The following is a 46,056-nucleotide window of genomic DNA, read 5'->3' as shown; positions in this document are numbered from 1 at the left end:
GGCGGCAGCGCCGGCGTCGCCGCTGCCGCCTGCCGCTGGCGCGCCCTCTGCCACGCGCAGCTTGCCGATGCGCTCCAGCACGTCGACGACGTGCTGACGCTTCCACGCGAGCTGCGCGTCATAGCTCAAGTGCTGCAGCTGGCAGCCGCCGCACTTGTCATAGATCGGACAGGGCGCGGCCACCCTGTCCGGACTCGCCTCAACCACATCAAGCAGTTTGGCATAGCCATACTGCTTTTTCGTTTTGAGCACCTTGACCCGGGCTTTCTCGCCCGGCAAGGCTCCGGTTACAAACAGCGTGTAGCCCTCCACCCGGCCCACACCTTCCCCGTCGTGGTTCATCCCGATGATGTCGATGACGACCTCATCATTTTTCACGACGGGAAGGCCCGCCAGCGCGGCTTCAGACGCGCTGCTCCCGGCGCGCCCAACAGGCCGCGCGCTGACAGGCCGTTCCGCAGCCACAGCCACAGCCGCACGCTCCCGAGATGGAAGGCTCCCGGAAGCTTCCCCTCGCCCGCCAGGGTTGCCTTTCGCACCGCCGGCTATTTTTTGTCCTTGTCCTCGGGCTCCACCTGTCCGTCCCCCGCCAGGACGTCGATTGTTACTCCGTTGTTTCTTCATCACTTTCTCCTTCTATGTTCAACTGAACCGGTTACTCCAACATGGCTTTATCTAACACAGTTCAAACTATATACTTTAGTCCAATACTTTCTATATACTTTAATCCTATACTCTAAATCCTCGCCATTAAGGGAAGAACGTCCATTCGACGTCAATGCATCTAATCCAGCCCATCGATAAAACAACTAACGGTAAATCCTCCATCTAATTTACCCCGTTTGGCCCAATTTCGCAAAATTAACTGGAAATCCTACAGCTAATTTGGCCCATTTTCCCCGTTTTCAGCTAATCTCGCGAAATTAACTGTACTTTTTCCAGCTAATTCTCGCAAAACCGTAGTTACTTAAAAAATAACGGTAGAATTTCCACTTAATTCGCTTCGAATCCCATACCTTCCAACACCATACATTCCGAACGAACACCATACATTTCGAAAACCATACGTTTCGAACCACCGCCACACCACACCTGCCCCAACCAAGCCAAATCCCCCGCCAACCCGGCGGGGGATCCTCACAACCTAAGCTTCCTGGTGGCGTGCCTCAGGCAACCCTGTAAATTACTCTCTAAATCCATCAATCACGGACAGACATCCAAAATTCCTTACTTAAGCTACCTCGATCTAGTTTGATTACATCCTTCCTGACTCAGCTACATAATGTTATATGACACACACGGCATCATCTAACATCGACAGCATTGATCTGCACACACCGCATCACCTGACACACACAGCTTAACCAGACATCCCTAACTCCATCCGCCCTACAACACACCCCGCCTTCACCCTCAAGCAAAAATCCGCAAATGCTGCGGCAAAATCTCGAACACGCCGGGCAATTCGCCGCCCAGTTCGCCGTCGAGATTGAGCAGCACACGGCCGGGTGAGGTGACTTCCATACGCCGCGTCTTGAAATGAATGACGTGCGAGTCGCCTAAATGATCGCCGCGCAGCGCCATCGTCACCAGACGGATAAATTCCGCCAGGTTGCATTTCTTGAGCGCGATCACGTCCAGCAGCCCGTCGTCGATGCGCGCGTCCGGCGCCAGCTTCTCGAAGCCGCCAACGGAGTTGCTGTTGGCGATCAAGAACAGCATGAACTCACCCTCTATAATCTCGTGCCCTTCCGCATCGATGATCAACCTGGTTGGCGACAGGCTGGCCATTTTCTCGATACCCTTCATATAATAGGCCAGCTGCCCAATCAGCGTCTTGAGCCGACTCGGCACCTCATATGTCAGCTCGGTCAACTTGCCGCCGCCGGCGATATTTATGAAATGTCGGCCGTTCACTTTGCCGATATCGATCGGTCTGGTTTTATTCTCAATGACCAAGTCGCAATAATCCTCCCAACGCCGAGGAATTCCCATGGCGCGGGCGAAATCATTTGTCGTGCCCAGCGGGAACACCCCCAGCGGAGGCAAATTACTCTTCCCGGCCATGCCGTTCACAACCTCATTCAGCGTCCCATCACCGCCGGCCGCAATAATGATGTCGTATCCGCGTTCGACCGCCAAAGCCGCCTCGCGCGTCGCATCGCCTTCCCCGGTCGTCGCATGACACGACGTCTCAATGCCGCCCTGATCCAGACGCTCCAGCACGTCCGGCAGGAGGCGGCGCATCTCTTCTCTTCCCGAGGTTGGATTATAAATCAACCTAGCTCTTTTCATCTTCCTAACGCCACCTGAACTCATAATGTCAACCTATCACTGATCCCATTATATTCAATATTTGTTGCGACATCCAGCGAGCCATCAAAGGATGGGGCAGCAACGCCTCTCCCGAATAACGATGAGCCAGCCCCTTCAGCCGCTCAGGAATCGTGACCTTCGTAAAATATCCGGCGCTCAGGAAAAGTGGAGCCACAATCACGTCCATTCCCCGTTCTGACCAATCACGGACTTTGGCCGATAAGCTGTCCGGATTCAGAAGCGCATAATCGGCCCCCCCTGCGAGGCCGGCCAGCTCCGCACATTGCGCCGCCAGCGAGGCAATTCCGCGCTCCCACCGCTGCAAGAAGCCGGGATGATTGCTGCCGTGTCCGACGAGAAGCAGCACTTCACGCTCCGGCCGTACGGACAGCCCCTTCACTTTGTCCCACACCATCTTAGCGACCAGCGGACCATCATCGATAGGATCGCCAAAAAACACCCGAGCGGAAACCCGAAAACGTTCCAGGTCGGTTTCCTTCTCCGGTGCATCTTTCACCCCAAGGGCATAAGCGATTTCATCGATATGGGTACTTCCTGAGGACACGAATAAGGGAATGACGATCATGTCCGTCACTCCCTGACCTTCCAGCTGATCGATGCCGTCCTGAATCAGGCGGCCTTCCACCGTTTCGAGGAAAGCACAGGCGAGCGGAAGCCCGGCGGGCAAATCGTCCGCCGCTTCCGCTACCGCCGCCTCCACAAGAGCTACCCAGTGCTCATCTGGGGAGCCGTGGCTGATGACAAGCACACCCGGTTTCTTGGCGTCCTCCATTGGGAGCATCTCCCGGCCATCGTCCGCCACCCTCATCGACCTTGCTTGAATTTCGTCTGTCATAAGCTTAGCGACCTAAACGGTCAAGCGCCATTTTGTAGCCGTCGTTGCCGTAATTTAGGCAGCGCTTCACCCGGGATATGGTCGCCGTGCTGGCTCCGGTTTCTGCTTCAATCTGGTTGTATGTGTTGCCTTTGCCCAACATTCGGGCGACTTCCAGACGTTGCGACAAAGACTGAATTTCGTTAACGGTGCACAGGTCATCAAAAAAGATGTAGCATTCCTCGATGTTCTTTAACGTTAAAATGGCTTCAAATAATTGATCAATCGTTTTGTCATTTAATTTCTTCAGCTGCACTGAATTATCATCCCCTACCGTTACTGTACCACACCCCCATTGTACCCGAGGGGCGTACTCCTTTTCAAGCATTAACGATTTCACGCATCACAGAAAGAACGCCCAAATTCCGCGAACGCCCACCAGAACCGGGACATTCGTCCATACGCAAGGCAGGGCGGGCACATACAGTATAGTAATACAAACGCCTAGCCAGGGATCATCACGCCGATCTCACCATCCGCGCGTGTCCCCTTCGGCGGATGTCATTTCGCTCCTAGGTCTTGTCTCGGGAGGGCGGACAAGAAGGAAACGGGCCTTACGGTCAGCCTGCCCGGGCAAAATATCCGAAAAGGAAAGTGATACCCATGCCTCATAACTATGATTCCCGCCAGGGTCCGGTGCCCCCGTTCCATCCGTACACCCATTTTTACCCGGGGGTGAATCCGTACGAAATTAAAGCGGAGGCTTCCTCGCTGGTTCCTTATTCTCCGCCGACACCCACACCGACCCAGGCGCCAACACCTACCCCGGCTGCGACAACCACGCCAAAAGCCGGCGGTCTGTCCTTGCCCAGCTTAAGCGACTTGAAAGGCATCGTCGACCGCATGGGCGGGATCGACGGCATCTTGGCAACGATGGGCCAGGTGCAGAAAGTTATGCAGACCGTACAACAATTCGCCCCGATGGCGAAGCTGCTTACCTCGCTCTTGCCCGGCGGCAAAAGCAGACCCGGCAGCCTCGGCCGGGACGATTACCCGCCCCGCCGCCGCAAATCCAATCGCAAGAAAAGCGGCAGCCGTACCGGATCTGGCCGCATTGGTAAACGCTCCGCAACCGGCAAATCCGGCAAGTCGGTTAAATCGGGAAAACGCCGCCGTTAACCCGGCGGCGGCTTTATTTTTTACTTGGCTGCCCAGCACCAAATCTAACCCAAAAAAAGCCAATCCTCATCAGATTGGCTTAACTCCATTTAGAACAACAATTTATAGATTAACCCCGCCATGACAAACACAATCGGAATCGTAATTACCCAGGCAATCACGATGCGCCCAGCCATCGACCAACGTACGGCAGAGAACCGTTTGGCAGCACCTACACCAAGGATGGACGAGGTGATGGCATGCGTCGTGCTGACGGGCAAATGAAACAACGTGGCCCCGAAAATAACCGATGCAGCGGAAAGATCCGCGGCGAAACCGTTGATCGGCTCGATTTTGAAGATCTTCGTACCCATCGTCTTGATGATTTTATAACCGCCCACCGATGTCCCCAGCGCCATTGCTGTTGCTGCGGCCAGCTTAACCCACAACGGTACCTCCATATGATCTTGGAAATCCGCGGTGACCAAGGCGAACGTAATAATCCCCATCGCTTTCTGCGCATCGTTGGTGCCGTGCGTGAAGCTTTGGATCGCTGCGGTTACGATTTGCATCGACCGGAAGCCTTTGTTCACCGTATGCGGACTACGCCGCGCAAAGATCCATCGCAAGATGGTCATGATGATATAACCAATCACAAAAGCGATGATTGGGGAGAACACCAGCCCTTCCACAATCGTTGTAAATCCGCTCCAGTTCAGCTTGTCCGCCCCAGCTCCAACGTAGACCGCCCCAGCTAAGGAACCGATCAGCGCATGAGAAGAAGAGGATGGGATGCCAAACCACCAGGTAATGAGGTTCCAAATAATTGCCGACAATAGTGTGGCGACCAGGACTTCCAGACCATTATCCAGCTTTGCCGGATCTGCGACACTGCCCCCGATCGTTTTGGCGACCCCGGTAAACAAGATAGCACCTAGGAAGTTCATAACCGCAGCCATCATGATGGCTGTGCGCGGCTTCAGCGCCCGTGTTGATACTGAAGTCGCAATCGCATTGGCCGTGTCATGAAACCCGTTAATGAAGTCGAACGCCAACGCCAGTATGATAACGATAAGCATAATCATTAAACTCGTATCCATAGCATTTTTGCACAGATGGCTATCTCTCTATGTAAATCCGCGCAATTCCAACCTCCCGAACATCGAATATATAGTGAAGTTATCTTAAGAATTACGCATGATGATGGATTCCAGCATGTTGGCGACCTTCTCAGCGGCATCAGTTGTCGTCTCCAACCGCTCGTAAATCTCTTTCTTCTTGATCAATTCGATTGGATCGGTAACCTTCATGAACAATTCCTTGATGCAAATCCGCAGCAGCTCATCGCCTTGATTCTCCAGGTCGTTGAGACGAATCGTATATTCGCGGATCGCCAGCAGTTTTTTCTGGGATAGCAAATGAATCGCCTTTTGAATCTCATAAGCCGAGTTACGCAAAATTTCGGCAAAGCGCGCGATATATTCATCCGGCCCGTTCAGATTGTACATGAAAAAGCGGGATGTCGTGGCTTCCAAACCATCGATCACATCGTCGAGCGCGGTAATCAAATGCATAATATCGTCACGCTCAATAGGCGTAATAAACGTTTTGTTTAATTCCACGATGATTTTATGTGTGTACTCATCGCATTGGGATTCGAACTCCTTCATCTTCTTGGCGAAGGCTTCAACGTCCTTGAAGTCCGCGACCTGCTGGGCGAAATAGTCCGCCGAGTGCACGATCGTATCTGCCATATTCTCTAACGTCTGGAAAAAGATATCTTTCTTCTTCAGTCGCATCAGTATCCCCTTTTCTCTCCATAAGGTAGTTCTTGGGTTGATGTTTTACACAACCCTGAATATCTTATCACAACTGCATCATAGATAGGAAATATTGTCGCAAACATTTCACCATCATTCGCTTATATTTCCCCTGATTCTCCCAAAGTTATCCTCTAATCACCATAAAAATACATAATTCGCCTTTTTTCGCCTTTACTCTGCCTTTACATGACTGTCGAAACTCGGCGAATTGGGAACGACGTGAATAAAGGTCTGTCCCGGCACCATCGGAATCTCCGCGTTATCCTGAATGAACCGGATGATATCGCCCTCCTTGCGGATCCAATTGGCCCGAATGACTTTGCCTTGCTGGAACAATATCGCGTCCCCGCCCAGTTGCAGTCCGACTTCCAGACGACCGACATCGTCCAGTACCCGGTGGTCTGCTCCCATGACAACAACATTCGCAGCGGTCACTGGATCACCGGTTTCCAAGTCCTTGTGAGGCTCCCCATTCATAAACCGCTTGTAAAGCCCGGACGAAGCATCATAATCGTAACCAACCCGGTAGCTGTCCAGTTGGAACTTAATCTCTACGTGAGTGGCGGTCTCCAGCGAATGAGGCTGTTCATTTTCCTTATAAAAAAGATACCCCGGCACCGCTGTATCTTCCGTAGCAAACCCGCGCTTCGCGGCGCCTTCCAGCAGCTTCTCTACGTTGGAATACAAATTGTGCGGCGCCTTCCGGGACTTGTCCCGCCAGAAGTAAGCACCGGCATTGGTGATCTCGTCCAAATCCTCTTTATGCTGTCTTTGCAGGATCGCAAACGCTTCGTTGCTCGCCCCGGCATGCACCAACACCCCGTGGTAGCTCTCGCCCAAATCGATCATGTACGGGCGAATGCTGCGAATCGGGCCGATCTTGGCGTTGTCCGCATGACTGTGGAAGATGGATACAAGCCGCGTGACTCCGCCTTCCGCCAATACCTCGTATACAACATCCGCGTCGATTAATCCGGATTGCGGGCGAGCGGCTGGCGCATTGTTAATCATGATCGCCAGCGGTCTGCGGGTCAGCGGCTCCTCCAGCGGCAATCCCGTCAGCGGAGCCGTATAGGCTGGCGGCGCCGGTTCGGGCTCAGCAGTGTCCTCCGGGGTCTCCGTCTGTTGCGGCGGCACTTGGGTTTCCTCAGGCGAGGCCGTCTCCCCGACCTTCCCGCACGCGGCGAGCATCATGATAAGCAAGAATAAGAGCAGCAGCCAACTTAACTTCAATGATTTCAAAGGCATGTCCTCCGTCAAAATTCTTAAGTTTTTTACATTATACGTTGAATTCCTCTACTGGGGGAAGCCGGAAACAAAGCAAACTTCCTCGCAAACTCCTCTATTTCACCTTAATTCTTGATTTGGGGGTTTAAAATCGAGCTCTTCATCTGCATACTACAGGAAAGGAGAGATGAAGAGATGATCGTAAAATGGTTAAGGGAGAGCCTTGTTGCCTCTTGGCTCCTCTTGCTGTTCAGACTATATGTAGGTTATGAGTGGCTTACTTCCGGTTGGAGCAAAATTACCGGCGGATTTGATTCCGCTGGATTTCTAACAGGCGCATTGGCCAAGAGCGGCGGCGACCATCCCGCGGTGCAAGGCTGGTGGGCATCTTTTCTCGAGCATGTTGCTTTGCCAAATGTCAGTTTGTTTAATATCCTTGTCCCTTACGGCGAGGTGCTCGTCGGGCTGGGCTTAATTCTGGGCGGTTTTACTTGGCTGGCAGCCTTCTTTGGCATGGTCATGAACTTTGCCTTCCTGTTCTCCGGCACCGTAAGTACGAACCCGCAGCTGCTGCTGCTCCAAATCTTTATCGTCGTCGCCGGCACGAACGCCGGGCGGATCGGCTTGGACTACTTCATCCAGCCTCACTTCCGCAACCGCTATGGACGGCGGCGTTAACCGGTCACAACTTCAAAAAAAGAAAAGCGCAGACCCCAACCCTTGAGGTTCTGCGCTTATTTATATGGATCGGTCGTTCCGAACCAGGTTAATTGCCCGTCAACGACCGCCGAACTTCCAGCAGTTTAAGCTAAGGCTGCCGTATTGATAATCCTGAAACAACTTCACAGCATGCCGTTCATCGTCTGCCGATCCCATGGCGTAGAAGAGCGGAACAAAATGCTCCCGTCCATACGAAGGGATCGCCATTCGGACATGCGGGGCTTTGCGGTCATAATCAAAGAGCTGCCGCAAGTCCCAGTTCTCCAGCTGCTGGCCAATCCAATCGTCAAACTCCACGGCCCACGCTGCCGGTTCTCGGCCTTCCCAGTCGAGCAAACGAAGATTATGAACAAGTCCGCCGCTGCCGATGACCAGAACGTTCCGTTGCCGCAACTCTGTGAGCATTTTGCCGATGGCATACTGCTCTTCCGGCTCGCGTTTGGCGTCCACCGACAAGGCTACGACAGGGATATTGGCAGACGGATACATCAGCCGCAGCACTACCCAGGCTCCATGGTCCAGGCCTCTGCCGGTTGATGCTTTGTAAGGCAGATTGTGTGCTCGAAAAATCGCCTCGATCTCTCCACTAAGCTCAGGGCTGCCCGGGGCAGGGTACTCGATTTCATACATCTCTTCCGGGAAGCCGTAGAAATCGTGCATCGTCGTATGCTTCGCATCCGTTGAGACCCATTGATCCGGAGCATCCCAGTGCGCCGAGAAGACCACAATGGCATCGGGCGGCTCCAGCATTTCCTGACCTAGACGGTGAAGAAAATCCGTATACGCGTTCTTCTCAATCGCTAATGTAGGCGATCCATGTGCAATAAACAATGCAGGCTGAGACATCTCCCAAACCTCCCTACGCCAAAAAATGGTTACACCTTCATTGTATCCATCCCCGAAGGATTTTACCAGTTTTTGTACGCGTGGGTTTGACGTTGTTCTCCTGTAATGATCTCAGATCATCCAATGCTGCCACTCCGACTGCAGAGCTTCCAAACCTCCAAGCCATTCCTTGGTCTTCCGGATGACCTGTTGCTGATGATCGCCGGATGAAAACGTGTGATTGCCTTGGAAAATAATCTCCTTATCGCAGCGCCCTTCGGGGCGCAGCCAGAATACCTTCTGATATAAGAAAGCATAATCCGCCGGAATAATATCGTCTGAGGTTCCATGCACGACCAAGACGTCACCGGCAAATTTAACGGCTTCCTGGAACGGTTGATATTCGCCCAGCGAATCAAAAAATTCCGGCGTTAGTCTATAACCCAAATAATCGGCGCTTCCTTGCTTGACCGCCCGGTCATAGAGATCGCGTCCGGTGATTTTCACAATATCGCTGAACGGATAGCCCACCGCCGACCATAGGACAAGGTTCTTCACACGCCGATCGCGAATTGCGGTTAAGAGAGCGATCAACCCGCCAAGGCTATGTCCAAGCAACGATACCCGGGTCGGATCAACGTCAAATGCGCTTAAGCCATAATCCAGCACTGAACGGGTCTGGGCGATCATCGACTCTACGCCATGGTCGCCGTAAGAACCGGTGCTCTCGCCGCATCCGAGATAGTCGAAGCGAAGCACGAGGAAGCCGTCGGCTGCAAGCTCCCTTGCAGTCTTGACGAATAGACGGTCGACGCCGATACGGCTGCCTACAAATCCGTGACAGATGACGACCAAGGGAGCGCGATGGCAGCGCCCCCCTTGTTTGTTCTCGGCCGGGTAATGTATGCTGGCCGCAAGCTGTTCTTCTCCATGATTGATGACGATCTGTCTTTCCATAACCCGTCTCCTCCCCCGTACTTCGGCAATGATATATACTTTAAATCCGATAAGTTTAATATGATTTAAACTTATCTTATCATTACCCGAGCCGAGGTGTCAATCGGATCGCTGAAGAATCGCAAGAAACTCACTTACTCGTAGGATTGGCGGAAGTACGCATGGGTCGTAACCCGGCCCTCCCATTCTTTCATAAACCGGTGATTCCCCAGATCCCCTTCGTCACATGCCTCGTCATCCCCGCATAACATGGCGATTTCTTCATCGCTCTCATTGGTTACGACTTCTTCCAGGCTTCCCCGAGAGTTGCTGTTCAGCAAATACCTCCGGGTCAGCTCCGATTCATATTTTCCCATGGCTCTGCCTCCCGCAACTTTAGTATGATGATGTGCAGACCGGCCTGTCAGGCATCAAATCCAAATTTAGGCTGAGGCCGACGCCTGCCGTTTTGCTTAGGAACTAGTTTTTGGTGGGAAGGACGCTTTTTATTCCTGGTTCAAGGAATGTTCATAATCCATTAGTTCTGTTTCCCTTCCACTTCTGCCGTGCCTTGGTCCCTTGCGAATGAGACAATCTATGCAGTATACTACGGAAGAAACTGGGAGGAGAGATACTACCATGTACATCCACGAAATGATCGGCGAAACCAAACGGCTGCGACAGCAAATGACGCCGGAGAACGAAGCGTATTTCGGGGAAATGGTCTTGTACTTCCGTTCCGGCTCCAGCTCGCTTAGTGAGGCCAAGGGGGAAGAGCTCCTGCTAGACATTGCCCGGCAAATCATCAAGAGCCAAGCCAAAGGCATTTCGGCGGCAGAACGCTTCGGCCCCGATCCAAAGGCTTATTGCGCAGAGCTGGCGGAGGACGTAAAGGCACGGAAGCCCCGAACGCTGAAGGACAAAATCAAATATTATACGATGATCCCCTGGGTAGCTTTGACCTGGGTCTTCTTTATTTATATGATCACCGGTTTCTTCAGCAAATGGTTTGGCGGGGAGCTCGAGTATACCCTGATCAGCACCTCCTCGCTGTTGATTATCGCCGTTCTGTCCATTGTATTGGTTGAGCTGGTCACTCGCTTCCTTGGGCAAAGCTCCAAAGCCAGCGAAGGTCAAGAGCCTGCCGGAGAAGCAAAACCAGCAGGGCCCGGAGCGAGACCAGGCATGCCGCCCAACGCGGGGCCGCGCGGCTTTAACCTTCGTGCGTTCGGCACTTACATTGCCGTTGCGGCCGTGTTGATCGTTGTGGGCACCGTATTAAATCGAATCATGCCGTCGTTTACCGTTTCACCTTGGGACAGCCTGATCTTGTTTGCCGTGGGACTGGCTGGGCAAATTTTCTTTTTTGGTCGCCGCTCGAAAAATTAAACAAAAATAGCAGAAGCCGCATCCCCCAACAATGAGGAAGATGCGGCTTTTGCTTTATCCTAGGGAGATCAAATCTCAATCCGTTTCTTGAGTAAATACGTGATCGCGTAAAACATCAATACGGCTACAACCACTTCAAGCAGGAAAGGCCCGAGCGGGAGCAGATTTACCGATTCCCTCGTCACTGCGCCGTTCTCCTCGACCATCCCAATCTGAATGATCCCGAAATTGGCAAAGGTACTATTGGTGCCTTTAAAGAGCAAACCTTCCACCCAAGACATTCCGTTCTGAATGACGAAGAAGGAAATGATGCCTACCCAGGTCCCGGCTTTGCCACGGATGCTGACGCTGGCGCCAATCGTGATCGCCATAAAAATCGTCAACACCAGCAGTGTATACATCCAAACGATGCTCAAAATAATGAGCACCGTGTTCCCGAACCCCGTGGTCCCGATCTGAACAAAATCGATCTGTACTTGAGCCACCCGATAATAGATCGCCGCATGAATCAAGACAATGGCCCCGATGATCAGCGCCACAAGCCAACTGAACACAAGCGAGGAGAGAATCGTCCATACCGGATGCAATGGGAGCAGACGGCGATGATAGGCTTTGATATTGTAGGCAAATGTTTTACAGGACTGCACGAGCATGAAAATGACAGCCGTAAAATACAGAACAAGGGATAAGCCAAAGATGGTTTCTGCATCCCACTGGCGAAGGTTACCTGTGATCGACAGAAGGACTTGCAAGATCACCAAGACGGCGAATAGTCCCAGCACGGTATTGGCATTTTGTTTGATATCGTACTTCAACAGCTTCATCATTTATGCGAACACCTCTCTGAACATGTCATCGACGCTCTTGCCATAGCGAATCCGCAAATTCTCTACTTCCTCCTGCATAACAACCTCGCCGCTGCGAATAAAGATGACCTCATCGAAAATCCGCTCAATATCCGAAACCAGATGGGTAGAGATAATGAGGCTACTATCTTCATTGTAAAATTCCACAATTGCGTCCAAAATTTTAGTCCGGGCCACCGGGTCCACCCCGCCGATCGGCTCGTCGAGCAGATACAGCTTGGCATTTCTCGATAACGTTAACGTCAGCTGAAGCCGTTCGTTCATGCCCTTCGACAGGGAGCTGATTTTATCCTTCTCATTCAGATTCATGAAGTCGAGCATTGTGCCTGCCTTCTCCTCATCGAAATCCGGGTAGAAATCACGATAAAATCCAATCGCATCCCGCACCTTCATCCACGATTCCGTTAATGGTCGATCGGGCATGAAGGAAACTAACGATCTTGTCGCTAGTCCCACCGGCGTTCCGTCCACTGACACCTTACCTGCCGAAGGATGAATCAGGCCGGCGGCGATTTTCATCAGCGTGCTTTTGCCGCTTCCATTCGTGCCAAGCAGGCCAACGATTTTTCCTTTATCGACGCTTAGGGACACCCCATGCAATGCCTTTTTGCTGCCGTACGATTTAGATACACCTTGTACTTCCAGTAGCGGTTTCATTGATGGTTGCCCTCCTTTAGCGTCGCTCATTAGCCTTCATAGCGTCGGCGACCAGCGCCGCAATATCCTCGTTACTGAAGCCCAGCTCCTGCATGCCTCCGATAAAGCGATCCAGCAGCTCGCCGGCCATTTCTTTTTTGATGGTCATAATTTTCGATTCCTCGCTTGTCACGTATCTTCCGAGTCCGCGTTTCGTTTCCACGATGGCTTCACGCTCCAATTCCTGAAAAGTCCGCTGCACGGTATTCGGATTAATTTGCAGCTCGGCCGCAAGCTCGCGGACCGACGGAATTTTGTCACCGCCCTTCAGTCGGCCGGTGACGATCTCTCTCTTTAAATAATTCATAATTTGCAGATAGATCGGCAGATTATTATCAAATTCGATGCTCACGTTCCCTTGGCTCCTTTCCGCCGTGCCGCCGTTCATGATTCTACCGGTCAAGCGACATCCCGTTTTTTAAACGTAACAAAGCTTACTGCAAGAAACAAGACCAAATAGGCGGCGATCACCACGGAGGAGAAGGTTAATGTCATGCCCGGCATCGGCGGATTACCGTTGAGATATACCGACAAATCAGCGTTGGCGAAGATGAGGTACTTGGCGAAGGCGTATCTCGAAAGCAAGGCCACCACCAGCTCCTCCAGCACAACAAGGAACATGCCGATTCCGATCGTCGCTCCGGTGGAACGAGTAAGAATGCTTGCTAGGAAAGTGATCGTAACGTAAACCACGGTATAGATGAACGAATACAAGGTGTTGGTTAGCACTTCGCTCCAGCTGATTCCCTGTACGCTGGCAGATCCGAACCCGTAGACCAACCCTCCGCCCAACAGGGCAACCGCCAGGGAAAAGACGAAGAGCGACAGCGTAAACAGCAGCACAGCCACGTATTTCGAGGCCAAGATCCGGCTGCGGCTCTGCGAGCGGATCAGCAACAGCTTGATCGTACCAAGACTGTGTTCCTTCGCCACAATCCCCGCGGTGCAAATAATGACCAGCAACGTCGTCATTTGACCCAAGCCGTTTCGGGCAATGGCCATGGATGCGAAATCAAGGAACCCTAACTTCTCCTGCGAGAAAGCGTACATCATGTATAGCATCCCGGCAATCGCCGCGGCGATCAAGGTATAGGGAACGATAAAGCTTTTTTTCTTGGACATCTTCAACCATTCGTTCACAACAAGTGGAGTAAATTTACGCAATTTGATTTCCTCCCGTCCATTTCAAGAATTCGTCTTCCAGGGATTGCTTCACTTCTTCAATCCGGTAGATGGCGATGCCTTCGCTGCCCAGCGCGCTCACGACGCGTGGGATATAGCTGTCGCGCACGGCGACCGTCACTTCGTTCCGTTCTGGGGACATTCCCAGCAGGCGGATTTCTTCCATCCGGATGAGCCGAGTTTTGGCCGCTTCGACATCGCCGACCCGGAACGTCACATTCACCCGTTCCTCGGTTTTCTCAACCGGCTCACCCAAGGCGCGTTCGGTCACGAACTTCCCTTCCTGAATGACGACCACGCGGCTGCACATCAGCTCCATTTCGGCCAACAAGTGGCTGGAGACCAGAACGGCAATCCCTTCTTCAGCCGCAATACGCTTCAGATAGTCACGCATTTCCCGAATCCCCGCCGGATCTAGCCCGTTGGTTGGCTCATCGAGAATCAGAATCGATGGCCGATGTAACAAAGCTTGTGCGATGCCCAAGCGCTGACGCATACCTAGCGAGTACGCTTTGACACGTTTTTTCATCGCCTTCTCCAAGCCTACCAATCGGGTGACTTCTTGAATCCGCTCCTCCGTAATCCCTTCACTCATTCGTGCGTACTGCTTCAGATTGTCATATCCCGTCATGTACGGGTAAAACTCCGGATTCTCAATAATCGCGCCGACATGGGCGATCGCTTGCATGAAATGATTTCGGATGCTAAAACCTTTGATCTTCACATCGCCTTCAGTCATTCCGATCAGACCCACGATCATCCGAATCGTGGTCGTCTTCCCGGCACCGTTAGGTCCGAGCAGACCTACGATCTCTCCCCGCCGAATTTCGAAAGACAGCTTATCGACCAGCCGTTTGTTACCAATCGCTTTCGTCACTTTTTGTACCGACAAGACGACGGGCTCATGCCCTTGCACTTGCATTTGCCCTTTCCCCTGCTGTTGTCCTAACGATTTCGTCGCAGCTGCTCCCAAGCCCTGGGCAGCATTTTCAATAGATTGTTGTTGCACACTCATTCACTCCTTTATTTGATCGATGCTCGTAAATACGATACTGAAATTTCCCTTGCTTGTGTTTGAATCTGATGATGAGTAACGTGTTCGACGTGTTCGACGTGTTCGACGTGTTCGACGTGTTCGACGTGTTCGACGTGTTCGATTCCATGGTTTCGATTACATTGTATCAGTATGATAGTTAAATAGTACACTAGGATATTAGTATTGTCAACAAGGATCGAATCAGTTTTTTCAACGTGCAAGTCTAACGGAACGTAGCGACGTTATTTGCAATTTCCCGCGCCATTTCCCGAGCTAACGGAACGTAGAGACCTTATGAAGTGAAAAAGAGCCCTAATTAACGATGATCCGTCCAAATAACGCCTCTGAGTTCCGTTAGAATTCAGAAGAGCCTTGTAATCTACGAATAAGGTCCGTACGTTCCGTTACGACGCAGGTCCCGACTCGAACCCAGCTCGATCCGGCACAGGCAACCAACTCGGACACCAGCCCGGATCTGGGCCGCAAACAGGCCAGACACGAACCGGAAAGGACCCGGAAACTGACCGGAAGCGCACCCGCTCCGAACCCTGCCTCCTTGCCAGTCTCCAACCTGACCCATTCCCGACCTCTGGCCCAACCTGATTCCTTCCCGAACCCAGGAACAACCTGTTTCGTCCCCGATCAATACTTCTTTCCTTCCCGCTCCAAACTTCTATACATGCCAAAAAGCCCTCCCCGACCAATGTCGAAGAGGGCTGCTCACCTATTTTTTTCGCTATTTAAGCTTAAATCAGTAAATTAAACAAATTCAAATCCCGATTCAGCTCGGTATATACGATGCCTTTCGCAGTCATACGTCCGATCAACGGTTCGTAATCGGCTTTATCACTCAGCTCAATGCCAACCAAAGCCGGACCGTTCTCCTTATTGTGCTTCTTCGTATACTCGAACCGCGTGATGTCATCGTTTGGCCCAAGCACCTCTTCCAGGAATTCGCGAAGCGCTCCGGCCCGCTGAGGGAAGTTTATCAAGAAGTAGTGCTTCAGCCCTTCATAGATCAACGACCGTTCCTTCATTTCCTGCATCCGGTCGATGTCGTTGTTGCCGCCGCTGATTACGCAGACGACCGTCTTCCCGCGAATTTGGTCGCGGTACATGTCCAGCGCCGAGACAGGGAGCGCCCCCGCTGGTTCGACGACGATGGCACTATCGTTGTACAGCTCCAGAATCGTCGTACATGCCTTGCCTTCCGGAACTTGAACGATGTCGTCCAGAAGGTTTGCGCAAATGTCGTAATTCAAATCGCCAACTCGCTTCACCGCCGCGCCGTCCACAAATTTATCGATTGATTCCAACGTGACAACCTGCTTCTGTCTTAACGCTTCCGTCATGGACGCCGCACCGGATGGTTCAACACCGATGATCTTCGTATCGGGGCTTACTGTTTTCAAATAAGTGCTAATGCCCGACACCAACCCGCCGCCGCCAATGGTGACGAAGACATAATCTGCAGGTACGGTCAAGCTTTCCATGATTTCCATGCCAATCGTCCCGTTTCCGGCCACAATCTTCGGATCGTCAAACGGGTGAATGAATGTCATCCCGCCTTCCTGGCAAGCTTTCATCGCCTCCGCATAAGCATCATCGTAAGTGTCGCCGATCAGAACGACCTCCACGTGCTCGCCGCCAAATCTTTTAACCTGTTTAATTTTCTGGTTGGGCGTCGTGCTGGGCATATAGATTTTCCCCTGAATGCCTAGCGCATTGCAGGAGAAGGCTACCCCCTGCGCATGGTTGCCGGCGCTCGCGCACACAATGCCTCGCTTCAAATCCTCCGGCTGCAGGCTGCGGATCATGTTGTATGCCCCGCGTATCTTGAAGGAGCGTACGACCTGCAGATCCTCTCTTTTTAAATAGACATTGCATTCATATCTAGCCGATAACGTTGCGTCGAGCTGCAACGGAGTTCGAATAACTACTTCCTTCAGCACGTGATGCGCTTTGACGATGTCTTCCATGCCTACCGTTTGTCGTTCCGCCTGGTTCATCTATTTCTCCTCGCTTTAACTGAGTTCTCTCAATCTTATAAAGTTACACCTGAAACCGCCTCCGGTTCAAGTTATTTTGTCTAGTCAGGGAAACGCCCCTCCGGACGGGCAAATATTCCCGAGCTCGGAAGGGCGTTTCACGTTCAAACCTATAGCTTATCGTTTCTTTGGTATTAGACGGTCATCGGTATGACCTTTCGAGTTCGTCTCTTGGGCCAGCTCGGTCAGCTCCCATTCCATCGTGCCGTACACGGGGTCGGAAGGGAACTCCTCGCCTTTTTGCAAATAGACTTCCCGTCCCAGCTCATCCCGGTATACGCCGTCGACTTCCACTTCTTCGCGCGAGACCGGGAGCATTTCCTTCATTTTGTCGCTCATGATGATGCCGCCTCCCATTCGAGTATTCCAGGGACTTTCGTAAAGAGAATCCCCAATATCCCTTAACATGCTCGAATCGGCAGCGGATTATCCTAGCCGGATGATCTCCCTATACAAGCGCCTTAGCGGCAATATCCGACCGTTGATGCTTGCCCTCAAACGTAATGAGGTTCGCCGCCTCGTAGGCGTTGTCCCGGGCTTCGGCAATCGAGCTTCCACGGCCAACCACGCCAAGTACACGGCCGCCGTTCGTGACCCACTCGCCTGCTTCGTTCTTGCCCGTGCCGGCATGGAACACCAAAGCCCCTGCAGATTGGGCTTCTTCCAGCCCTTGAATTGGCAGTCCCTTTGGATAGGAGGCTGGATATCCGCCGGAAGCCAATACAACGCAAACCGCCGCTTTCTCGCTCCACTCGATATCGACCTGGTCCAGCGTCCCATTCACCGCCGCCAAGAAAATCTCCAGCAGATCACTTTTCAAGCGCGGCAGAACCACCTGGGTTTCTGGATCGCCAAAGCGGGCGTTAAATTCGATCGTCTTCGGTTTGCCGTCCGGCGTGATCATCAAGCCGGCAAACAACACGCCGCGGAATGGCCGGCCTTCGGCAACCATCGCTTTTGCCGTTGGTTTGATAATCGTTTCAATGGCCTCTTCGATAATCGAATCTGCAATATGCGGCAACGGGGAGTAGGTTCCCATGCCGCCGGTGTTCGGGCCTTTGTCGCCGTCATACACCTGCTTGTGGTCTTGCGCCGCAACCATGGGACGGACCGTTTCCCCGTCGACGAACGACAGGATCGACATTTCTTGGCCTTCCAGAAACTCCTCAATCACAACCTGACTTCCGGATTCGCCGAACACTTTGTCAATCATAATGTTCTTGAGCGCCGTTTCCGCCTCTTCGCGAGTGAAGGCGACCGTAACGCCTTTGCCTGCCGCAAGCCCGTCCGCCTTAATTACGATTGGAACCGGACGGCTTTGGAGATACTGAAGCGCCTGCTCGTAGTTATCAAATTTCTCATAGGCTGCCGTTGGAATGTTGTATTTTTTCAACAGATCCTTCATGAAGGTCTTGCTGCCCTCGATATGCGCAGCATTCTTACGCGGTCCAAATACCGGGATGTTCTTCGCTTCGAACACATCTACGATGCCCTCAGCCAGCGGATCATCCGGACCTACGACAACCAAACCTACGCGCTTCTCCTCCGCAAAAGCCGCCAGCTTCTCGAATTCGTTCACCTGAATCGGCACCAGCTCGGCGATTTGTCCGATTCCCGCATTCCCCGGAGCGCAATAAATTTTATCGGCCTTCGGGCTTTTCGCCAGGCTCCAGCAAATCGCGTGCTCGCGCCCTCCGGCGCCAATCACCAAAATGTCCATAGTCTCCTCCTCACTTCTGAGCTCAAAATTTAGAAGTTGTCCAGTCTCGCCTGTTTCGGCACAAATTCGTTAATGAAATGAAATATGCCGATTACCGTTTGGTCTACAAACTAGTCTTTTTCGAAACGAACTGGAAATTCTACTGTTAATTTTCCACTCAACCCGAATTCAAACGAAAATAACTGGAAAATGTACCGCTAATTTAAGCCCAAAGCATCAATCCAATCATTTTTGCTCAAATTAACGGCAGGTTTTACAGCTAATTCGTCAAAATCCAGCGTTTCAGCTGAAATAACGGTAGGTTTTACAGTTAATTGTCCCACGCAGGTTAGCGCATCTGCGAAAAGACGGCAGGCCGCCGCAGCGGTCCTGCCGTTAAGCTCAATCTTAGTGCTTGAAATGGCGCACGCCGGTGAAGACCATCGCGATGCCATGCTCGTTGGCCGCTTTGATGGACTCCTCGTCCTTCACGGAGCCGCCCGGTTGGATAATCGCCGTAATCCCGGCTTGGGCCGCCGCTTCGACCGTATCGCCCATCGGGAAGAACGCGTCGGACGCCAAGACGCTGCCTTTCGCTTTCTCGCCTGCTTGCTCGATCGCGATCTTCGCGGCACCAACGCGGTTCATCTGCCCCGCGCCGACGCCAACGGTCATATCGTCCTTCGCCAGAACAATCGCGTTCGACTTCACATGTTTAACGACTTTCCAGCCAAACAGCAGCTGTTTCAGCTCTTCTTCGGTTGGCTTGCGGTCGGTAACCACCGTCAAGTCGGACTCTTTCAGCGTATGCACATCGCTTTCTTGCACGACCATCCCGCCGTCAATCGAGGTGACGACAAACTGGCTGCTGCGGCTTGCGCCCAGCTCCAGACCGCCAAGCTTCAGCAAACGGAGGTTTTTCTTCTTCGTGAGAATCTCCAGCGCTTCTTCCGTGAAACCTGGTGCTAAAATAATCTCCAAGAAAATCTCCTTCATCAGCATCGCCGTGTCCGCATCAATGATGCGGTTGGCAGCAACGATCCCGCCGAAGATCGACACAGGGTCGGCCTCGTACGCTTTTTTGTAAGCTTCCAGCACGCTGGCCCCGACGCCAACGCCGCAAGGATTCATATGCTTGACCGCGACAACCGCCGGCTCATCAAATTCCTTCACGATTTGCAGCGCCGCGTTCGCATCGTTGATGTTATTGTAGGAGAGCTCCTTGCCGTGGAGTTGTTCTGCATTCGTCAGCGTGTCCGCTGCTGCCAACGGCTTGCGGTAAAACGCCGCTTTTTGATGCGGATTTTCGCCATAACGCAAATCTTGGATTTTCTCGTAGGTGACCGTAAAACGCTCTGGCAACGGATCGCCCGTCACCTTCGACAAATAATCGGAGATCAAGGCATCGTATGCCGCCGTATGGCGGAAAACTTTGGCCGCAAGCCGTTTACGCGTTTCCAATGTCGTATCGCCGCCCGTACGTACTTCCTCGAGCACGGTTCCATAGTCAGCCGCATCGACAACAACGGTGACAAACGCATGGTTTTTCGCAGCCGAACGAAGCATCGTAGGTCCGCCGATGTCGATATTTTCGATGGCGTCCTCATAGGTAACATCCGGCTTTGCAATCGTTTCTTGGAACGGGTACAGGTTAACGACCACCAGGTCGATATAGTCCAATCCCAGTTCCTTCATCTGTGCTTGGTGTTCCTCGCTGTCGCGCACCGCCAGCAAGCCGCTGTGTACAGTAGGATGCAGCGTTTTAACGCGTCCATCAAGGATTTCAGGGAACCCGGTAACGTCAGAAATACCGATGACCGGAACGCCTTCCTTCGCCAGCAGGTTTTTTGTGCCCCCTGTCGAAATGATTTCCACACCCAGCTGCGACAGCTCGCGGCAAAAATCCACGATACCTGTTTTATCCGACACGCTCACGAGCGCTCTTTTCATACTCACAATCGGCTCCTCCTTTATTTTGGCGAATCATGCCCCCGATATTTCTCGGGAAATATCGAAACCCAGCATCTGTTCTAAACCTATCCAATCATCCGAAAAAATCCTGTAACCAAGCGTTCTTTCGATGCTTCCTATTCCGACAGAATCGTCACTTTCCGGCCTTCCACGCGCACGCGGTTCTTCGCAAACCACGACACGACCTGCGGATATAAGCGCCCTTCTGTCGCATGGATCTTGGCTTCGAGTGTTTCCAGCGTATCGTCCGCCGTAATCTCTACCGCCGCCTGGGCAACCACTGCGCCGGTGTCCATCCCGCCATCAACCAAATGAACCGTAACTCCCGTCATTTTCACGCCGTATTCCCAAGCCTGTCCAATTGCATTTTTGCCCGGAAAAGCCGGCAGTAACGATGGGTGAATATTAATCATGCGCCCGGCGTACGGTTCAACCAACACCGAAGTGAGTAACCGCATATAACCGGCCAACACGACTAAATCGATTTGCCGCTTGTCCAGCTCGGCGGCAATTTCCGCCTCATAATCCTCTCGACGCGCGTAAGCCTTCGGGTCAAAAAGATAGCATTCCACACCGGCTTGACGGGCCCGTTCGACGACAAAAGCCTGCGGCTTATCGCAAACGAGCAGCACAATCTCAGCATCCAGCCCACCCGACCGCGTTGCGTCAAGCAAATTTTGAAAATTACTGCCGTTTCCCGAGGCAAATACAGCAATCCGGTATTTCGCTCCCATTAGACATCCGCTCCTGCAAAAGTCACAGCCCGTTGTCCTTCCGTCACTTTACCGATGACATAAGGCGTTTCCCCGGCTTGCTTCAATGCAGCGACCGCAGCCTCAGCCTGGTCCTCCGCCACTACAATTACAAGCCCGATGCCCATGTTAAACGTCGTGAACATATCGCGGTTGCTTACGTTCCCTTTCTTCTGCAGCAAGTCGAAGATCGGCAAAATCGGCCAAGAACCGTAGTTGATCTCCACGTTTACGCCTTCCGGCAGAACGCGCGGGATGTTCTCGATGAAGCCGCCGCCCGTAATATGAGCCATTCCCTTGACATCGACTTTCTCCAACAGGGCTAATACCGGCTTCACATACAGCTTCGTTGGCGTAAGCAGCACGTCACCCAACGATGCTCCGCCTAATTCCGGCAGCTTGTCGGTTAAAGCGTAGCCCGCTTCTTCCAGCAAGAGCTTGCGTACCAGCGAGAACCCGTTGCTGTGCACACCGCTGGAGGCCAGGCCAATCACCGTGTCGCCAGGGGCGATGCGGCTGCCGTTGACGATCTTGCTCTTATCCACGACACCTACCGTAAACCCGGCGATGTCGTATTCGCCTTCGCTGTACATGCCCGGCATTTCCGCAGTCTCGCCGCCGATCAAGGCGCATCCCGATTGGCTGCACCCTTCAGCGATACCGGCGACAATGGCCTCGATTTTTTCAGGGACAACCTTGTCGCACGCCAAATAATCGAGGAAGAAGAGCGGCTCCGCCCCCTGTACGACGATATCGTTAACGCACATTGCCACTGCATCGATGCCGATCGTGTCGTGCTTATCCATCGCAAAGGCAATTTTCAGCTTCGTGCCCACGCCGTCTGTTCCTGACACGAGCACCGGCTCCGTGTATTTGTCTTTGTTCAAACCGAACAATGCGCCAAATCCGCCCAGATCGGTCATCACTTCCGGCCGGAACGTCCGTTTGACGTGTTTTTTCATGCGCTCTACCGCTTCATTCCCGGCTGCGATATCAACGCCGGCTTTCTTATATGCTTCAGACACGAGAGGGACCCACTCCTTTAACTTTTTGAACACGGAAAACCCATTTATCACGAAATCAATTCATCATGTGAAATAAGTCGAATCTACGCTAACGAATTCAGCAAGTGCAGCCAAACTTCTCTTCCCCGTCGAAATCCGTCCGGGTCGGATAATCGTTGTCGAAGCAGGCCATGCAGAGGCCGCCTTTGTAGTCCGTTGCGTTATCTCCGCCTACCGCCTGGATCAACCCCTGCGGGCTGAGAAACTCGAGCGAGTCGGCATTGATCTCCTTGCAGATTTCTTCTACCGTTTTGTAGGAGGCGATCAGCTCCCCGCGGTCGGGCGTATCGATGCCATAGAAGCAAGGATTTTTGAACGGCGGCGAGGTAATGCGGACATGCACCTCCGTCGCGCCGGCTTCGCGCAGCAAGTTTACAATCCGCCGCGAGGTCGTGCCGCGAACGATCGAATCGTCGATCATTACGACGCGTTTACCTTCCACGACACGGCGCACCGCGCTCAGCTTCATTTTGACCCCTTGCTCGCGCAGCTCTTGGCTCGGTTGAATGAACGTGCGGCCGGTGTATTTATTTTTGATCAGACCGAGCTCGTAAGGGATGCCGGTCTGCTCCGCATAGCCAATCGCGGCGGAAATACTGGAGTCCGGAACCCCAGTAACCACATCGGCGTCCACAAAAGACTCCTGGGCCATCACCTGCCCCATCCGCTTGCGGCTGGCATGCAGGTTCGAGCCATTCATGTCACTGTCCGGACGCGCGAAGTAAATGTACTCCATCGCACACAGCGCCTTCCGCTGCGGCTCGGCATAACGCTCCTCGCGAAGGCCGTCCTTATCCAGCACCAGCATCTCACCCGGCTGGATTTCGCGAATCGTCTCCGCACCAACGACCTCGAACGCGCACGTCTCAGACGAGAACAGGTACGCATTGCCAAGCCGGCCCATCACCAGCGGGCGCAAGCCGTTCGGATCGCTGGCGGCGATCAGCTTGTCGTTCGTCAGCAGCAGGAAGGCGAAGCCCCCAACCAATTGACGAAGCGCGTCCTTTGCCGCCTCAACGAAATCCTTCGACGAGCGGGCGATCAGATGCGCGATCACTTCCGTATCGCTGGTCGTTTGAAAGATCGAACCGCTTTGCTCAAGCTGGCGGCGGATTTTCGGTGCATTGACGATGTTGCCGTTCGTAGCCACCGCCAGATCACCGTCACGGTATTTGAAGATCAAGGGCTGGGCGTTCGTCAGCTTGCTGTCTCCGCTTGTCGAATAGCGGACATGCCCGATTGAACGGTCCCCGCGCAACGAAGCCAGCTTGTCGCGGTCGAACACTTCCTTCACCAGCCCCATGCCGCGGTGGTAATGGAAGTCCTCCCCATTCGTAGCGCAGATCCCCGCGCTTTCTTCCCCCCGGTGCTGCAAGGCGTGCAACCCGTAGTAGGATAGAGAGGCGGCTTCGGCATGACCAAATACGCCAAACACGCCGCATTCCTCGCGTAACGTATCAAACGGATCCGCATGCCCCGCCCCTTCGTTATAGTAGTCTCCGGTCCAAAGTCTCTGCACGGGTCTTATTGCATCAGACATGGAATGACATCCTCCCAGACGCGTCTCAGCTGGTCCACCGGCTTGCTCAGAACCTCCGTTCCATTCACAGCAACGTTCAGTTCAGAACCTTCCACAACCCCAATTCGTGCTGCTGGCACGCCGCGTTCCGCGAGCAGCTTCTCCAGCGCCTCCGCCTTCTCCGGCGAAGCCGACAACAGGATGCGAGATTGGGATTCGCTAAACAACATGAAGTCGGGGCGCAGCTCGCTTGTAATATCCACCTTGGCACCAACCCCGCCGCTGATGCACGATTCAGCCAGCGCCACAGCCAGACCACCTTCGGACAAGTCGTGCGCCGAACGCACCAGCCCGCCTTGGATCGCTTCCAGCACGGCGCTGAGCAATTTTTTCTCCACTTCTAAATCAAGCTGCGGCGGACGGCCTTCTACAACGCCATGAACAACCGCCTGGAATTCGCTGCCGCCGAGCTCAGCTTTCGTCTCACCCAGCAGGAACACGACATCTCCGGCCGATTTGAAGCCTTGCGTCGTAATATGATCCGTATCATGCACCAGACCAACCATCCCTACCACCGGTGTCGGGTAAATCGCACCTTTGGCGTTCTCGTTGTACAAGCTGACGTTCCCGCCGATAACGGGCGTGTCCAGCACACGGCAAGCTTCCGCCATCCCGTCTACCGCCCGTTCCATCTGCCAGAAAATATCCGGTTTCTCCGGGCTGCCAAAATTCAGGTTGTCGGTGATTGCCAGCGGCTCGGCACCGGAGCACACGATGTTGCGCGCCGCTTCGCTGACCGCGATTCGTCCGCCAACTTCCGGATCCAGATACACGAACCGCCCGTTGCAGTCGGTGGTCATCGCCAGCGCCTTGCGCGTGCCGTGAACGGTCACCACGGCTGCGTCCGAACCCGGACGAACCGCCGTGCTCGTGCGAACCATATAATCGTATTGGTTGTACACCCACGCTTTGCTTGCTACGGAAGGTGAGGACAGCACTTTCTCCAGCGCCGCGCCCAGATCTTGAACTTCCTCGTAACGCGTGGTGTCGACCGTTTCATTTTCCACATAATAAGCAGGAACTGCCGAAGGCTTCTCATAGATTGGACATTCGTCCACAAGCGCCTTCACCGGCATGTCGCCGACCAGTTCGCCATGATGGAACAGCTTCAGACGGCCGTCGTCCGTCACTTTACCAACCTTCGCACAGATGACGCCCCAACGCTCAAAAATCTCCCGCGCCTTCGCCTCATCTTTCGGCTCCACGACGAACAGCATCCGCTCCTGCGATTCGGACAGCATCATTTCATATGCCGTCATACCTTCCTCGCGCTGCGGCACCTCATCCAGGTACAGCTCCAGACCGTTGCCGGCTTTGCTGGCCATTTCCGCGCTGGAGCAGGTCAAGCCTGCCGCGCCCATGTCCTGGATCCCCAGCACGATGCCGCTGTCGATCAACTCCAGACAAGCTTCCATAACCAGCTTCTCCATGAACGGGTCACCTACTTGCACCGCTGTCCGCTTCGCTTCGGATTCCTCTGTCAGTTCCTCCGACGCAAATGTCGCGCCATGGATCCCGTCCCGGCCCGTTGGCGGCCCTACGTAGAACACCGGGTTGCCGACGCCTTTGGCAACGCCGCGTTGGATTTTGTCATGATCGATCAGCCCAACGCACATCGCATTTACGAGCGGATTGCCTTCGTAGCTCTCGTCGAACACCACTTCTCCGCCAACCGTCGGAATCCCGATGCAGTTGCCGTAGCCCGCGATTCCGGATACAACATGCTCGAACAAATATTTCACGCGCTCGCTTTCCAGCTTGCCAAATCGCAAAGAGTTCAGCAGCGCGACAGGTCTTGCTCCCATGGAAAAAATATCGCGAATAATCCCGCCCACGCCGGTTGCGGCGCCTTGATAAGGCTCCACGGCCGAAGGGTGATTATGACTTTCGATTTTAAAGACAACCGCTTGGTTGTCGCCGATATCCACGATCCCGGCGCCTTCGCCCGGGCCCATTAGCACGCGCGGGCCGCTGGTCGGGAAACGACGCAACAGCGGCTTCGAATTTTTGTAGGCACAGTGCTCGGACCACATGACGCTAAATACGCCGATTTCCGTATAATTCGGCTTCCGCCCAAGGAATCCGCAAATCAGTTCGTATTCGCTGTCGGAAACGCCCATTTGTTTGTAAATTTTCTGCTCTGCAATTTGTTCTGCATTTGGTTCCTTAGCGGACACTTGCTGACTCATGCCGATCCCTCCAAGCTTTCAAAATGGATGTAAACATCTTCTTGCCGTCCGTCGAACCCAGCAAATCGCTGACCGCCCGCTCCGGGTGCGGCATCATGCCGACGACGTTTCCGCGTTCATTGGAAATACCGGCGATGTCGTCCACCGAGCCGTTCGGATTTTGAACATACCGGAAAATAATTTGGTTATTCCGCTTCAACTGCTCCAACGTTGCTTCATCGCAATAATAGTTGCCTTCGCCATGCGCGATCGGAATCGTGATGACTTCGCCCTTCGCATAATGCGATGTAAATGGATTTTCGTTGTTCTCCACGCGCAGCTCGGTGTCGTGGCAACGGAACTTCAGCGACATGTTGCGGCGCAACGTGCCTGGCAGCAATCCAGCTTCCGTAAGGATTTGGAATCCGTTGCAGATCCCCAGCACGTATTTCCCTTGCTCCGCAGCTTTGCTCACTTCCGCCATAACCGGCGCAAAACGGGAAATCGCCCCGCACCGCAGGTAGTCGCCGTAGGAGAACCCGCCGGGAACTAAGATGCAATCGTAAGCAGACAAATCGGTGGCTGTATGCCACACATAGTCAACCGGTTCACCCAACGTCTCTTCCACCGCTTTGTAACAGTCGATATCGCAGTTGGAACCGGGGAATACGAGTACCGCGAATTTCATAGTTTAAGCCTCCAATTCAAAGCGGTAGTCTTCTACCACCGTATTGGCCAACAGCTTCTCGCACATCGCTTTCACTCGAGCTTCCGCTTCGAAGCGATCGTTCGTATCGAGCGTCAGCTCCATATATTTACCGATGCGGACGCTGTCCACCTCTCTGAACCCCATCGAATGGAGTGCCCCTTGAACGGCAACCCCCTGCGGGTCAAGTACGCTTTGCTTGATCGTGACATAAACGCTCGCTTTAATCATGTTCCTCGTGTTCCTCCTAAGTTTGGACTTGTGCGGCACGGCCGCTTGGTATCTGGATGGAAATGATAATTACATTTGATAATTGCTTGTGCTATCGCTTGGGGCATTTCTTGCCTTCAAGCTTGGCTTCAAACTTGCCTTAAAGCTAACCTTTAAGCTTGCCTTCTAACTTGCCTTCTAACTTGCCTTCGTGCTTATGCTTGCCTTCCAACTTTCCTTCATGCTTTATGCTTGCTTTCTGGCATTCCTGTCTAATTTCCTTGCTGTCTCGCTCGTTGAGGGTCTTCTTGTCTCCCAAGTCTCCTGCCCCTCTGATCCAAAGGGATAATGCACAGAAGACCTACCTCAGAGTACCCCATGTCCATTCTCTAATGGACCTCAGTGACGTTATTTACTCATTTCCCGTATATTTCCCCGGCTAACGGACTATACCGCCGCTATTGGGCCCCATCCGGCAACAAACTGGACCGCCCCAGCCAATTAAGGTCCCCTCGGTCCGTTATATCAGTCTTCCCTGCGAATCTGTGCCAATAAGGGGCCCTAGGGTCCGTTAGAGCTAAAAGGCTATATTGAACACAGTTCCTACGCCAACTCGGCTCCCGTCAATCGCCGGTAAATTTCACGGTACCGCCGTGTCGTCTCTTCAACCACCTGCGCCGGAAGCGGATCAGGCGGGCTCTCTTTATCCCAATCGGAGCCGGCTAGGTACGTACGTACCGGCTCTTTGTCCATACTGTCGATCTCGATGTCCAGTGCGTAGTTCTCTTTGGCCCAAAATCTCGATGCATCCGGCGTAAACATCTCATCGATCACAATCAACTTGCCGTTCACCAAGCCAAATTCCAGCTTGCAGTCAGCGAGCAGGATGCCGCGTTCCTCACAGTAATCCCGGGCGTAGGCGTACATCTCCAGGCTGCGATCCCGCAGCTGTTCAGCCAATTCCTGGCCGACTTTGTCCACCATCTCAGCGAACGAGATGTCCTCGTCGTGGCCCACGTCATTTTTCGCCGCCGGCGTAAAAATCGGCTCCGCCAGCTTCGCGTTCTTCCGCAGCCCTTCCGGCAACTCGATGCCGTTAATCGCGCCGGTCTTCTCATACTGCCGCCAGCCGCCGCCGGTCACATAACCGCGCACCACGCATTCAATGTCAATGCGTTCGGCCTTGCGGGTCACCATGATCCGGTTGCGCAACGCCTCGCGATGCTCTGACGAAATCACGTCCCCCAACCGCTCCACGTCCGTATGAATCACGTGATTCTCCAGCAAATGCTGCGTCTTGTCGAACCAAAACGCGCTCAGCCGGTTCAGCACGTTCCCCTTGTCCGGCACCGCCGGATCGAGCACGTAATCAAATGCGGAGATGCGGTCCGTGACCACGATCAGATAATGCTCGCCAAGATCGTACAGCTCCCGGACCTTGCCTTTGTACAGCAGCGGGACCTTCACCAAATCCGCTGCGGTGGAAATTGCCGGTACCGCCATGAAGCTTCTCCTCCCTATCACTGCAAGATCAGATCCTACTCAATCAATCCAAGCTTCCGGAAAATCGTATCGACATGCTTCAGATGCCAGGATGGATCAAATGCGTCTTCAATTTCTTCTTTACTTAAGACGGCGGTAATTTCCGGCGTCTCTTCAATGATGTCACGGAATTGACGCTGCGTTTCCCATGCCTGCATCGCGCGCGGTTGCACCGTGTCGTAAGCTTGCTCACGGCTGAAGCCTTTGTCGATCAGCTTCGTCATCACGCGGCCGGAGAACGGTACGCCATACGTGCGAGCCATGTTACGCTTCATATTTTCCGGGAACACCGTCAAGTTCTTCACGATATTGCCAAAGCGGTTCAGCATGTAGTTCAGCAGCATCGTAGCGTCTGGCAGAATCACCCGTTCCACCGAAGAGTGGGAAATGTCGCGTTCATGCCACAGCGTTACGTTTTCGTAAGCCGAAATCATATGGCCGCGGATCACGCGGGACAAGCCGGAGATGTTCTCGCAGCCGATCGGGTTGCGTTTATGCGGCATGGCCGAGGAGCCTTTTTGCCCTTTGGCGAAGGCCTCTTCCACCTCGCGGAATTCGCTCTTCTGCAACGCGCGAATTTCCGTGGCGAACTTGTCGAGCGAGGTCGCGATCAAAGCCAAGGTTGCCATATATTCGGCGTGACGATCGCGTTGCAGCGTCTGCGTCGAAATCGGCGCCGGTGTCGTGCCCAGCTTCCGGCAAACAAATTCTTCTACAAACGGATCGATGTTCGCGTAAGTCCCAACGGCACCGGAGATTTTTCCGAATTGAACATTCTCAGCTGCCCGGCGGAACCGCTCCAGATTCCGTTTCATTTCTTCGTGCCAAAGCGCCATTTTCAGACCAAACGTGGTCGGCTCCGCGTGGACACCGTGGGTCCGCCCCATCATTGGGGTATCTTTATAAGCCAAGGCTTTTTCTTTGAGAATGTCGATAAAGTTCAAAATATCCCGTTCCAAAATCGCGTTGGCCTGCTTCAACAAATACCCCAGCGCCGTGTCGACGACGTCGGTCGAGGTCAAGCCATAATGCACCCATTTCCGCTCCGGCCCCAAGCTTTCCGAGACGGCGCGGGTAAACGCGATGACGTCATGGCGGGTTTCCTGCTCAATTTCATAGATCCGGTTGATGTCAAACGAAGCCTTCTCGCGCAACAGCTTGGCGTCTTCCTTCGGGATCACGCCAAGCTCGGCCCAAGCCTCGCAAGCGCACAGCTCCACTTCCAGCCAAGCCTTAAATTTGTTCTCCTCCGTCCAGATCGCTCTCATTTCCGGTCTGCTGTAGCGTTCGATCATTTACGTTCATTCCTCCAAATGTTGGTTTGCTCTATCCAACGCAGCCCGTCCTCCACATTGCGGCAGATCAGATTGATATGCCCCATTTTCCGTTTAGGAGCGGCTCCGTGCTTTCCATATAAGTGTACTTTGGCGATCACCGGGAATCCAGTTTCACCGCCGGCTTCGCCAAACCACTGGCCCGTAACTACGGCCTTGCGTACCGCCTCCAAGTGTTCGCCCAGAATGTTGACCATCACGACCGGCGTTAACAGCTCCACCGGACCCAGGGGCAGATTGCAGATCGCCCGAACATGCTGTTCAAATTGGGAAGTCGTGCAAGCCTCCATCGTATAATGGCCGGAGTTGTGCGGTCTTGGCGCCAGTTCATTGACGAACAGCTCCCCGTCCTCGGTCAGAAACATCTCTACCGCCAGCAGGCCAACGGCCTCCAAGCCTTCGGCGATTCGGGCCGCGAGCCGTTCCGCCTCCCGTTGCACCTGCTCCTCCACGCGAGCCGGCACAATCGAGACATGCAAAATATTGTCGATATGAATATTCTCCGCTACGGGGAACGTCTTTATTTCCCCGCGCGGGCTGCGCGCCGCAATCACCGACAGCTCCTTGACGAACGGGACAAATTGCTCGAGCACGAGCTCGGTCCCAGCCCGGCTCAACTCGGCGTAGGCCGGTGCAATCTCGGCCTCGCTGCGAATGACCCATTGGCCTTTGCCGTCATACCCGCCGGTGGCCGTCTTCAGCACAGCCGGAAGGCCCAACCGAGCCACGGCTGCGCGCAACTCTTCCTCGCTGCCGATCTCTGCGTACGGCGCGACCTTCACGCCCGCTGCTTCGATGGCTCGCTTCTCCCGCAGCCGATGCTGAGTGGTATACAGCAATCGGCTGCCTTGGGGCACGTACGAGGCTTCCTCCAACAACGCGGCTACGCCGGCGTCGACGTTTTCGAACTCGTACGTGATCACATCGGCCCGCGCTGCGAGCTCGCGCGCCGCGTCCTGGTCATCGTAGCGGGCGACGATCTGCCCCGCTACCTGACCGCAAGGCGCATCCGGCGTCGGATCCATGGCTACGAATCGGTAGCCAAGATTGCTCCCGGCCAGCGCCATCATCCGGCCAAGCTGTCCGCCGCCCAGCACGCCGATCGTTGCGCCCGGCGCAATCACCGGGGCGCCATTGCTGCCGCCTGTTTTGCCCATCACGCCGCTGCTCATTCCGCGGCTCCCAACTCCGAGCTGCTCTCCAGCACCTCGGCTTTGATCCGATCGCGGCGCTCCTGCACCCGGCGCATGACCTCAGGGTCAAACGCACCCAGAATTTGCGCCGCCAGCAGCCCGGCGTTGATCGCCCCGGCTTTGCCGATCGCTACCGTCGCCACCGGGATGCCGCCTGGCATCTGCACGATCGACAGCAGCGAATCAAGCCCGTTCAACGCGGCCGACTTCACCGGCACGCCGATGACGGGCAGCGTAGTTTTGGCCGCCACCATCCCCGGCAGGTGGGCGGCTCCGCCAGCCCCGGCGATGATGACCTTCAAACCGCGGGCTGCGGCCTGTTCGGCAAATTCAAACATCAAATCCGGGGTGCGGTGCGCGGATACGACATTTTTTTCGTAAGGAATCTGCAGTTCATCCAAAACGGCACAGGCATGGGACATCGTCTCCCAGTCCGATTTGCTGCCCATGATTACGGCGACTTGTGCTGTCATGCCTCAACCTCCACGTTCATATTTCTTGTGAACCTATCTATAGAATTAGCCGAATACGTAAAAAGGGCCCCGAACTTCCTGGGAACACTATTTCCCGAAATTCGCGGACCCTGCGAAATACGACACCTGCGTGCGGGCAGCTACAGCCTCGCCGCTGGCAACGCAAAGCCCGGTGCTTACAAGCCCAGGCTCATAAAAAGAAGGCCTTCCGTGCGGAGTAGCCTTACCTTCATCACGTATTCGCTCGTAGTCCGAAAATTTACGGTTCTCGGGTAGAAACTTCCGGGCCCTATTCCCGGCATTATACGAGATTATGATGTTCGGCGGCGAGCCGCCTTTCCTCTCCTAGTGTACCAATGGCGGACATAGGATGTCAACTGAAATCCGAACATTAACAGAATGTAAAATCCGAATGTTCGTTTTTGAACAATGTCTCCTCAACACAAAAAACCTAGCCTGGTAAACAGACTAGGGTCTCCATTGGATACGGCTCTGATGTCTATCGAATGCCTCTCTGATGTCTATCGAATGCCTCTCTGATATCCATCAGATGCAGCTCTGGATCTGGCATCTCTACTGCACCTAACTGTAGAAAATACCTTTAATTTCGCTATCTCCCGCATTTGCAGTCAATTAGATGTAAAAGTTACTGTTAATTTGGACCAAAACTCCAAAATTCCTAACTACCGCTCAAATTAACAGCAGGATTTCCAGTTAAATTGCCAAATTCTCGTCGATTCCCCGAATTTAACCTTACTTTTTCCAGTTATTTTAGCTTGCAGCCTGACGACCGGGCGACAACCTGCACTCTACCACTTTTTCCGGCGACATCGGCGTCCCTTACTTTAGTTGCACACCCGCGATGCATTAGCCCCAATTCCAATTCATCTCTCAGCCGCCCAACTGCTCCTGCACTTCAATGAACAACACCTGCAGGAACTTCTTAATATTCACCTTCCCCTTGCTGGTGCCCGGCTCGCGCCCTTCCTCGATCTCCTTCATCTTGAGCCGCACATCCTCGAAATCAAAATAGAGCGGAGCATAATACTCAAACCGAGGGTTTCCGTAATCCGTCAAGCCCAGCGAAGCCAAGTTCGTCAGCCCGGCCATCAATGCGCGGCGCAACCGCTGCTCGATCGCCTTGACCTCCTTGTTGATCTCCTCAGGCCTTGTCTTGTACGTGGCTGCGGTTTGACGATACAACTCCTTCAGCGGCGGCAGATTACCGCCAGGCTCACTTCCCCGCTCCAGCAGCAGCTCCATGATGTTGATCATATCGCGGCTGCCGCTTTCGCCAATCAACCCCATATTCATCAGAATCGGTTGAATCGCCTCTCGGACTGTCCGTTTGTTCTGACCAGCTAGCGGTGCGCTGCGCAAGTCCTCCAGCTTCTTCAGACTCGATTTGATTTCATCTAAATAATGTCCTAACGCATAACGTTCGTTGATTTTCCGCAGCACCGTCTCCACTTCGATCCGGTTGATCGGCTTGCGAATGAAGAACTCAATTCCGCTTCGGTACGCCCGTCCAACCATGTCTTGATTTTCGATCTGGGAGATCATCACGAACCGGGAGCTGCAGCCTTGAGCACGCAAGGAATCGATCACCTCAATACCGTCCTGATCGGGCATCAGCAAATCTATCAGCACGATATCCGGCGGCTCGCTCAAAATTTGCCGCACTCCCTCCGCTCCGCCGCCAGCCGTTCCCGTCACTTCGCCCAGACCGCTGTCCTCGATAATGTACTGCAGCATTTTTCGCGCACTGGCATCATCGTCAACGATACAAAAAGAGAGCGGCATCGGATAACCTCCTCACACTTTTGGTTAGTAGCGGTTTGCCAAGGATACGGTCGAAACGAAAATAGCTTTAAGCCGACACTGCCGACTTCTGCAAGCTTGGAGTCGGAATCCGGATTTGGACCATCGCGCCGCCCAGCCCGGGGGCTGTCCCCAGCGAGATGTCCCCGCCGAACCGGGTCACGATATCGCGCACATGGGATAACCCTATCCCCGTCGCCGCGACGCCTTCCTCGTCAAATTTGGTCGTAAAGCCTGGTTCAAAGACCAGCTCCCGCTCGTCCTGCGGGAAGCCGCCGCCGCTGTCACTCACCGTAAGCAAGGTCGATCCCGACTGCTCGCGAATCTCCAAATGAATCTGCCCCCGGCCCTGGATCGCCTCTACCGCATTGGCCGTCAAGTTCCCCAGCAGCGTCAGCAAGGGTATGTAGTTGGCCGTATCGTAATCCAGGGTGATTTTCTGCGTAAACACGATTTGCTTGCCCAAATAATCGGCATACTGCCGCGTGCTGTCAATGATATATTGGACCAAGTTCGACAGCGGCATATCCCCCGGGACTTCACGGTCGGTCAGCTTAATCAGCCCGGCCAAAATCCGTTGCGAATCCTTCTTCACCTCATGGATCTGCTCCGTAATCCCAAGAATATGACGCTTATGCTCCTCCAGGCCTTCCTCCGATAACCGACGGTACATCTCATAGCTGCGCAAGGTCAGCTCCTCCAACGTACCAATGGATTTCTTCAAGTAGAAGACCTCTCCATAAAGGCCGGAGCTAAAACTAAGCATCTGTTCAATCCGCCGATTCTGCTCCTGCTGCACGATCCGCATCCGGCTGACGGAAATGCTGCTGTAAATCCCGGTAACAAAATAAGTGCGCAGCATGGCGATCATCATGAGAAACGCCCACTCGTTCAGCTTAAACGTCGCCGTGCCAGTCACCAGCAACCGGGTCAGCAACTCCGACTCATTGGACATCAGATCGATGACCGCGGTCACGGCCCCCAGCACCAAGGGATAGAAGCGATCCAAGCGCCGTTTGATCAGACTCATCCCTAATGCGAACACGATATAATACACCGCTGCCGAGCAGTGCCTTGTCACACTCTCCGCCACAGTCAAGCCGTTGTCCAGCACCTGATCCAGTCCTGTACGAAACAGCAGCACTACCACGCCGGTGATGACGCCCGTCACGATGTACGGCAACTGCCGCAGCAGCAGCAAAAACAACAAAAACGCGCTGCTCCCCAGACCAATCCGAAAGATGTCACCAACAAACGGATTGATCTTCAGTTCCCCCGCCAAGGCCGTCCCGATCGCGATGACCGCGATCTGAACGTAAGCGGATCTTTGAAAGGTCTTGATAATCACGCTCCGCATCCCCGCTCCCCCGGATCCCGTGAGTGATTTTGTTCCATATCGTACCACATCCGGGGAAGGATGACTATACCTTATATTCCATTATATGTTAGTTTCGTGTCAGTTGATGCCTACGCTCGCCGTGCCTCCAATCGCCTTGAGATCACTGATAGCACAAAGTTGACGGTAAAATATATCAACGCCACCAGCATCAAAATCGGTATCGTATACGTGTAGCCGTGACCAATGACGATCCCCGCATGATGCATCAGCTCCGGCAAGGAGATGACTACCGCCAGCGACGTGTCCTTGAGCAGCGAAATGAACTGGCTCACTAATGGCGGCACCATCCGCCGCAAGCCTTGGGGCAGCACGATGTGCCATAGCGTCTGAACAGCGCTGAGTCCAGACGAACGGGCCGCTTCGATTTGCCCTTTGTCGATGGAGGCGAGGCCGCTGCGCACGATTTCGGAGATCATCGCGGCCTCAAAGATCGTCAGCCCGGTCACCGTCGCGGCGACAAGTCCAAGCTTGATGCCGACCTCCGGCAAGGCGAACCGCATGAAGAAGATGATAAGCAGCAGCGGCAAATTGCGGATCAGCTCAACCCCCACCAGCATGATGGGCGACAGCACGGGCAATTTCGTATACCGGATTACGCCCACGATGCAGCCGATCAGGAAGCTTAGCACGATGGACAGCCCGGCGACAATCAACGTCACGTAAAGTCCATCCGCTAAGAAGCGCAAATTCTCCGCACTGTACGCCCCAGCAAAATCCATCGAACTTCAGGCCTCCTTTCAGTATTTTTTCTCAAGTCTTCGCTCCCACACCCTTACGCCATAACTTAAAGGCAAGGTCAGCACCAGATAGAACAACGCGACAAAAATATAAGTATCAAACGTCCGATACGTATCGGCATTCACGATGTCGGCAAAATACATCAGGTCAAGCCCGGCCACAATCGTTAAAACTGATGAGTTTTTGATTAAATTGATGAACTGGTTCCCGAGCGGCGGAATCACCAGCTTGATGGCCTGCGGCAGGATTATATGCAGCATCGTTTGCACGTAGCTCAACCCGGACGAGCGGGCCGCCTCCGTTTGCCCTTGGGGGATCGCTTGAATCCCGGCACGAATTGCTTCAGCAATGAACGAAGAGGTGTATACCGCAAGCCCGATTGTCCCCGCCGTGAAACCGTCCAGCGGTAAACCTAAAGCGGCCGGTCCATAATAGAAAATGTATACGACAAGCAGCAACGGAATATTGCGGATAAATTCCACGTAACCTGTTCCGAACCAGCGCAGGGGCCGGACGGGGCCGATGCGGAACACCGCGATCAAGGCGCCCAGCACGAAGCTTCCGACCAGCGCCAGCAAGCTGGACAGCACCGTCCCCCGGAACCCTTCCAGGTACACGTCAAAATAGTCAGTCAGAATCGTAAAATCCATCACGAATTATTCGCCCGGCTTCTTGCCGATCCATTTTTCGTATATCTTGTCGTACTCTCCGCTGTCATGAAGCTCTTTTAAGGTATCGTTAATCGCCTGTACGATATCCGAGTTGCCTTTCTGTACCGCAATGCCGTAAGGTTCATCGGTAAACGGCTTGCCGACTACCTCATAATTCGGGTCTTGGGCCGCCATCCCGTAAAGAATCGCATCGTCCGTCGTCAGCGCGTCGCCTTGCCCCGCCTTCAGGGCGTTAAACGCATCCTGATAGTTGTCGAACTCCAGCACCTTGATGCCTTCCACTTTTTCGCGGATATTTTTCACCGAGGTTGAGCCTTTGCTGCCCAGCACCGTCGAATCAGCCGTCAGACTTTCAATGCCGGTGATCGGGCTGCCCTTCTTCACCAGCAGCGATTGACCCGCTTGGAAATAAACATCGGAGAAGTCGACTTCCTTCTTCCGTTCCTCGGTAATCGTCATCGTAGCTACGATCATATCGATCTCCCCATTATTGAGCATCGGAATCCGCGTCTTCGACGTCACTTCCTTCAGTTCCAGGGCATTCTCATCACCGAGAATGTGCTTGGCGATCGCCTTCGAGATATCGATATCAAATCCCTCGACATTCCCGGTGGAGGGGTCTTTCAGACCAAACAACTTCGTGTCATACTTCACGCCAACCAGCAGTTTGCCGCGATCCTTAATTTTCGCCAAGGCCCCGCTTCCGCTCTCCCCGGTTGCCGAAGCGGCATTCCCGCCGTTCCCTGCTGCGTTGCCGCCTGCCCCGTTGCTTGCACATCCGGCCAGCACCGTCAACGCACATACCACCGCAATACTGATTAGCCTCCAACGCTTCTTCATTTCTCTTCCTCCCCTTGATTATCGATTGATTTAGTGGCTCAACAGACGGCTCAGGAACGTTCGCGTCCGCTCTTCTCGCGGATTGGCAAAGAACTCCTCCGGCCCTGCTTCCTCCACGATTTGCCCCTGGTCCATAAACACAATCCGGTCCGCCACCTCGCGGGCAAACCCCATCTCATGCGTGACCACCACCATCGTCATGCCTTCGCGGGCGAGCGTCCGCATCACATCCAGCACCTCGCCGACCATCTCCGGATCCAGCGCCGAGGTTGGTTCGTCAAACAGCATGATCTTCGGCTTCATCGCCAGCCCCCGGGCGATCGCCACCCGCTGCTGCTGCCCGCCAGACAGCTGGGACGGATAGGCGGACGCCTTATCGGCGATTCCCACCTTCTCCAGATAAAACATCGCCGTCTGCTCAGCCTCCGCTTTGGGGATGCCCAGCACCTTAATCGGCGCCAGCGTGATATTGTCGATCACCTTTTTGTGCGGATACAAATTAAAGTGCTGAAAGACCATCCCGATATCGCGGCGCAGCTTATTGATATCTGTCTTGCGGTCATGGACCGGAAGGCCGCCTACCGTCAACTCCCCGCTCGTGATCGTCTCCAGCCGGTTAATGCAGCGCAGCATCGTGCTTTTTCCGGAGCCCGACGGGCCAACAACAACGACGACTTCCCCTTCCTCAACCTGTAAATCAATCCCCTTCAGGACGTGAAAATGACCAAAATGCTTATCTACCTGTCGAAAACGAATCAACGGCAGCCCTCCTTTCCGCGTTCGGTTATTGGACGTGCCTGCAGGCACCTCTTTCCGTTATCCCTTTCCGTAAGATCACTCGCTGACATTCCCGATGTCTGTTGAGCTACCGGTTCTGGCAGATCCCGAAGATCTTGGAGTTCTTGGAGTTCTTGCCGTTCTTGCTGCTCTCACAGTTTCTTGTAGCGCTAGCAGCCCTTGTAGTTCACACAGTCCTCGATGTCCTCACCTTGCTGCTCTTGCAGTTCACCCGGCCCTTGCAGCCCGCGCAGTCCTCGCTAACTCCTCTTCCTCATGCCCTTGCGACCAAACACATCCCTCTATTCGATGTGAGTAATCGTAACATTTGAACATAACCTTACTTTGGAGACTATAAAAAACTACAGTTCCCTACACGCCAACCAGAAAAACGCCCAAAAAAATTTGGGCATTATCCCCAAACTTGTCGGACAAGCGTTAGTTTTCCTTACAGAAATCTCCCCTTGTGGAGGTGCAGGAGTGATGTTCTACAATTGGGGAGTCATGTTCTAGCTTCGTCAAAAAGTTCTAACGCTTGGGTGGAACGCTATTTGGACTAAAATCGGTACGTGCAACTTGTAACGCTTATGGGACATCTTATTTCGCGGTTTTCCCCCGAAAAAGGCGGCTCCCAACCCAAATAAGAACGCTGATCAGCGTTAGAAATGAAAATTACTGTTTTGGGGCGCAATAAGCTTTCTGGCAAGCGTTAGAATCGATGAGCCTCTGAACAACACCAAACATGCCCTCAACATGCCAGACACGCTCCAATCATGCACCAAACATGCTCTCTATTTGCTCCCAACATGCTCTCTACTTGCTCCCTACATGCTCTCTGCTTGCTCCCAACATGCTCCCCACAAGCAAAAAAAGCCCAACCGAAATCAATCGGTCAGACTTTCTGGTACAAAATCGCTCTTATTTATTTGACCACGAGCACCGGGATCCGGGCATGCTGGACGACGTTGTGGCTGACGCTGCCAAGAACAAATTCGCGAATGCCGCCCAATCCGCGGCTGCCAATGACAATCAGATCGGCTCCGCTCTTCTGGGCATGCTCTAGAATCGTCTCGGCTGGGGGGCCTTGGACCATTTCAACTTTTGGCTCCAGACCTGCAGCTTCCACGCGTTTCTTCGCTTCCTCTGCCGTTCGCTCTGCAAGCTCATAGAAATCCTTATCCATCGAAGCGGGGACCGGCGCAAAGCCCTCGGCTACGTAAAATCGCGGGAAGTCGTACACATGCAGGACCTCCAGCTGGGCTTCGGGTGTCGTTTTGCACAATTCAATCGCTTTGTCCAGCGCTTTGTTGGCTGCTTTCGAACCGTCATACGCGGCTAATATTTTTTGAAATAGCATGAAAAGCACCTCACTTGTCCCAAGAGTCTATATCATAAAATACCCATAAAGTACGGCGTTGAAAACCAGCAATACGGGGATGCCTACCCGGAAGCTGAGGTGCTTCGTTTTATGGCGCTTCGTGTTCATCGCAATGAGGACCCCCAGCGCTCCGCCCAACGCAGCAAGCAGAAACAGCGTTCGCTCCGGGATCCGATCCCGCCTCTGCCGCGCCCGCCTCTTGTCATCGGACATCACCAGATAGGCGACCGCATTGATAAATAGAAACCATACGAGTAAGCCCGTCCTCATCTTCGCCGCCCCCTTCGAGCTCCTGGCTCGATTATTGCTTAGTATTTCCACCAAATAGATAAATCTATTATACCTCAATCCAACCGCCCTCCGCATCTTGCCGCCCATACGCCTCATACAAAAGAAAGCTCCCCTAACGGGGAGCTGCAGACGCATCCATATCAAGATTCGTTCTTTGAAATTCCGTTCAGATTGGGCGCAACTTCCGCCTGTTTCTTGGGTTTAGCCGCGATGGATGGTTCCATAATGCTCGACTTATTCTGCTGGTTCTCGGTCTTCCGCGCTTTATGATGCGGCACCTTCATCACCTCCGCTATTTAGCGTCTCGAATAAGCTGCCGATTTATTCGGCGTTATCGGGTGATGGCATGCCGCCAAAGCCTGCGCCGCACCTCCATGCCGTGACCCTGCCCTAATCAGCCGGCTCTGCCATCATCGCCAGGCTGCTGTCATCTGGGGATCGAGCTTAATCGTCGCTCTGCTTCTCCAACGCTGCCTTCAGCAGTTCTCCAAGATTGATGCCGCCGGACTCCTGCTTCTGTGTATACTGCTTCACGAGGCGTTGCTGCTCGCGCTTGCTCATATGCTTATCCTTGTCTTTCCCCAACACTTCGGTAATCCCGCAAGACAGACATTGTACATACTTGCCGGCTTTGCCTTCTTTGAGTTCCATCTTCTTGTGGCATTGCGGACAGCGACGGTTGGAGAGGCGCTTCTCGCCGGAGCGGCGATAGCCGCAATCCTCGCTCGGGCAGACCAGCATCAAGCCGCGCCCGGTCTTCTTCTCAAGCAGCCTTGTCCCGCATTCCGGGCAATGGCTGTTGGAGACGTTATGCGGCTTATATGTCGCTTGACTGCGCTTTACACCTTGCACGAGGTTGGTCGCCATCTCACGGATTCCACTTAAAAACGGTCCCGGCTGGCCTTGCCCTCGCGCAATCCGCTCCAGCTCCGCTTCCCAGCGAGCTGTCAGCTCCGGCGTACGCAAATCGGCCGGTGCCAGCTCGATCAGCTGCTTCCCTTTGCCGGTCGGGTGCAGGTAGTTCCCTTGCCGCTCGATCGTATCGGAGCTGATCAGCTTCTCAATAATGTCCGCCCGTGTAGCTGGCGTGCCCAGCCCATGCTTCTCCATCTGGGTTAGCAGGGCGGCTTCCGTGTAGCGCTTCGGCGGCTGGGTCCGCCCCGGCGTCACGCGGCAGCGTTGTACCTTCACGGCCTCACCTTGCGTCAGCTCCGGCAGCACGGAGCCGCTCTCGGCATCGTCCTCGCCGCCTTCTTCATCCTCCATGACCTGCCCGTCATAAACTGCCCGCCATCCGGCATCCTTAATCGTCGTCCCCTTGGCATGCAGCGTCTCCCCGGCAATTTGCACTGTCACACTAACTTGATCAAACCTTGCCGGAGGATAGAACAAGCTGATAAACCGCCGCACGATTAAATCGTACAGCTTGCGTTCATCCGTATTTAGCGCGTTCAACAGCACCGTCTGTTCCGTAGGAATAATCGCATGGTGATCGGTGACCTTGCTGTCATCCACCACTCGCTTGCTCAGATGCAGTGAACCTCGCAGCAACGGCCGCGCCAAACTTGCGTAAGGACCGACAGCGACACTCGTCAGGCGCTCTTTGAGCGTACCTGTCATATCTGAGGTCAAATACCGCGAATCCGTCCGCGGATACGTCACCAGCTTATGCTGCTCATAAAGCCGCTGCAGTACGTTGGAGGTCTGTTTCGCCGAAAAGCCCAGAATCCGGTTGGCATCCCGTTGCAGCTCGGTCAAATCGTAAGCAAGCGGATGAGGCACCGTTTTTTCATGCTTCACCAGCTTCACGATTTGGCCGGAAGCGCCCTCCAGTTTCTGCTTCAACGCATTTAACTTGTCCTGATCAAAAATACGCGCATCGCCGTTCCCACCGCGCCATACCGCTTCGAACTTGCCGAAGTCCGCGCGCAGCACATGATACTCCTCTGAGCGGAAGCGAAGAATTTCGTTCTCCCGCTGCATGATCATGCCAAGGGTCGGCGTCTGTACCCGTCCCGCGGAGAGCGGAGCGCCAAACTTGGTGGTCAGCGCCCGGGTCACGTTCAGTCCCACCATCCAGTCGGCTTCCGCCCGGCAGCGCGCCGATTGGTACAAGCGTTCATATTGCTTGCCCGGCTTCAGAGACGCGAACCCTTCCTTGATCGCTTTGTCCGTTTGCGACGAAATCCATAACCGCTTAAACGGCTTGTTCCACTTGGCCATATCCATGATCCAGCGGGCAAGCAGCTCCCCTTCGCGGGCGGCGTCCGTCGCCACGATCAACTCGCCGATGTCCTGACGGCGCATCAATTGCTGCACCGCCTTAAACTGGTGGCTGGTTTCGCGCAGTACCTTAAGCTTCATTTTATCCGGCAAAATCGGCAAGTCCTCCAGGGCCCACGTCGCGTATTTCTTATCATAATCCTCCGGCTCGGCCAGCCCCACCAGATGGCCTAATGCCCAGGTCACCACATATTGAGGTCCCTCAAAATGGCTTTTATGCTTATCTCGGCTGCCGATCACTCGCGCGATCTCTCTGGCAACCGAGGGCTTCTCGGCTAACACCAATGTCTTCATAAGTTCGATCGAACACTCCTTTCCACTGAACCATTATAGCATTCAAGTCACAGTTGCTTGAAATTGAAAACATGATATACTCAATTTATCACCAGGTACTAATACCAGATCATAAAAATATAACCTTCACGACAAAGGAGTGATTTCGATGACCGTACAAACACCGCAATCCAAGGCCCGCATTACCGCAATCGGTACCTATGTTCCGGACAAAATCCTGACCAATGCGGATTTGGAGCAGCTCATGGATACGAGCGACGAGTGGATTGTGCAGCGCACGGGAATTAAAGAACGACATATTACTGCGGAGAATGAATTCACCTCCCATCTGAGCATTCAGGCGGTAGAACGGCTTCGTAAGACATACAAGACTTCGCTGGACGACGTCGACTTCATCATCACCTCAACGACAACGCCGGATTATTCGTTTCCGACCGTGTCTTGCCGGATTCAGGAGCATTTTGGCATGGAGCAGGCAGGGGCGATTGATTTGAACGCAACCTGCGCCGGGTTCGCTTATGCACTTCATTTGGCGAACGGCATGATCAGCGCTGGCCTGCATCGCAAAATTCTGGTCGTGGCCGGGGAAACGATGTCCAAAATTACAGACTACACCGACCGCAGCACCTGCATCCTATTCGGGGATGGAGCCGGGGCCGTGTTGGTCGAGGCAACCCCTGAGGCGGAAGCCGAATGGCCGGGATTCGAATCGTTTATTCTAGGAACGAACGGTTCCGGCGGCATCCATGTGTATCGCACCGGGCTGTCGGATCAAATGAACGGGGAGCCCCTTGAAGGGAAAGGCAAAATCGTCCAAAACGGCCGCGAGGTCTTCAAATGGGCCGTCCGCACCGTGACCGCCGGTATCGAGCAGCTGCTGGAGCAGGCGGGTCTGGCTCGCGAGGACATCGACTGGTTTGTGCCGCACAGCGCCAACCTGCGCATGATCGAATCGATCTGCGAGAAAGCGGATCTCCCCCTCGCCAAAACCCTGCAAAGCGTGCAGGACATGGGGAATACGTCCTCTGCTTCCATCCCGCTGGCGCTCCAGGCTGGCATTGATGAGGGCCGCTTGAAATATGGCGACCGCGTGCTGGTGTACGGCTTTGGCAGCGGCCTAACCCACGCCGGTTTAATCCTGCGCTGGGCTGTACCGGATTTGCCGCAAACCTAACAAAAGTCGACCAGGAGGTAAAATTCCTGATCGACTTTTTTCGAAACGTGTGGGGTGTGGAAACGCGCAATATGTCTGTCTGCACGCCCTTTACGTCATTATCCCTTTCGATAAGGGAGCAGAACCTGGGTTTAGCTTCAAATCACTCTATTCTGAACGAACGGGATAATCATGCAAAAGCGCCGGCCGAGAGAGGAGAAATCTCTACTTTTCTGCACTTCTGTATCTACTGCACATATGCCTCTCTGTTATCTCCACATCTCCCGCGTCGGAGAGGTTCCCTTTTCAACCAGCAGGCTTCCAGGTACAATAACAGGAGTCATTCTTTACGATCCGCCGATCCGCCCATCTAGTAACCGAAGGAGATATCGTACGATGCCTACTCTCAGAGAACTGTTTACCGATCAGGACTTTCAGGAAGCGTTGGACCGGAAGCTGCGCATTCGCGTATTCCGCGACGATCATATGATCGACAACGGCAGCATGATTATCCGATTCACCGAGGACACCATTATCACGCAGGCGGGTGTGGACGAGTTGTCCTATCATCCTCGCCGCGAATGTCAATTTTTTGAACTAAAAAAATAACCCCAAGGGACGTTAACCAAGCGAGCTTTCTCCGGGTTCGTCCCTTTGTTCTTATGTCCCTTCGCCCGACCTTAACTTGCCTTCCCTTCCTGCCCTGTCGGTAAGACTGGATTTTCCATAGTTACGGCAGGCGTTTCTTTGCCATAGCGAATAAAGATCCATACCCCGCACAAGATGAGCACGCCTGCTGACAGCTGCAGCGGAGTTAAGCTTTCCTTCAGCAGCAACCACGCCAGCAGAGAGGCAAATACCGGCTCGCCGAGAACGGCCATCGACACCGCCGAAGCGCTGAGGTATTTCATCAGCCAGTTGAACAGGTAATGGCCAAATAACGTAGGGACGATCGCCAGCAGGAGGAAAATGCCCCATTCCCGCGGCTCATAGCCGGTAAACCGGATGCCGGCAGCTGCATTGTATACCGCCATCGACGTTCCTGCCACGGCAAACACGAGGAAGTTATAAACAAACGCACTGATTGTCTGCAGCAGTTGCTTGCCGACCAGAATATGAATCGCGACCGCAATTGTCCCGAGCAGGGAGAGCAAATCTCCCTTCACCGCCTTACCGGATAAGGCAAAATCTCCTGAGCCGATCGCAATCGAACCGATGCATGCCAGCGTAATGCCGAGGATCATCGCTTTATTGATTTTTGCCCCAAATAAGAAGAACGATCCAAACATCACGATGATCGGCTCCAAGGTCAGGAGGACCGTGGAGCTTGCGACCGTCGTCAAGCGCAGGGAGCCCATCCAAAGCAAGAAATGCAGCCCCAGCATCAGCCCCGAAAACATAAGACGCCCCCATTGCTTGCCCGTCAGTTGCGCAATTTCTCCCCGGTAGCGCCACAGCAGCGGCAGCATCAAGATGTTCGTGATATACATCCGGTACATGGCAATCACCGACACTTCGGCATTAGACCAGCGGATGAAGATCGAAGAAAACGAGATGGCGATAATGCCTATCACGTAGAGGATTTCGTATTTCCCCATGGACTTCGTGGTGGTATGCATTTGTGTTAAGGTCCCAGCTTTCTTATCAAATTTTGTCACCCTTTCGGGCTGCAAACCACTTCATTATAGCTAAGTTATGGCGGTTCCTCAATCGAAAAATAGCTGTGTTTCAAGCTTGTTCCTCCGCACCTGTCTATCCATAGCCTTCTCCTCTTTTGGCCTGAATTTTATAGAATCGGGCTGCCAGGGGTTACTTTTATCTACACCCCTCAACACTAAAAAGAATAGAGTAATATGCAATATTCATAGACCCTTAAGATCTATTAGAAGCAGCCCCAATCTATCGCCAAAAAAGATAAGGAGGAGCTTTCTATGAAAAAGCTGGTTCACATCTCTCAAACTTCCCCCCGGCTGACGGTTTATTCCGAGGAAAATCTGACGGGAAGAAGCCGTGTCTATACCGGGAACCTCGGCATCCGTAACACCGATGCTATTTTGGACGGAATCGAGAGCCTGCGCTTCGTTTCTTCCAATCCTAACGCAACGCTTGTACTCTTTACGCGGCCCCGCTTTAGAGGGAACTTCCGGATCCTCCGCGGCAGCCGGCGCCTGAATGACTTAGATGATCTGATCGGCGGCGAAGACGTAGAGTCTCTCATTGCGACCAACCAACGGCTCACGGTAGAACAAGTTCGGCAAATTCGCACCAGCGGAACATTGCCTAGCGGATATCGCCTGATCTAAGTTTTAAGCTTATAATGGTTCCATATGATGTGTGCAGAGGATGTGTATGCCTTATGGAACCAATCGTATCCAAACGTTGGCTGTTAGCTAGAATGTATGAACCGGATCTCGTGATCGTCGATTGCCGCTTTGAGCTGGGCCAGCCGGAGGCCGGGCGCGCGGCTTATGACGCTGCGCATATTCCCGGTGCCGTCTATCTCGATCTGGAGCAGGATCTGTCGGCACCGGTCACCACGCATGGCGGGCGACACCCGTTGCCCGCCCCGGACGAGTTAGCCGCGCGCTTCGCCCGCGCCGGCATCGGCAACGCCACCAGGGTGGTCGCCTACGACGACCAGGGAGGCATGAACGCCTCCCGCC

General features: G+C 53.8%; 50 protein-coding genes and 1 riboswitch. Of the genes, 7 read left to right on the top strand and 43 right to left on the bottom strand.

The annotated features are described in order from the left end of the window. The 4 genes from RW092_RS18465 to RW092_RS18450 form a co-directional block, all read right to left on the bottom strand. A partial coding sequence (locus RW092_RS18465) for a TRAM domain-containing protein (RefSeq protein WP_410055553.1) occupies window positions 1-624 on the bottom strand: 624 nt, incomplete at its 3' end. A 789-nt stretch (window positions 625-1,413) separates the two neighbouring features. Beyond that, window positions 1,414-2,295 (bottom strand): diacylglycerol kinase, encoded by an 882-nt coding sequence (locus RW092_RS18460; RefSeq protein ID WP_085279802.1) that lies wholly within the window; start codon window positions 2,293-2,295, stop codon window positions 1,414-1,416. 28 nt (window positions 2,296-2,323) lie between these two features. Next, the gene (locus RW092_RS18455) at window positions 2,324-3,109 is read right to left on the bottom strand and encodes a sirohydrochlorin chelatase (protein ID WP_316010932.1); all 786 of its coding nucleotides are present in this window, start codon (window positions 3,107-3,109) and stop codon (window positions 2,324-2,326) included. A 67-nt stretch (window positions 3,110-3,176) separates the two neighbouring features. After that, the gene (locus tag RW092_RS18450) at window positions 3,177-3,467 is read right to left on the bottom strand and encodes a YerC/YecD family TrpR-related protein (RefSeq protein ID WP_009224548.1); all 291 of its coding nucleotides are present in this window, start codon (window positions 3,465-3,467) and stop codon (window positions 3,177-3,179) included. 347 nt (window positions 3,468-3,814) lie between these two features. Here RW092_RS18450 and RW092_RS18445 point away from each other — a divergent pair, with 347 nt between their 5' ends. After that, entirely contained in the window at window positions 3,815-4,330 is a 516-nt protein-coding gene (locus RW092_RS18445) for a hypothetical protein (protein WP_316010929.1), read from the top strand. An 89-nt stretch (window positions 4,331-4,419) separates the two neighbouring features. Here the strand turns inward: RW092_RS18445 and RW092_RS18440 are convergent, their stop codons facing one another. The 3 genes from RW092_RS18440 to RW092_RS18430 form a co-directional block, all read right to left on the bottom strand. Then, window positions 4,420-5,409: an inorganic phosphate transporter gene (locus tag RW092_RS18440; RefSeq protein ID WP_316010928.1), complete on the bottom strand. Its 990-nt coding sequence runs from the start codon at window positions 5,407-5,409 to the stop codon at window positions 4,420-4,422. Window positions 5,410-5,493: 84 nt separating this feature from the next. Further along, window positions 5,494-6,108: a DUF47 domain-containing protein gene (locus tag RW092_RS18435; RefSeq protein ID WP_316010927.1), complete on the bottom strand. Its 615-nt coding sequence runs from the start codon at window positions 6,106-6,108 to the stop codon at window positions 5,494-5,496. Window positions 6,109-6,303: 195 nt separating this feature from the next. Further along, window positions 6,304-7,380: a DUF3048 domain-containing protein gene (locus tag RW092_RS18430; protein WP_316010926.1), complete on the bottom strand. Its 1,077-nt coding sequence runs from the start codon at window positions 7,378-7,380 to the stop codon at window positions 6,304-6,306. A gap of 174 nt (window positions 7,381-7,554) precedes the next feature. Here RW092_RS18430 and RW092_RS18425 point away from each other — a divergent pair, with 174 nt between their 5' ends. Continuing rightward, window positions 7,555-8,037 (top strand): DoxX family membrane protein, encoded by a 483-nt coding sequence (locus RW092_RS18425; protein ID WP_016313433.1) that lies wholly within the window; start codon window positions 7,555-7,557, stop codon window positions 8,035-8,037. A gap of 99 nt (window positions 8,038-8,136) precedes the next feature. Here the strand turns inward: RW092_RS18425 and RW092_RS18420 are convergent, their stop codons facing one another. The 3 genes from RW092_RS18420 to RW092_RS18410 all read right to left on the bottom strand — a co-directional run bounded on the left by RW092_RS18420 (window position 8,137) and on the right by RW092_RS18410 (window position 10,217). Further along, entirely contained in the window at window positions 8,137-8,925 is a 789-nt protein-coding gene (locus RW092_RS18420; RefSeq protein ID WP_316010925.1) for a DODA-type extradiol aromatic ring-opening family dioxygenase, read from the bottom strand. 111 nt (window positions 8,926-9,036) lie between these two features. Further along, complete coding sequence (locus tag RW092_RS18415) at window positions 9,037-9,861, bottom strand: alpha/beta hydrolase (protein WP_316010924.1); 825 nt, start codon at window positions 9,859-9,861, stop codon at window positions 9,037-9,039. A gap of 134 nt (window positions 9,862-9,995) precedes the next feature. Further along, window positions 9,996-10,217 carry a hypothetical protein gene (locus RW092_RS18410; protein WP_016313436.1) on the bottom strand — a complete coding sequence of 74 codons (222 nt, stop codon included), beginning with the start codon at window positions 10,215-10,217 and terminating at the stop codon, window positions 9,996-9,998. 262 nt (window positions 10,218-10,479) lie between these two features. Here RW092_RS18410 and RW092_RS18405 point away from each other — a divergent pair, with 262 nt between their 5' ends. Next, window positions 10,480-11,229 (top strand): DUF1129 domain-containing protein, encoded by a 750-nt coding sequence (locus tag RW092_RS18405; protein WP_016313437.1) that lies wholly within the window; start codon window positions 10,480-10,482, stop codon window positions 11,227-11,229. A 68-nt stretch (window positions 11,230-11,297) separates the two neighbouring features. On the opposite strand, the gene RW092_RS18400 is transcribed toward RW092_RS18405, so the two are convergent. The 32 genes from RW092_RS18400 to RW092_RS18245 all read right to left on the bottom strand — a co-directional run bounded on the left by RW092_RS18400 (window position 11,298) and on the right by RW092_RS18245 (window position 42,240). Then, window positions 11,298-12,056, bottom strand: a complete 759-nt coding sequence (locus RW092_RS18400; protein ID WP_316010923.1) for a hypothetical protein — start codon at window positions 12,054-12,056, stop codon at window positions 11,298-11,300. After that, window positions 12,057-12,752: an ABC transporter ATP-binding protein gene (locus tag RW092_RS18395; protein ID WP_316010922.1), complete on the bottom strand. Its 696-nt coding sequence runs from the start codon at window positions 12,750-12,752 to the stop codon at window positions 12,057-12,059. It lies immediately after the preceding gene. Between the two features lie 16 nt (window positions 12,753-12,768). Next, window positions 12,769-13,143, bottom strand: coding sequence for a GntR family transcriptional regulator (locus tag RW092_RS18390; protein ID WP_316010931.1), 375 nt, complete (start codon window positions 13,141-13,143; stop codon window positions 12,769-12,771). Between the two features lie 47 nt (window positions 13,144-13,190). Next, on the bottom strand, window positions 13,191-13,955 hold the full coding sequence (locus RW092_RS18385; RefSeq protein WP_028539552.1) for an ABC transporter permease: 765 nt from the start codon (window positions 13,953-13,955) through the stop codon (window positions 13,191-13,193). Beyond that, a complete protein-coding gene (locus RW092_RS18380; RefSeq protein ID WP_316010921.1) occupies window positions 13,948-14,988 on the bottom strand; it encodes an ABC transporter ATP-binding protein in 1,041 nt (346 codons plus the stop codon). Before RW092_RS18380 ends, RW092_RS18385 begins: the two co-directional genes overlap by 8 nt. 400 nt (window positions 14,989-15,388) lie before the next feature. After that, window positions 15,389-15,589 carry a hypothetical protein gene (locus tag RW092_RS18375; RefSeq protein WP_316010920.1) on the bottom strand — a complete coding sequence of 67 codons (201 nt, stop codon included), beginning with the start codon at window positions 15,587-15,589 and terminating at the stop codon, window positions 15,389-15,391. Between the two features lie 166 nt (window positions 15,590-15,755). Beyond that, window positions 15,756-17,018 (bottom strand): threonine ammonia-lyase IlvA, encoded by a 1,263-nt coding sequence (gene ilvA, locus RW092_RS18370; RefSeq protein ID WP_316010919.1) that lies wholly within the window; start codon window positions 17,016-17,018, stop codon window positions 15,756-15,758. 156 nt (window positions 17,019-17,174) lie between these two features. Then, a complete protein-coding gene (locus RW092_RS18365; protein WP_016313444.1) occupies window positions 17,175-17,396 on the bottom strand; it encodes a hypothetical protein in 222 nt (73 codons plus the stop codon). Between the two features lie 109 nt (window positions 17,397-17,505). Next, a complete protein-coding gene (gene purD, locus RW092_RS18360; protein ID WP_316010918.1) occupies window positions 17,506-18,777 on the bottom strand; it encodes a phosphoribosylamine--glycine ligase in 1,272 nt (423 codons plus the stop codon). A 197-nt stretch (window positions 18,778-18,974) separates the two neighbouring features. Then, window positions 18,975-19,100 carry a hypothetical protein gene (locus RW092_RS18355; RefSeq protein WP_316010917.1) on the bottom strand — a complete coding sequence of 42 codons (126 nt, stop codon included), beginning with the start codon at window positions 19,098-19,100 and terminating at the stop codon, window positions 18,975-18,977. A gap of 64 nt (window positions 19,101-19,164) precedes the next feature. Beyond that, complete coding sequence (purH, locus tag RW092_RS18350) at window positions 19,165-20,712, bottom strand: bifunctional phosphoribosylaminoimidazolecarboxamide formyltransferase/IMP cyclohydrolase (RefSeq protein ID WP_316010916.1); 1,548 nt, start codon at window positions 20,710-20,712, stop codon at window positions 19,165-19,167. A 131-nt stretch (window positions 20,713-20,843) separates the two neighbouring features. Next, entirely contained in the window at window positions 20,844-21,461 is a 618-nt protein-coding gene (gene purN, locus RW092_RS18345) for a phosphoribosylglycinamide formyltransferase (protein ID WP_316010915.1), read from the bottom strand. After that, the gene (purM, locus tag RW092_RS18340) at window positions 21,461-22,504 is read right to left on the bottom strand and encodes a phosphoribosylformylglycinamidine cyclo-ligase (protein ID WP_316010914.1); all 1,044 of its coding nucleotides are present in this window, start codon (window positions 22,502-22,504) and stop codon (window positions 21,461-21,463) included. Before purM ends, purN begins: the two co-directional genes overlap by 1 nt. 97 nt (window positions 22,505-22,601) lie before the next feature. Then, on the bottom strand, window positions 22,602-24,083 hold the full coding sequence (gene purF / locus RW092_RS18335) for an amidophosphoribosyltransferase (RefSeq protein WP_028539543.1): 1,482 nt from the start codon (window positions 24,081-24,083) through the stop codon (window positions 22,602-22,604). Then, window positions 24,068-26,311, bottom strand: a complete 2,244-nt coding sequence (gene purL / locus RW092_RS18330) for a phosphoribosylformylglycinamidine synthase subunit PurL (protein WP_316010913.1) — start codon at window positions 26,309-26,311, stop codon at window positions 24,068-24,070. The genes purF and purL overlap by 16 nt, the downstream gene beginning before the upstream one ends. Then, window positions 26,289-26,978, bottom strand: coding sequence for a phosphoribosylformylglycinamidine synthase subunit PurQ (gene purQ / locus RW092_RS18325; protein ID WP_316010912.1), 690 nt, complete (start codon window positions 26,976-26,978; stop codon window positions 26,289-26,291). Before purQ ends, purL begins: the two co-directional genes overlap by 23 nt. A gap of 3 nt (window positions 26,979-26,981) precedes the next feature. Next, the gene (purS, locus tag RW092_RS18320) at window positions 26,982-27,227 is read right to left on the bottom strand and encodes a phosphoribosylformylglycinamidine synthase subunit PurS (RefSeq protein ID WP_009224523.1); all 246 of its coding nucleotides are present in this window, start codon (window positions 27,225-27,227) and stop codon (window positions 26,982-26,984) included. A gap of 145 nt (window positions 27,228-27,372) precedes the next feature. Beyond that, complete coding sequence (locus RW092_RS18315) at window positions 27,373-27,525, bottom strand: hypothetical protein (RefSeq protein WP_316010911.1); 153 nt, start codon at window positions 27,523-27,525, stop codon at window positions 27,373-27,375. Window positions 27,526-27,809: 284 nt separating this feature from the next. Further along, window positions 27,810-28,709 carry a phosphoribosylaminoimidazolesuccinocarboxamide synthase gene (locus tag RW092_RS18310; RefSeq protein WP_316010910.1) on the bottom strand — a complete coding sequence of 300 codons (900 nt, stop codon included), beginning with the start codon at window positions 28,707-28,709 and terminating at the stop codon, window positions 27,810-27,812. A gap of 35 nt (window positions 28,710-28,744) precedes the next feature. Further along, on the bottom strand, window positions 28,745-30,043 hold the full coding sequence (gene purB / locus RW092_RS18305; RefSeq protein WP_316010909.1) for an adenylosuccinate lyase: 1,299 nt from the start codon (window positions 30,041-30,043) through the stop codon (window positions 28,745-28,747). Next, window positions 30,040-31,254 carry a 5-(carboxyamino)imidazole ribonucleotide synthase gene (purK, locus tag RW092_RS18300; protein ID WP_316010908.1) on the bottom strand — a complete coding sequence of 405 codons (1,215 nt, stop codon included), beginning with the start codon at window positions 31,252-31,254 and terminating at the stop codon, window positions 30,040-30,042. The genes purB and purK overlap by 4 nt, the downstream gene beginning before the upstream one ends. After that, window positions 31,251-31,748, bottom strand: coding sequence for a 5-(carboxyamino)imidazole ribonucleotide mutase (purE, locus tag RW092_RS18295; protein ID WP_016313456.1), 498 nt, complete (start codon window positions 31,746-31,748; stop codon window positions 31,251-31,253). Before purE ends, purK begins: the two co-directional genes overlap by 4 nt. A gap of 227 nt (window positions 31,749-31,975) precedes the next feature. Then, window positions 31,976-32,077, bottom strand: a riboswitch (purine riboswitch). Between the two features lie 562 nt (window positions 32,078-32,639). After that, window positions 32,640-33,551 carry a response regulator gene (locus RW092_RS18290; protein ID WP_316010907.1) on the bottom strand — a complete coding sequence of 304 codons (912 nt, stop codon included), beginning with the start codon at window positions 33,549-33,551 and terminating at the stop codon, window positions 32,640-32,642. Between the two features lie 67 nt (window positions 33,552-33,618). Next, on the bottom strand, window positions 33,619-34,926 hold the full coding sequence (locus RW092_RS18285; protein WP_316010906.1) for an ATP-binding protein: 1,308 nt from the start codon (window positions 34,924-34,926) through the stop codon (window positions 33,619-33,621). 110 nt (window positions 34,927-35,036) lie between these two features. Further along, window positions 35,037-35,687, bottom strand: a complete 651-nt coding sequence (locus tag RW092_RS18280; RefSeq protein WP_016313459.1) for an amino acid ABC transporter permease — start codon at window positions 35,685-35,687, stop codon at window positions 35,037-35,039. Between the two features lie 18 nt (window positions 35,688-35,705). Next, window positions 35,706-36,359 carry an amino acid ABC transporter permease gene (locus RW092_RS18275; RefSeq protein ID WP_028539533.1) on the bottom strand — a complete coding sequence of 218 codons (654 nt, stop codon included), beginning with the start codon at window positions 36,357-36,359 and terminating at the stop codon, window positions 35,706-35,708. A gap of 3 nt (window positions 36,360-36,362) precedes the next feature. Further along, a complete protein-coding gene (locus RW092_RS18270) occupies window positions 36,363-37,217 on the bottom strand; it encodes a glutamate ABC transporter substrate-binding protein (protein WP_028539532.1) in 855 nt (284 codons plus the stop codon). Window positions 37,218-37,247: 30 nt separating this feature from the next. Beyond that, window positions 37,248-37,976, bottom strand: coding sequence for an amino acid ABC transporter ATP-binding protein (locus tag RW092_RS18265; RefSeq protein ID WP_316010905.1), 729 nt, complete (start codon window positions 37,974-37,976; stop codon window positions 37,248-37,250). Between the two features lie 940 nt (window positions 37,977-38,916). After that, complete coding sequence (locus tag RW092_RS18260) at window positions 38,917-39,351, bottom strand: universal stress protein (RefSeq protein ID WP_316010904.1); 435 nt, start codon at window positions 39,349-39,351, stop codon at window positions 38,917-38,919. A 27-nt stretch (window positions 39,352-39,378) separates the two neighbouring features. Next, complete coding sequence (locus tag RW092_RS18255) at window positions 39,379-39,642, bottom strand: DUF1294 domain-containing protein (RefSeq protein WP_028539530.1); 264 nt, start codon at window positions 39,640-39,642, stop codon at window positions 39,379-39,381. 161 nt (window positions 39,643-39,803) lie between these two features. Further along, complete coding sequence (locus RW092_RS18250; RefSeq protein WP_164744170.1) at window positions 39,804-39,941, bottom strand: hypothetical protein; 138 nt, start codon at window positions 39,939-39,941, stop codon at window positions 39,804-39,806. A 166-nt stretch (window positions 39,942-40,107) separates the two neighbouring features. After that, on the bottom strand, window positions 40,108-42,240 hold the full coding sequence (locus RW092_RS18245; protein ID WP_085170536.1) for a DNA topoisomerase III: 2,133 nt from the start codon (window positions 42,238-42,240) through the stop codon (window positions 40,108-40,110). Window positions 42,241-42,388: 148 nt separating this feature from the next. Between RW092_RS18245 and RW092_RS18240 the strand changes: the two genes are divergently transcribed. Together RW092_RS18240 and RW092_RS18235 are read left to right on the top strand one after the other, a co-directional pair. Continuing rightward, complete coding sequence (locus RW092_RS18240) at window positions 42,389-43,414, top strand: ketoacyl-ACP synthase III (protein ID WP_316010903.1); 1,026 nt, start codon at window positions 42,389-42,391, stop codon at window positions 43,412-43,414. Window positions 43,415-43,789: 375 nt separating this feature from the next. Continuing rightward, window positions 43,790-44,002 (top strand): hypothetical protein, encoded by a 213-nt coding sequence (locus tag RW092_RS18235; RefSeq protein WP_016313467.1) that lies wholly within the window; start codon window positions 43,790-43,792, stop codon window positions 44,000-44,002. Between the two features lie 71 nt (window positions 44,003-44,073). On the opposite strand, the gene RW092_RS18230 is transcribed toward RW092_RS18235, so the two are convergent. Further along, window positions 44,074-45,012, bottom strand: coding sequence for a DMT family transporter (locus tag RW092_RS18230; protein WP_316010902.1), 939 nt, complete (start codon window positions 45,010-45,012; stop codon window positions 44,074-44,076). Window positions 45,013-45,324: 312 nt separating this feature from the next. Between RW092_RS18230 and RW092_RS18225 the strand changes: the two genes are divergently transcribed. Both RW092_RS18225 and RW092_RS18220 read left to right on the top strand, forming a co-directional pair. Beyond that, the gene (locus RW092_RS18225) at window positions 45,325-45,696 is read left to right on the top strand and encodes a hypothetical protein (protein ID WP_016313469.1); all 372 of its coding nucleotides are present in this window, start codon (window positions 45,325-45,327) and stop codon (window positions 45,694-45,696) included. A 53-nt stretch (window positions 45,697-45,749) separates the two neighbouring features. Beyond that, window positions 45,750-46,056, top strand: a 307-nt coding sequence (locus tag RW092_RS18220; protein ID WP_316010901.1) for a sulfurtransferase, incomplete at its 3' end; no start/stop codon positions are given.

It is taken from the genome of Paenibacillus sp. 3LSP, assembly GCF_032465655.1.
GTDB lineage: Bacteria > Bacillota > Bacilli > Paenibacillales > Paenibacillaceae > Fontibacillus > Fontibacillus barengoltzii.
This window is presented reverse-complemented; position numbering and strand designations above follow the sequence as displayed.

Coding starts and splice junctions, on each gene's coding strand:
- RW092_RS18440 (WP_316010928.1), bottom strand. CDS start 5,409: ATGGATACGAGTTTAATGATTATGCTTATCGTTATCATACTGGCGTTG.
- RW092_RS18310 (WP_316010910.1), bottom strand. CDS start 28,709: ATGGCGGTACCGGCAATTTCCACCGCAGCGGATTTGGTGAAGGTCCCG.
- RW092_RS18415 (WP_316010924.1), bottom strand. CDS start 9,861: ATGGAAAGACAGATCGTCATCAATCATGGAGAAGAACAGCTTGCGGCC.
- RW092_RS18285 (WP_316010906.1), bottom strand. CDS start 34,926: ATGCGGAGCGTGATTATCAAGACCTTTCAAAGATCCGCTTACGTTCAG.
- RW092_RS18235 (WP_016313467.1), top strand. CDS start 43,790: ATGCCTACTCTCAGAGAACTGTTTACCGATCAGGACTTTCAGGAAGCG.
- purN (WP_316010915.1), bottom strand. CDS start 21,461: ATGGGAGCGAAATACCGGATTGCTGTATTTGCCTCGGGAAACGGCAGT.
- purE (WP_016313456.1), bottom strand. CDS start 31,748: ATGACAGCACAAGTCGCCGTAATCATGGGCAGCAAATCGGACTGGGAG.
- RW092_RS18380 (WP_316010921.1), bottom strand. CDS start 14,988: ATGAGTGTGCAACAACAATCTATTGAAAATGCTGCCCAGGGCTTGGGA.
- purQ (WP_316010912.1), bottom strand. CDS start 26,978: ATGAAATTCGCGGTACTCGTATTCCCCGGTTCCAACTGCGATATCGAC.
- purL (WP_316010913.1), bottom strand. CDS start 26,311: ATGAGTCAGCAAGTGTCCGCTAAGGAACCAAATGCAGAACAAATTGCA.
- ilvA (WP_316010919.1), bottom strand. CDS start 17,018: ATGAACCAGGCGGAACGACAAACGGTAGGCATGGAAGACATCGTCAAA.
- RW092_RS18455 (WP_316010932.1), bottom strand. CDS start 3,109: ATGGAGGACGCCAAGAAACCGGGTGTGCTTGTCATCAGCCACGGCTCC.
- RW092_RS18435 (WP_316010927.1), bottom strand. CDS start 6,108: ATGCGACTGAAGAAGAAAGATATCTTTTTCCAGACGTTAGAGAATATG.
- RW092_RS18430 (WP_316010926.1), bottom strand. CDS start 7,380: ATGCCTTTGAAATCATTGAAGTTAAGTTGGCTGCTGCTCTTATTCTTG.
- RW092_RS18400 (WP_316010923.1), bottom strand. CDS start 12,056: ATGATGAAGCTGTTGAAGTACGATATCAAACAAAATGCCAATACCGTG.
- RW092_RS18230 (WP_316010902.1), bottom strand. CDS start 45,012: ATGCATACCACCACGAAGTCCATGGGGAAATACGAAATCCTCTACGTG.
- purB (WP_316010909.1), bottom strand. CDS start 30,043: ATGATCGAACGCTACAGCAGACCGGAAATGAGAGCGATCTGGACGGAG.
- purF (WP_028539543.1), bottom strand. CDS start 24,083: ATGTCTGATGCAATAAGACCCGTGCAGAGACTTTGGACCGGAGACTAC.
- purD (WP_316010918.1), bottom strand. CDS start 18,777: ATGGACATTTTGGTGATTGGCGCCGGAGGGCGCGAGCACGCGATTTGC.
- RW092_RS18240 (WP_316010903.1), top strand. CDS start 42,389: ATGACCGTACAAACACCGCAATCCAAGGCCCGCATTACCGCAATCGGT.
- RW092_RS18410 (WP_016313436.1), bottom strand. CDS start 10,217: ATGGGAAAATATGAATCGGAGCTGACCCGGAGGTATTTGCTGAACAGC.
- purS (WP_009224523.1), bottom strand. CDS start 27,227: ATGATTAAAGCGAGCGTTTATGTCACGATCAAGCAAAGCGTACTTGAC.
- RW092_RS18280 (WP_016313459.1), bottom strand. CDS start 35,687: ATGGATTTTGCTGGGGCGTACAGTGCGGAGAATTTGCGCTTCTTAGCG.
- RW092_RS18420 (WP_316010925.1), bottom strand. CDS start 8,925: ATGTCTCAGCCTGCATTGTTTATTGCACATGGATCGCCTACATTAGCG.
- RW092_RS18375 (WP_316010920.1), bottom strand. CDS start 15,589: ATGGGTCAGGTTGGAGACTGGCAAGGAGGCAGGGTTCGGAGCGGGTGC.
- RW092_RS18255 (WP_028539530.1), bottom strand. CDS start 39,642: ATGAGGACGGGCTTACTCGTATGGTTTCTATTTATCAATGCGGTCGCC.
- RW092_RS18260 (WP_316010904.1), bottom strand. CDS start 39,351: ATGCTATTTCAAAAAATATTAGCCGCGTATGACGGTTCGAAAGCAGCC.
- RW092_RS18405 (WP_016313437.1), top strand. CDS start 10,480: ATGTACATCCACGAAATGATCGGCGAAACCAAACGGCTGCGACAGCAA.
- RW092_RS18395 (WP_316010922.1), bottom strand. CDS start 12,752: ATGAAACCGCTACTGGAAGTACAAGGTGTATCTAAATCGTACGGCAGC.
- RW092_RS18460 (WP_085279802.1), bottom strand. CDS start 2,295: ATGAAAAGAGCTAGGTTGATTTATAATCCAACCTCGGGAAGAGAAGAG.
- RW092_RS18270 (WP_028539532.1), bottom strand. CDS start 37,217: ATGAAGAAGCGTTGGAGGCTAATCAGTATTGCGGTGGTATGTGCGTTG.
- RW092_RS18225 (WP_016313469.1), top strand. CDS start 45,325: ATGAAAAAGCTGGTTCACATCTCTCAAACTTCCCCCCGGCTGACGGTT.
- purK (WP_316010908.1), bottom strand. CDS start 31,254: ATGAGCAGCGGCGTGATGGGCAAAACAGGCGGCAGCAATGGCGCCCCG.
- RW092_RS18365 (WP_016313444.1), bottom strand. CDS start 17,396: ATGAGCGACAAAATGAAGGAAATGCTCCCGGTCTCGCGCGAAGAAGTG.
- RW092_RS18245 (WP_085170536.1), bottom strand. CDS start 42,240: ATGAAGACATTGGTGTTAGCCGAGAAGCCCTCGGTTGCCAGAGAGATC.
- RW092_RS18445 (WP_316010929.1), top strand. CDS start 3,815: ATGCCTCATAACTATGATTCCCGCCAGGGTCCGGTGCCCCCGTTCCAT.
- RW092_RS18425 (WP_016313433.1), top strand. CDS start 7,555: ATGATCGTAAAATGGTTAAGGGAGAGCCTTGTTGCCTCTTGGCTCCTC.
- RW092_RS18290 (WP_316010907.1), bottom strand. CDS start 33,551: ATGCCGCTCTCTTTTTGTATCGTTGACGATGATGCCAGTGCGCGAAAA.